Genomic DNA, 57405 nt, shown 5'->3' with positions numbered 1-57405 from the left:
TCAGGCTCTCAAACTCTACGACCAACTGATTGGCTTTGAAAATACCTACGCCAGTCAGGCGCTGCAGCAACTGACTTCCTCTGAGCTCTTTCAGCTTCAAAACATTTTGGCTAAAATAAGCACTCCTAAGTTATAAGTAGTATAACAGAAAACAGTTGCAAACGCAACTGTTTGTTTTTGCTAATTTGGTTTTAAATTAACAAATTTTCAAATCAATCTATCTAAAAAATGGCTTACCTCTAAAGGGCAAAGCCATTTTTTATTTTAATTGGCCTCAAAGCCTTCTGATACAGCCTGAGCAAAGTTTTCTTCTAAAATTTCTGCACAGTGGTCACAGACAAGGGCTTGATAGCTGCGCTCTTGAACTGTTGTATCAATGCGACGGCAGCGATCACAGACTTGTCCCTGCGCGTGCTCTACGACAAAAGCTACATCTTCAAAGACTAGAGCGCCTTCTGGAGCAGGTCCTTCAGCAATCGTTAATTGAGAAACGATGAGGAGCTGGGCCACATCGCTGTTAACTGCTTCCAGCAAGGTCTTGATGACTTCATTCGGATAGACAGTCAGGTGCGCTTCCAGCGATTTTCCGATAACCTTTTCATTGCGGGCTTCTTCTAAGGCTTTCTGTGCTTGACTGCGGAAGTCCATAAAGGCAGACCAAGTGTCCAAGATTTCTTCCTGATTTGGGAAAGTCTGAGCTTCTGGCAATTCAGATAACTGAACAAATTCTTCCTCTTCGTGCTCTAGGTAAGACCAAATCTCTTCTGCCGTGTGAGGCAGGATTGGTGTCAACAGCTTGGTAATCTTGACCAAAACATCATAGAAAACAGTCTGCATCTGACGACGTTCCAATGATTTAGCGGCTTCGATATAGACGACATCTTTGGCAAAGTCCAGATAGAAAGCAGACAAGTCAACAGTCACAAAGTTGACAATCGCTTTATAAATAGTCAGAAACTCAAAGTCTGCGTAAGCCTTGCGAATAGTCTCTACTAATTGATTGAAGCGGATAGTCATGTATTTATCAACGGAGCGAAGTTCTTCGTAAGCTACGGCATCCTCAGCTGGATTAAAGTCAGAGGTATTGGCAATCAAGAAACGAAGCGTATTCCGAATCTTACGGTAGGTTTCAGAGACTTGGCTCAAGATATCCATAGAGATGCGAACGTCGTTGCTAGAGTCTACACTGGTTACCCAGAGACGCAAGATTTCCGCACCAAATTGTTTTTCTACATCGCTTGGAGCAATGGTATTTCCAAGGGATTTAGACATCTTCTCACCTTTACCGTCAAGGGCAAATCCTTGTGACAAGATTTGTTTGTAAGGAGCTACGCCATGGTTGGCAACTGAGGTGATGAGGGATGAGTTGAACCAACCACGGTATTGGTCTGAACCTTCTAGATAAAGATCAGCTGGGTAAGTCAACTCAGGACGATTGACCACTACACCATTCCATGATGAACCTGAGTCAAACCAAACGTCCATGATGTCCGTTTCCTTGGTAAATTCGCCGTTTGGAGAACCTGGATGAGTAAATCCTTCTGGTAAAAGGTCTTTTGCTTCACGCTTCCACCAGACGATAGAGCCGTGCTCCTCAAAGAGCTGAGCTACGTGTTCGATGGTTTCAGCCGTCATGATTGGTGTGCCGTCTTCGGCATAGAAGATTGGCAATGGCACACCCCAAGCCCGCTGACGAGAGATAACCCAGTCACCACGGTCACGAATCATGTTGTAGAGACGTACTTTACCCCATTCAGAATGGAATTTAACCTTTTCAATTTCGTCCAAAATTTCTTGACGGAATTTAGAAACAGATGCAAACCACTGTGGTACTGCCCGCCAGATGATTGGCTTCTTGGTCCGCCAGTCAAATGGGTAGGAGTGAGAGATTTCTTCTTGAGCAAGGAGCAAGTCACCAAGCTTTTCAATAACTGTTGGTGCAACTTTGTCATAGAACTGGCCTGCAAAATCAGGACCAGCATTTTCCATCATGATACCGCGCTCATTAACAGTGACAAATACTTCCAAGCCATTAGCTACACCGACATTATAGTCGTCCTCACCAAAACCAGGAGCTGTATGGACAATACCAGTACCAGAGTCAGTCGTAACGTGGTCACCCAGGATAACAAGTTCATCTACAGCAGTATCCCATGGGTGAACTGTTACGATGTGGTTTAATTCTTGACCACGGTAGGTAGCCAAAACTTGAACATCAGCCCAGCCAAATTTATCAGACAAACTATTCAACAATTCTGAAGCAACCACAAACTTACGAGATTCACCAGCTGGCTGAACGACTACGTAATCAATATCTGCTCCAACAGTCAAACCACGAGAAGCTGTAATAGTAAACGGAGTTGTTGTCCATACGACGATATAAGTATCTGTGTCCAATACCCCTTTACCATCTTTGACGCGGTTAGCATAGTAGAGAGAGGTGGAAACCAAGTCATGGTATTCAATTTCTGCTTCAGCCAAAGCTGACTCAGATGACCATGACCAGTAAACTGGCTTAGCACCACGGTAGATATAGCCTTTTTTAGCCATTTCGCCAAAGACACGGATTTGAGCCGCTTCATAGTCAGGAGTCAAAGTCACATAAGGATTATCCCAGTCACCAGAAACACCCAAACGCTTGAAGTCTTCTTTTTGCTTTTCGACTTGGCTCAGGGCATAGTCCCGACACATGTTGAGGTACTCAACCAAGTCCAGTTCTTTACGCTTAACGCCTTGCTTTGCCAATACTTGCTCAATCGGAAGACCATGCGTATCCCAACCTGGAATGTAAGGTGCATAATAGCCAGCCATAGACTTCGAGCGAACAATGATATCTTTGGAAATCTTGTTCATAGCATGGCCGACATGAATATTCCCGTTAGCATAAGGAGGGCCATCATGCAGGATAAAGTGCGGCTTGCCTTCATTCAGTTCCTGACGGCGTTGATACAGCTTAGCTTGATCCCATTCCTTTTGCCAGAGAGGCTCCTTATTTGGAAGACCAGCACGCATAGGAAAAGCAGTTTTTCCAAGATTGAGTGTTTCTTTCAGTTTCATTCTATTCCTCTTTATTTTTTAATTACAAATTAAAAACCGCAAACTTCTCCAAAAAGGACGAAAATTCGCGGTACCACCTTTGTTTAGGCAAGACAATAGCATGATGCTCCTCTTGCCCCTCTTTGTCCGTAACGTGGACTGCCGTCTCATCCTACTGATTTCAGACGAAAGTTTTGTAAAATGATAGCCCAAGCAAGATGGACTGCAGATCTCTCACCATCATCTGCTCGCTGAAAGTATTTTGCTTGGTCTGTGTTTTTACAATCTTATCTTCTTTAAAATTATAAAATATTTACTGGAACTTTTTGTTCCCCATTTGTATCATCATCATGATGGTCAGCTTCTAAGTTTTCCTCAGCTGCGTGAGCTTCTATATCTTCATCGCTGATCGGAGAAAAAGCTTGGGTCGCAGCTAATTCACGATTGGCAGCTTCAATGCGCTCTTGCAGCTCAGCCATTTCCTCTGGAGAAAATTGACGAGTCACATCCACTTCTTCCTCGCGGACAACTGCCTCTTCTCCCAGAACCTCCGATACAACCTCCTTGAAGGCCTCATCGCTGGTTTGCAGGTAAGTAGCTGTCGGACGCAGGATTTCTTCCCATTCAGACGAATCCACAATGCTGAGTTGGCTCTCAATGGTTGATTTCAAGCGTTGGTGGAAGACACGTGTTTTGTTTTTCAGTTCTTCTGTTTCAATGGCTACTTTCTTAGCATTGTCCGCTGCCTGACGCAAAATTTCATCAGCCTTGTACTTAGCTCCATCCAACAAATGCTGCGCATCCTGCTCTGCCTGACGGACAATATTTGTAGATCGCTCATTGGCAGCAACTTTAACGCGCTCAGCCGTATCCTGAGCAATCAAAACAGACTGGCTGAGAGAGTCTTTCATCTCATCAAAATAAGTCAGACGTTCTTCCAGATTACGAATTTTTGCTTCTTTTTCGTGGTTTTCACGAACCAGGTCTTCATAATCACGGACAACGATGTCAAGGAATTCATCTACCTCTTCAACATCATAGCCTCTAAACTTGGTTCCAAAGGATTTATCTTTAATTTCTAATGCTGTAAGTGTCATAGTTCCTCCTCATTTACTAGCTAATAATTCAACGGTTAACTTATGTTTTCCATTCTTGGAAAGGCCATTTTCTCTTAAAACCTTAAATCTTCCAAATCGTCTAACGCTAATCAAGTCTTCAAGCCCGACCTGCTGGCTGGGATTGTCATTAACAGCATAGTTCATTTTCACATGCTTACCAGAAATCAGCTGAGCAGCCTGGCTTCTTGATAACTTAAAGGTGCTGGCTACCAACTTGTCCAAGCGAAGGCTAGATGCTAAAATTTCTCTGGTGACAGCCTGCTTCTGCTCTTTCAGCTGCTCTGCAAAGGAAACTTCCTTTAGTCTAACAGGCATCTTTGCTACTTTAGTGACATGATCTATAAAATACTGGGTCAGTCTTTTATCTACAAAGAGCTGCGCGCGGTCTCCAACCACAAGAATATCACCAAAGGTCCGTCTTTCAATCCCTAATTGATTGAGAAGAGTGCCCATAATCTGTGAATGACTGATTTTATAAAATTTGCTTGCATAGGAAATTTCCAGCAAGCTCAATTCAAAATCATCCATATTCAGTTGGTAATAAGAAGGCGCCACAAGAACTCTTGCCAGTTCACTTGGAAAAAAATCCGTACTAGCAAAGACTTGCACATCATATTGCTTGCCAATATTCTTCAGGATTGAGACCTGATGGGGATTCAGAAAAGACGTTGTTTCAAAGGCATAGGTATCTTGAACCCGCTGAAGCAGCTCCAGACTCCTATCAATAAACTCTCGATCCTCATGCGAAAAATGTTGATATAAATCTTTCATCATAATAACATTAGTAAGACGCTTATTAAATAAAAGACCACACGATTTAAAAGGTTTAAAGCCAGAATTGCAACCCAAACGGTAAAGTCCAGCCCTGCAAACTGCAAGGGAAGACGGCGGAAAAGTTTTAAATACGGTTCTACAATTCGTGTTAGAAACTCTCCGAATTTGGTTTGATAGGCTCCTGGAAACCAAGACAGAAGTGCATAGACAATCAAGGCAATGCTATAAAGATCGAAAAGATTAGAGATGGCACGAATTACAAAATATAACATATCTCTTATCTACTGCGCTTCATATCAAAGTCGAATTCGCTGATTTCAACATCGTTTGGCAAGCGGATATCTTCCACATTTACCACTACATTAATCGGAGTCAGCAAATACATAGTGCTTGCAACTTTTTTCAAATTTCCAGCCAAGACATAACGCGCACCGTCTAGGTAGTCTAAACAGCGACGAGCCTGTACCTCAGTCATATACTGGAAGTCAATCAGGATGCTTTCATTGGCCAAAAGCAGGTCAACAATTTCAGTCGCTTCCTCATATCTCCTCGGATAACGAACATCAATCGTAATCTTCTCATCCGCATTTGCACGGTGCTGAGCCAATTCCTGCTGACGTGCATGCAGTCTGGTAATATTCTCTGTCGAAGATTTCTGTTGTGGCTGTGGTTTAGGCTGTGGCTTGGCCGCAGCAACCGGACGAGGAGCTGGCTTGCTCTCTCTGACTGGCTTAGGCTGAACCAATTCAGGCTTCTGCTTAACAGGCGCTGCAGGTCTGCTGACAGTCTGCTCCTGAACCTCAGTCTCATCTCCATCTTCTGTAAAATAATCTATAAATTTATCAAATCTATCTTTTAATGACATATTTCTTTCCTATTTAAAAAATGCTGTACCGATTCTGACATAGGTCGAGCCATGGGCAATTGCTTCTGGATAATCACGGCTCATTCCCATGCTTAATTCAGAAAAGGGCATATTATTTAACTGTTTCTTTTTTAATTCTTTTTGTAGTTGATGAGCCTTTTCAAAAATTTGGTTCAGCTCCTCATGACTAGCTTCAAACGGAGCCATTGTCATCAATCCCACAATTTGAACATTTTCTAATTTTTCAAGTTCAGGCAGGACAACTTCAAGTTCTTCAATCAAAAAGCCATGCTTGCTCTCTTCTTTAGAAATATTCACCTGCAGGAAACATTTAATCACATGTTCAGCTCGTTTGTCAATCTCCTTGGCCAATTTTACAGAATCTAAAGCGTGAAAGTAATCAACATAGTTAATCACATCCTTGACTTTTCTCCTCTGCAAACTGCCGATCAGGTGCCAGGTCAGATTCTCATCTTTCAGAGCATGGTATTTATCTAGAAATTTATCTACCCGATTTTCTCCGATATGCTGAATACCTGTACGAACAAGCTCCTGAGTAGTTTCGCAGTCAACATATTTGGTAACTGCAATGATATTTACTGAATCTTTCAAACGCTGGGCTTGTTCCGCCGCTTGAGCGACGGATTGAAAGACCAACTCTTTATTATCCTGCAAATTCATGATTTAGATTAACGATTTCTGAAGAATGGAGGTGTTTCCAATTCATCATCATCTTCATTAGTTTCTGCATAGCGCTCCACGCGGGCTGAGGAACTTGGTTCAGCCTGACGAACAATCGCTTCGCGGCGAAGATCCCAATCACCAAAGGCTGAACCTTTAGGCGCGTCCGTTCTTTGACGCGTTGGAGCAGGAATATCAACCGTTTCGGTCATATCAAAGTTTCGTTCAAACTGTCCTGAGCGAACTTCGCGATTTGGCTCAACTTGCTGCGGACGGCTTGGACTAGTAGGTTGTGGAGTCTGACGAATGCCGCTGACCTTTTCAACCTTGTCCTGACGAACACCAGTAGCTACAACAGTCACGCGGATTTCATCCTTCATAGACTCATCAATAGCAGTACCGAGCCAGATGTTCACACCATGACCTGCTGCTTGGTTGACAATTTCTGAAGCCTCTTCAGCTTCAATCAGAGTCATATCTAGGCCACCAGTAACGTTGACAATTACGTCCTCTGCGCCATCAATGGTTGTTTCCAAAAGAGGTGAGTAGATAGCTTTGCGAGCAGCTTCGATGACACGTTCTTCACCACTACCAACACCAATTCCCATCAAAGCATTACCCTTGTCTGCCATAACTGTTTTCACGTCGGCAAAGTCAAGGTTAATCAGTCCTGGGCTGGTAATCAAGTCAGTAATCCCTTGGACACCTTGGCGAAGAACATTATCTGCTTCACTAAGAGCTTCAAGGAGCGGAGTCTTCTTATCTACAATTTCAAGCAAGTTGTTATTTGAGATAATCAAGAGTGTGTCTACATGCTCGCGAAGTTCGTTGATTCCTTCTACTGCAAAGGTTCCACGCTTGCTTCCTTCAAAACCGAAAGGACGTGTAACTACAGCAACAGTCAGAGCACCAACATTTTTTGCGATACGAGCAATCACTGGAGCAGCGCCTGTTCCAGATCCACCACCCATACCAGCAGTGATGAAGACCATATCTGCTCCTTGCAGAGCTTCTGTCAGAACTTCTTCGCTTTCTTCAGCAGCCTTACGGCCTACTTCAGGCTGACCTCCGGCACCAAGTCCGCGAGTCAGCTTAGGACCGAGCTGAATAACTGTTTCAGCTTTGGCACTGCTAAGAGCTTGAACATCTGTATTTGCTGCGATGAATTCAACACCAGCAACACCTTCATCAATCATTCGGTTGATGGCGTTACCGCCACCTCCACCGACACCAATAACTTTAATTACTGCGCCTTGTGCAGCAGCAGCGTCAAATGAAAATGTCATATTCTCTGTATTCTCCTTAATCAAACATTTTGCCAATTAGGTTGCGCATCCGATCTGTAATACCGGTTTTTGGTTCTTGGTTTGGCACATCAGCACTAGCAACTGGAACTTCTTGGACCGGCTCCTCAGGAATCTCATCAGCCGGCTGAGGTTCAAAGCGTGGTACTGACTGAGCAGGACGCTCAAAGGATACAGGTCGATGGCGTAGTTGCTCATCACCATGAACAGCAACCTGAGCCAGCATGTCCACATCTGTTAAGTTTCCAGCATACTCTGACAAACTGATAACATGTGCGAAAGCAGGATTGCGAATGCCGATTTGATTTGGCACATAAAGCTTGACATTCACGCCAAAAACTTCCTGAGCCAGCTCAACCACTCCTGGAAGAATAGCTGCTCCGCCAATAATCACAATGCCACCTGGCAACTCAAGGAGATGCCTTCTATCCAAATCGCGTTTGATTTGCTCAAAAATGTGTTGGATACGAGCAGAAATAATTTCAGCCAGATACTTTTCAGTTACTTCAACCGGCTCAATCTCTCCAATCACTTCTACTTGGAAAGACTCTGTCCCAGCTTCAGGAACATAAGCAGATCCATAGTTAAACTTGAGACTTTCAGCCAACTTTTGCGAAGTCTTCAAAACCTTGGAAATGTCTTTGGTTACGTAGTCGCCGCCTTCTTGGTATATATTCGTATATTGAAGCTCTTGACCTTTAACAGAAGCCACTGTAGTTTGACCGCCACCCATATCAATAACAGTTGCACCAAACTCACGTTCCCCTTCGTTCAAGATTGACTTAGTCATAGCCAATGGGGAGATAATTACGTTCTCAAGCTGAACTCCCGCGCGCTCCACTGTCTTGCGGAGGTTGTGAAGAATAGTCCGTGGTCCAGTGTAGAGAAGACCTCGCATTTCTAAGCGAATCCCCATCATACCACGTGGATCACGAATCCCTTGGAAACCATCCACTACAAACTCTTCTGGGATGAAAGTAATCACTTCGCGGTCAGGAGTCATACTCTTAGTCAGAGCAGATCTAACAACATTCTCTACATCTGTATCTGTGATTTCCTTAGAATCACTAGTCACAGGAATCATGCCCTGAGTTGGCTCAATCTGTAAGAGATTAGCCGGAAGTCCGACATTAACTAAACCAATTGAAATGCCTGCCTTTTCTTCTGCTTGAGAAATAGCTGTCTTAATAGCAGCAGCAGCAGCCTCAATATCAACAATAATTCCATCTTTAACGCCAGCGCTTTTTGCATTGCTGACCCCAATAACATTCATTTCATCGTTGATGTGCTCTGCCACCAACACTTTAATTGAGCTAGTTCCTATATCTAATCCAGTAAAAAAGCCGTCTCTAGCCATTACACCAGTCCTCTCTATCTTCCATGTTTCCGGTCTATACTAATAACGCTAAAAATTAGAGTTACCCAAGCTTTATTATAACATAAAGAAACTGAAAATGCGCAGTTTTTCTACATATAATTTAGCGATTTTCGGTATTTACCGGGTTTTCTGTCGAATTTTGCGGCTCTGCAGGTTCTTCTTCCTGACTTTCTGTCACCTGCCCAGCCGCTTGCTCTGTTTGCTGTCCAGTCGGGTCCTCTTCTGTTTTCTGCTTTTCTTCGTCAGAAGAAGACGGCTCGTTTTGAGCTCCTTCAACATAACTAAAAATCCCTGCTTCCATATCTACAACACTAGGTACCCCCTCTTCCAGCTGCGATTGGATTCCCTTGTAATATGGCAGTTTTTTGGCAATATGTGAAATTGGTACCAAGACTTTGTTGCCATCATGCATGGTCAGCGTAACCAAGTCCGGTGTCACCTTGCTTGGAGTCAACTGAACTGTCTTAATATTTTTCTTGACCGAAGCCGGTACCTTTTCAATTTGAAGGGCAAATTCCTTAATCAATTTTTCATCTGAAAACTCTATCGAAATATGGGTTTCTGGCAAAGAATCTGCAGCAGTCGGGTCCGAAATAATCTCCCCATTTGTCAGAATAGGATAATACTGACCACCCTCATGCAGATAGGCCAGAACTCCGTACTCCTTGACCTTTACCTGAAAAGTAATCGGAAACTGATAAGCCATCTCCAGGTTGTTAATCCAAGGACTAGACGCTTTCATATTGCGGATATGATTACCGCCATTGATAAAGGTTGTTAAAGTATAGTCCTTCTCATCAATCTTACTGCTTTTGAGCAGTTCTTCCTGACTGACCATTTGGTTCCCTGAAAATTTGATAGTCTTCATGGTCGCCAGTGGCGTCAAAAAATAGACTGACAAGAGAAAAATCAAACCACTGCCCAGCAAAACCGGCAGCGCTCGATAAATATGAATCCTCGAGATATGCACCTTAGCAGCTTCTTTTTCTGCCTTTTTCTGAAGTTTCTCAAGTTTTTTGCGCTCTTTCTCGCTCAATTCGGTCTCTAGCTCAGATTCGGATGATTCATCTTCCAAATATTCTGTTTCTTCCTCTTCATAAGTTGAGTCGTCTTCTTCCGTCTCTTCAGCTATTTCTCCGCCTTCGATTGAGTCCTCAGCTTCAGCTTCTTTTACTTCCTCTTCTTCCAGCTCCTTCTGCTTACTTGCTTCTTCCTGAGCCTTCTTTTCAAGATATTCTTTGTTTCGTTTCTGCCATTCAGAGAGGTGCTCACTTACCTCTTCCTTTGGCTCATCGTGGTTTTTCTTGCTCATTTCTTTCCCTTGTCAATATCCGCTTTCAATAAAGCATAAAATTCATCTACAGACTTGATTTCCTGAGAATTTTTCATAGCTTGATGATAAGAAGCCTGGTTTGCCAAAAGGTCATCAAGTGCTGCCTGTAAATTGCTCATATCCAGCTGTTCCTCTGCCAATTGCTTGGCATATCCCTTTTTCACAAAATAATCCGCATTTTCAATCTGATCGCCGCGGCTGGCTTCGCGTCCCAGAGGAACGATAATATGAAGCTTAGCCATAGCCAAGAGTTCAAAGATTGTATTGGAACCGCCTCGGGTCACCACCACATCTGCCAAGTCCATCAAAGGCTGGTAGAGGTCAGTCACATAGGCTCTGCGAAAGAGACGTTCAGACAGAGCATCCAAACTTGCATCGCCTGTCAGATTGATAAGGTTGTAGCGTTCGGTCAGCGCAGCTTGATTCTGGCTGACAAAGTCATTAAAAACCTTAGCACCAGCAGAACCACCGACAAAAAGCAGGGTTGGCAGTTCTTTATCAAAATACTGACGAATTTCTTCTAGTTCCTGCGGTGGGACTGACTCTTGACTGCCGACCTTGGTTACAGCTCCCACATGCTCAATCTTGGTCAGACTGGAAGATTGCTCAAAGGTTGCATACATCTTGGTCGCACACTTATAGGCAATTTTATTGGCCAAGCCAATGGATAGATCCGACTCATGAACATAGACGGGCACTCCGGACAGCCGAGCTGCAATCACGGGCGGAACGGATACGAAGCCTCCCTTAGAAAAGAGGGCCTGCGGCCGAACCTTGAGCATAATGCCCATCGACTGGAAAATGCCCCAGACGACCTTAAAGCCATCCAGCAGATTCTGCCATGAAAAATAGCGACGAAGCTTACCCGTGGCTACCGAATGGAAGGTCACGTCCAATCCTGACTTTTGGATTTCCTGGTACTCAATACCATGCTTATCGCCAATATAATGAACCTGCCAGCCTTCTTTGATAAATTTTGGAATCAGGAGAAGATTGAGGGTTACATGCCCGACCGTTCCTCCACCAGTAAATACAATCTTTTTCATCTTAACCTTTTAATTCTTCAAATACAGCGAGAAATTCATCGCCACGGACTTCAAAATTACTATACATATCCCAGCTGGCATTGGCAGGACTAAGCAAGACAATGTCTCCTGGCTCCGCTTGAGCAAAGGCCTTATGAGCCGCATCCCGGACATCAGTCGCATCCAGATAAGAAACACCAGCCTGATCAGCCGCTCTCTTTACACGCGCAGCTGATTGTCCTAAGATAACCATTTTTTTGAGCCCTTTGAGGTCAGGCACCAACTCGTCAAATTCATTGCCACGGTCCAAGCCACCCGCAATTAGAACCACCTTGCTATTGTCAAAACCAGATAAGGCTTTCTGGGTTGCCAAGATATTGGTAGACTTACTGTCATTGTAAAAGACAACCTCATTTACCTGCCCCACATACTGGAGACGGTGCTTAACACCTCCAAAAGCTGACAAGGCTTCTTTGATCGTCTGATTGTCAATGCCACGCAGTTTGGCTACTGCAATCGTAGCCAGAGCATTTTCGACATTATGACTGCCAGGGACGCCGATTTCAGCCGCCTGCATAATCGCTTCTCCACGGAAGGTCAAGACATCACCCTCTAAATAGGCACCATCCACCTTTTCAGTTGTTGAAAAAGGGACAACAGTAGCCTGAGTCTGGCTAGCCATTTCCTTGGCCCAGTCTTGATTGAAATTCAAAACCAGATAATCATCAGCTGTCATGTTTTTCTGGATATTCCACTTGGCAGCTGCATATTCCTCAACAGAGCCGTGATAATCTAAATGAGTCGGCATGAGGTTGGTAATAACAGCGATTTGCGGATGAAAAGCCTCAATCCCCATCAACTGGAAGGAAGACAGTTCCATGACCAGTGTATCTTTGTTGCTGGCTGTTTGGGCTACCTGACTTGCAGGAAAGCCTATATTACCAGACAAAAGACCATTTTGACCGCCAGCTGTCAAGACTTGCGCAATCATGGTTGTGGTCGTCGTCTTACCATTTGAACCCGTAATACCAATAATCGGCGCTTCAGAAATCAGATAAGCCAACTCGACTTCAGTAATGACTGGAATCTTCTTCTCCAGAGCTCGGACGACCATGGCATTGTCATAAGGAATTCCTGGATTTTTCACCATCAATTCAAAGTCTTCGTCCAGCAACTCCAAGGGATGACCTCCTGTCACCACTTTAATGCCTTCTTCTAGCAAGGATTGAGCAGCAGGATTTTCCTCAAAAGGTTTACCGTCGTTAACTGTCACGATGGCTCCTAATTTATCTAAAAGGCGAGCAGCTGACTCACCCGACTTGGCCAATCCCAGAACCAAGACCTTCTTATTGGCAAAATTTGCTATTTTTTTCATAAGCAACCTCTTCCATTCATACTTCACTCTATTTTACCTTTTTTTGTGAAAATAAAAAAGTCATAGGAGTCTTTTATTTTCGACTGTAAGCAAGTTTTGAAAAAAATGATATGTTTTCATCTATTTGAAATATTTTGTAACATAAACCTATTGTTTTTGTAAAGAAAAAGAGCAAAAGCCCAAACGTCTATCCGACTTTCTAAGCTCTTGCTCTTTTTTATTCTTCATCAAAATTCTTTTTTGATTTCTTAGGCGGCTTGAGGCGATTAATATCCCGCAAAGCCAAGACGGTCACTACGGATAGGCCGAAACCTACAAAATATTCAGCCGGCAACTGGAAAATTTTAAAAATGCCTAAACCAAATAAGATAATCAAGGCCACAATCAGTAAAACCATGGTCACAGCATTAACAGTCCCTTTAATACTGGATGGAACAGCAAAAATGTAGAAAAAGAGGATTAAAATCCCAATGATAAGATAAACCATCTTGCTGCTCCTTTCCATTTTGCTTATTCAGCTGCAGCTGATTTTTTCTTTTTATTGGCTTTTTCGCGTTCTTGTTTGTTCAAAATTTGCTTACGCAGACGAATAGATTCTGGTGTTACTTCCATGTACTCATCGTCGTTCAAGAATTCCAAAGATTCCTCCAAGGTCAAGATACGAGGTGTCTTGATAACTGCTGTCTGGTCCTTGGTTGCAGAACGAACGTTAGTCATCTGTTTAGCTTTGGTGATATTAACAGTCAAGTCATTTTCACGAGAGTTTTCACCGATGATCATTCCTTCGTAAACCTCAGTACCTGGGTTGACAAAGATAGTACCACGTTCTTCGATAGACATGATAGAGTAGGTTGTAGCCTTACCAGCATCGATCGAAACAAGGGCACCACGGTGACGTCCGCCAATTTCCCCTGGAATCAATGGCAAGTATTGATCGAAGGTATGGTTCATAATCCCGTAACCACGAGTCATTGACAAGAACTCAGTTGAGTATCCAATCAAACCACGCGCAGGAACTAGGAAGACCAAACGAGTTTGACCATTACCAGTTGAAATCATATCCAACATTTCACCCTTACGTTCAGAAAGACTTTGGATAACAGACCCTTGATATTCTTCAGGTGTATCGATTTGGACGCGCTCAAATGGCTCACATTTGACACCGTCAATCTCTTTCACGATAACTTCTGGACGAGATACTTGCAGCTCATATCCCTCACGACGCATGGTTTCGATCAGGATTGACAAGTGTAATTCGCCACGACCTGAAACTGTCCACTTATCTGGTGAATCTGTTGGGTCAACACGAAGGGATACGTCTGTTTGCAGTTCGGCCTGCAAGCGTTCTTCAACCTTACGAGAAGTTACCCATTTCCCTTCGCGACCAGCAAATGGTGAGTTGTTGACCAAGAAAGTCATTTGAAGCGTTGGTTCATCGATGTGAAGGATTGGAAGAGGTTCAATGGCATCTGTCGGTGTAATGGTTTCACCAACAAAGATATCTTCCATACCGGATACGGCAATCAAGTCACCCGCTTTCGCTTCATTGATTTCACGACGCTCCAAGCCAAAGAAACCAAAGAGTTTTGTGACACGGAAGTTCTTCGTTGTACCGTCTAGTTTAGAAAGAGTTACTTGATCACCAACCTTAACAGTACCACGAAAGATACGTCCGATACCGATACGACCTACGAAGTCATTGTAGTCCAAGAGTGAGACTTGGAACTGCAAAGGCTCATCTGAGTTGTCCACTGGAGCAGGGATATGGTCGATAATGGTATCAAAGATTGGTGCCATTGTTTTTTCTTGATCAGCTGGATTGTCTGACAATGAAGAAGTTCCGTTGATAGCTGAAGCATAAACAACTGGGAAATCAAGCTGGTCATCGTCTGCACCAAGCTCAATGAAGAGCTCCAATACTTCGTCTACTACTTCTGCTGGACGAGCAGATGGTTTGTCGATTTTGTTGACAACAACGATTGGGACAAGATCCTGTTCAAGGGCTTTTTTCAATACGAAACGAGTTTGTGGCATGGTTCCTTCGTAGGCATCTACCACCAAAACAACACCGTCAACCATTTTCATGATACGCTCAACTTCTCCACCAAAGTCCGCGTGTCCTGGTGTATCCATGATGTTGATACGAGTCCCGTTGTAAGCAACGGCTGTATTTTTAGCAAGGATCGTAATACCGCGCTCTTTTTCGATATCGTTTGAGTCCATAGCACGCTCTGCCAACTCTGTACGAGCATCAAGAGTTTCAGATTGCTTCAATAATTCGTCAACGAGGGTTGTTTTCCCATGGTCAACGTGGGCGATAATCGCAATGTTACGGATATCTTCTCTTAATTTTGTCATGATTTCCTCTGAATTTTTAAATTTTATTTCTAACTGAACAATTATACCACAGACGCAGGCAAAAAACACGGCTTTGATAAGTGTAAATGTTTTCATTAAAAAATATGGGAGCTGCATGAGGATTTGCATTTCCCATCCTGAAAATTTATGATATGATTTAGAAAAAAATAAGGAAAATAGATGCGCCTCGACCAACTGCTAGCTGCCAATCATATCAGCCGAAACAAGATGAAACAAAGCCTTTTACAAAAACAGATTTTAGTGGATGGTAAGCCCGTCTACAAACTCAGCCAAAACGTTGATACCGGCCTGCAGCAGATTACTTTTCAAGGCAAACATGTCAGCGGCCCTGCCCACCGTTACTACATGCTGAATAAACCCGCAGGTGCAGTCACTGCCAATCGCGACGCTGAAAAATTGACTGTTCTGGATTTGCTGGACAAGGAGGTAGAGAAAGAAAATCTTTACTCTATCGGACGGCTGGATAGAGATACCGAAGGGATTCTTCTGATTACCGACAATGGTCCTTTGGGATTTCAGCTGCTGCACCCTCAATACCATGTTGAAAAAACTTACTATGTAGAAGTCAATGGACCTTTGACCCCTCAGGACAAAATTGCCTTTCAAGAAGGCATTCGCTTTTTAGACGGTACTGTCTGTCAGCCCGCCCAGCTCACTATCTTCTCTAGCCGCTCCAGTCTGAGCCGTGCTAGCGTCAGGATTTCTGAGGGGAAATTCCACCAGATCAAAAAGATGTTTCTGGCAGTTGGTGTCAAGGTCACCTATCTCAAGCGAATTCAATTCGGAGATTTTACATTAGACCCAGATCTAGCAAAAGGCGATTACCGTGCTTTGAACCAAGAAGAATTAGAGGTTATTAAAAAATATTTGGAGAAAAGTTGGTAAAACAAAAAAGCTTTAAAAAATAAAGCTTTTTTGTTAGTAGCCTGCTCCGTTCATAAGTACCATGACATTTAGAATCCAAACAATTACGGAAATTACAATCCCTACGATACCCAGAATTTTTTCTGTTTTATAGTCTAATTTAGACTCTTTTTGATGTGAATTAGCCAACACCAAACCGATAATACCCAAAATAAGACCTACCAATGGAATGAAAAAACCAAAGATGATAGATAGGATACCTAAAACAAGTGAAGATTTTTTCTTTTCTTGCATGTTCTAAAAACTCCTTAAAATTAATATTAATTTATTATAACATAAGAAACTGGCTTTGTATATATAGTGCGACAAATTTTTGATTTATGTTAACTAGCCTTCACCTTGCCATTCCAAGAATCCAACCCATAAGAAAGAATATAGATTTCTTTAAATCCTTGTTTTTTCAGATACAGAGCCGCATTGGTTACGCGCTGACCACGACTATTTTCATAGAGGAGAACAGCCTTGTCCTTGCGAAGTGCACCGACACTATCCTTGAGCTGCTGAGATGGAATATTGCGAGCGCCTAAGATATGCTTCCGGTGAAAATCTGATGGATCCCGCAGATCAACCAACTGACCTTGGCGAATCAAATCTTCAAATTCCCCGTTATCCACGATTTTTGCTGCCTGACGAAGGCGCAAATAATTAAAGCCCATCCAGCCAATTATTCCTAAAAGTACCGCCCACAAAATCCAAATTGTCATCTCAAGTCTCCTTTTTCTTTTCTAAATATTCTAACTCTAAGCGATGTTCTCGTCGCAAGACTGCCTCCGCCTCAAAATAAGCTAGCTTATCCATTAGACCGGCATCGTAAATCCTCTTCAGTTCAATTTTCATCATCTCAATATCGTAAAGGCGCTTGCCCATATAGATAATGATTCCGAAACTTTTAAGAAATTGCTGAACATCATACAGGGTTTTCATGAGCTATATTTTATCAGATTTTCTAGCGCTTTTCAAGATGAAAAAAGCAGAAAGGAAAGCCTGTTTCCTTTCTGCTTGGCATGGATCATTTTTTATAAACCTGGTGCTTGACCAATTTCAGCTGTCAGCATCCAGATAGTCTTTTCAAGGTCAGCCTTGGCACCAACAAAGATATCATTGGTTACATCGTCCCCCTCTTCGTCTGTTACATCCAAAGCTTCTTGGTAAAGACTTGTCAGATAACGGAAAATCTCAATCACACGCGCCAGACTTTCTTCTACATTCTTGCTGAATTCACCAGCTTTTTCTTCAATCTTGCTGTGTTGGATAAATTCTGTCAATGTAGAATAAGGCTTGCCTCCCAGTGTAATCAAGCGCTCGCTGACTTCATCCAAAGTTGTATCCAAAGTTTCCATGTATTCATCCATTTTTGGATGCCAAACCATGAAGCCTGCGCCACGCATATACCAGTGAACTTGGTGAAGAGCAATATGAGCTGTATAAAGGTCTGCCACTACTTGGTTAAGAATAGCCTTAGTCTTTGGCAAAGCCTTTTGATTGCTGAAAGTTGCTACGTCAGTTGCTGCACCATTTTTTACTTGTGTCATTGTATTTACCTCGTTTTTATTTATAATGATTCTAATCTTTTTAGATTATGGTTTAATTATAATGCTTCTAAATAAGAAAGTCAAGACAAAAGATTCAAAAAAAGACTTTATTAGAAAAGTTGCAAAATTTCAGAATTTTTCTGTTTAAAATTACGAATAAATAAGTATGATTCATCTATACTTTTTTCTTGTTGGTACCGTCTTTTCCTCATTCCTAGGCTTGGTTATCGACCGCTTCCCAGAGCAGTCTATCATCACTCCCGCTAGCCATTGCAATGCCTGCGGGAAAAGATTGGCACCGCGTGATTTGATTCCTATTTTTTCTCAAGTCATGAACCGTCTTCGTTGCCGCTTCTGTGGAGACAAGATTCCCTTACGCTATTTATTTTTTGAATTTATATTAGGCAGTTTTTTTCTGGCAACTTCGCTTGGCACGATTTCCATCAGTCAACTCCTACTACTCACCATGGGCTTGACCCTGGCCATCTACGATCAAAGAGAGCAGCAATATCCCCTAATAGTCTGGCTGTTTTTTCAGCTTTCGCTGATGATGACAGCAGGCGTCAACCTTCTCATGCTCTTCTTTTTAGCCTTAGGACTTCTGGCCTTCTTTTATAATCTTCGTATTGGAGCTGGCGACTTTCTATTTCTTGCTTCCTGCTCAGCTATTTTCAACCTAACAGAAATTCTCATTATTATCCAAATCGCTAGCTTCTCTGGTCTTGCCTGTTTCTGCTTTAAAAAGAAAAAAGACAGGCTGGCTTTTGTACCCTGTCTTTTGTTTGGTGTCGTGATGATTATTTTCTATAAATCCCTACTCTTTTACTGAACTGGAACCCAAAGCTCAACTTCTGCATCCATAGGATTCCCGTTTAAAAGTATTTCTAAGATAATTCCATCTTGGTAAAGGGAACTGCTTTCTTCCTCAAAAAAGTTATCCTCCAATTGGTCAAACAGGAGTCTTGATTTATCACCACTGGCTGAACTTACTAAATAATCTTTCTCTGGGACGAGAATGCTTTCGTAGCCTGCCACAGCATTCTTTGCCGCAACTCCTGCGTAGTATTGAATACCATCTTTATGAGGAACAATCAAAGCATAGCCTTTTTTATCTAGAGAATGGGGCATCAATTTCCCCAGCATTCCTTCTTTAAACAACTGAGCATAGAACGCGGTCTTCTCTTTAGAATAGTGCTGTTCATGAACCGTAGTTCCTTCTATCAAAATACTCCTGCCAATCAGGGTAAACGATGGTTTGGTTTGATGTTTCATTATATGAACTCCTTTCTTTATGGTATAATCATAACAAAAATAATATGACAACTATCTGTCATATTTAAGGAGAAAATCATGAAAATTGACCGTCAAATGGGAATCATTTCTCATTTAGTAAATCAACGAAAAACAACAGCTAAAGAACTATCAGAACTTTTTAAAGTCAGCACCCGAACTATTATGAGAGATATTGATGATTTATCTCTTGCAGGCATTCCTCTCTATGTAATGAAAGGAAAAAACGGAGGAATTTTTCTTATGGAAGACTTTCAAACTGATAAACCTCCCCTGACTCAATCCGAACGACTTTCAATCGAATCCGGTTTAAAAAGTCGCTATCAAGTATTGGAAGATGCCTCTACTTTCAATGCTATATTGAAATTAAATGCTACCAATACATACTCTGATTTCGAAATTGATTTGTCTCTATCTCAAGGGAACTTGGAAATACGCACTTTGATTTTTAAGTTATTGGAAGCTATTAGAGGTAGAGTAAAAATAAAATTTTCCTATATTAATTCACAAGGACTGGTAAGTCAAAAAAATTGTGAGCCTTACCGTATCGTCTATAAGGACCGGAGTTGGTATATGGATGCCTACGATACTGAAAAAGCGCGTTTTTCTGTTTTTAAAGTTGCTAGAATTAGTGGACTTACTCTCTCCGATACTTTTTCAAAAAGACATTTTACACCACTTCCCTATGATGGTGGTACATGGATGAATGAAAACAAAGTACCTGTCATCCTGCATGTCCAGAAAATTGTCCTTGACCGGTTTGTGGAACTCTTAGGCTATAATGCCATAAAACCTATTAATAGCGATATTTACGAGATTACTTATCCTTTAAACGACAATGATTGGGGATACAATACCTTGCTTGCTTTTGGAAAATACATCACTGTTATATCTCCTAAGCATTTCTTGAAACATTTCACCAGCTATATAGATACCATTCATAAGCAATATCCAAACTAATATTCAATCAACATCAAAAATCAAACATTTCTTAAAAATGAATTATACGAAACTTACTTTTTTATGGTGATAAAATTCAAGAACATGGGTCAGGCTCTAGTTCTTATCCAAATCGCTAGCTTCTCTGGCCTCGCCTGCTTCTGCTTTAAAAAGAAAAAAGACAAGCTAGCATTCGTACCCTGTCTTTTGTTTGGTGTTGTGGTGATTATTTCTTATAAGCTGCTGCTTCTTGGATAAAGGCTGCTATACTGGCGTCCTTTTCATGAAAAGCTTTGACAATCTTAGATCCGACAATGACTCCGTCTGAGACTTGATTGAAGCGATCAACATCCTCTAAAGTTGAAACGCCAAAACCTGTCAGCACTGGAATCTCAGCAATATCATGGAGCTTGCTCAAATGCTGGTCCAAATCATTGCGGTAGCTTCCGCTCTTACCTGTCACTCCGTTGATGGCTACAGCATAGATGAAACCTTCAGCTTCCTTGATCAGCTCCTGCTGACGTTCTAGACCAGTCGTCAGGCTCACTAAAGGAACAAGAGCGATATCTGAATCTTCCAGCAGAGGCAAGATAAAGTTCCTATGCTCGTGGGGCAGATCCGGAATAATTAATCCTTTAACCGGCGTCCTAGCCAAATCCTTGACGAAATCTTTGAGACCGTACTGGAAAATAGGATTGAAGTAGGTCATGATAATGAGAGGAAGCTGAGTGTCCAAATTCTGCAAGCTTGCGATTAAAGACTTAGCCGAAGTATGGTGACCCAGGCTTCTCAGACCGGCTTCTTCAATAACTGGCCCATCTGCAACAGGGTCTGAAAAAGGCAGACCGATTTCAATAGCTGACACACCCAAGTTTTCCAAAAATGAGATGGTTTCTGGTAATCCTGCCAAACCTTTCTCGTGATCACCAGCCATGATATATGGAAGGAAAATTCCCTTGCCTTCTCTTTTGATGGTTTCTAAATGCTGAGTGAGTGTTTTAGTCATGGGCACCTCCTTTTTGAGCAGCTTCACTTTCCAAGCGTTCCTTTACCTGAACGACATCCTTGTCACCACGACCGGATAGGCAGACGATCATTGATTTATCTGGTCCCAGCTCCTTAGCCAGCTTAACTGCGTAAGCAATAGCGTGACTAGACTCTAGAGCAGGAATAATCCCTTCGATACGAGATAGGAGCTGGAAGGCTTCCAAGGCTTCTTCATCTGTGACTGGGACATAAGTCGCGCGCTGAATAGCATTAAAATGAGAATGTTCGGGACCGATGCCCGGATAGTCCAGCCCAGCAGAGATAGAGAAAGCTTCCAGAATCTGCCCTTGCTCATCCTGCAAGACATCCATCAAGGCACCGTGTAAAACACCCGGCCGGCCCTTGGTTAAGGTCGCAGCATGTTCATCTGTATCGATGCCTCGCCCAGCCGCTTCTGTTCCATACATAGCCACTGTACTATCATCTACAAAGGGATAAAAGAGCCCAATAGCATTGGAACCACCGCCAACGCAGGCGACTAAAGCATCTGGCAGGGCACCTGCATTTTGCTCAGCAAACTGGCGCTTAGCCTCACGACCAATCACACTCTGATAGTCGCGGACAATCTCTGGGAAGGGATGGGGTCCCAAGGCCGACCCCATAATATAGTGAGTATCATCGACCTGAGCCACCCAAGCTCGTAAAGCTGCATTGACCGCATCTTTGAGGACTCGAGAGCCATCGGTCACAGACTCCACCTTGGCTCCAAGAAGTTCCATCCGAAAGACATTGAGGGCTTGGCGCTTGACATCTTCTTCGCCCATGTAGATAGTACAGTCCATGTTGAAAAGGGCTGCAGCAGTGGCTGTAGCTACTCCATGCTGACCCGCACCAGTCTCTGCAATGATTTTCTTCTTGCCCATTCTCTTAGCTAGCAGGACCTGCCCTAGGGCGTTATTGATTTTATGGGCACCGGTATGGTTGAGGTCTTCCCGCTTCAGATAAATCTTAGCACCGCCAGCATAGGCTGTCAGATTTTTAGCAAAATAGAGAGGATTCTCCCGCCCTACATACTGCTTCAGCAACTCATCCAGCTCTGCCTGAAAGGCTAGGTCTTTTTTACTCTCACGGTAGGCTTTGTCCAGTTCCAAAACTGCTGTCATCAGCGTTTCAGGAACAAAGCGTCCGCCAAACTCACCGTAAAATCCTTCTTGATTGGGTTGATTATATGCCATCTTTCACTCTTTCTATAAATTCTGTTATCTTTTCTAAGTCCTTCTGGCCGTCAGTCTCGACCCCGCTTGAGACATCAACTGCGTAAGGAGCGAAGTGCTGAATCGCTTCTCGGACATTTCCTGCATTCAAACCACCGGCGATAAAGAAGGGCTGGTGGATTTGATTCTTGTCAAAAGATTGCCAATCAAAGGTCTGGCCACTACCAGCAAGAGGTGCATCAAAGAGCAGGTAGTCCGCTTGTTGGCTAACATCTTTTAACGCTCCCTTGACCTGATAAGCTCGAATAACCGGCCGGCCAATCTCAGTCAGAAGATCTTCATTAAAATCGCCATGAATCTGCACCAAATCCAGATTTGCCACTGAAATAGCTTCCTGCAGCTCTGCCAAGCCCGGAGAGACGAAAACTCCTACCTTTCGGACAGCAGGCGGCACCAAGGCAGCTAGCTTCTGAGCTTGCTCCAAACTGACCCTCCGACGGCTCTCAGCAAAGACAAATCCAATGTAATCCGCACCAGCCTGGCATGCCGTTTCCACAGCGCTGGCCGTTGATAAGCCGCAAATCTTAACCTTTGTCAATTTTCAGTTCCTTGATTTTTTCTGCTACATCCTCTGCCTGCATCAGGGCTGTTCCGACTAAAACCGCATGGAAATAAGGAGCTACTAGCTCAGCATCTTCCTTGCTGAAAATAGCGGACTCAGATACGTAAACCCTGTCATCTTTGAAATGGGCAGATAGCTGAAGACTTGTATTGATATCTGTCTCAAAAGTGACTAAATTGCGGTTATTGACACCGATAATCCGAGCTCCTATTCTATGGGCAATTTCCAGCTCCGCCAGATTATGGGTTTCGACCAGAACTTCCAAGCCTAAACCTGTCGCAAAATCATAGAGTTCTTGCAGACGCTTTTCAGGCAAGGCGGCCACAATCAAGAGAATAACTGTCGCTCCTGCATTGCGGGCGCGAACAATCTGCTTTTCATCAATGATAAAGTCCTTATTGAGGGTCGGAATGGTCACTTGACTGGAAATCTCTCTCAGGTAATCCAGATGTCCTTTGAAGAAAATCTCATCTGTCAGGACCGAAATCATAGCTGCACCGCATCGTTCATAGGTGCGAGCCTGCTCCACAATATCCACACCGAGATTAATATCTCCCAGACTGGGACTGGCTTTTTTAACCTCAGCAATCAGCTGCAGCTCTTGGGACTTGCTTTTGAGATACTCATAGAGAGAATAGGTCGAGCGCAGGGGCTGCAGCTCTTCATAGGACATAGCCGCCACTTCCTGCTCTTTTTGCTTTAGAATGGTCGGGAGAAATTCTTTGCTCATTTTTGATACTCCTGTAGTTGCTTGAGTTTTTCATAGGCTGCGCCACTAGCAATCACCTGGCGGGCCAAAGCTATTCCTTCTTCTATGCTGTCTGATTTCCCATTAGCATAGAAGCCCAATCCAGCATTCAGAACTGTCGTTTCCAGATAGGGGCTGGCTTGATTTTGCAGGACAGATAGCAGAATTTCTGCATTTTCCTTGGCATTGCCTCCACGAATCGCTTCAAGAGGTATTTCTTCCATGCCAATATCTGACGGCAGAAAGCCGTGCAGGCTGATTTGCCCATTTTCCAGCAGAGCATACTGGGTACGACCATGAAGACCCGCCTCATCAAGACCATCCGGCCCCGACACGACTACTGCACGCTTACGGCCCATATTTTTCAAGACCTCTGCCGTACTCTCTAGCATATCTGGTCGGCTAGTCCCCAAAAGCTGAGTTTCTAGACTCATGGGATGGATAAGCGGACCGGTTAAGTTCATGATAGTGGGAATACCAAGACTAAGACGAGCTGGCATGATGTATTTCATAGCTGGATGCATGTTCTTTGCAAAGAGAAAGACGATACCTGTCTGCTCAAAAACCTTGCCCAAGCTAGTAGCGTCCAAGTCTAGATTGATACCCAGAGCTTCTAACACATCAGCTGATCCTGACTTAGAAGAAATGGAGCGATTGCCGTGCTTAGCCATCTTAATCCCGCCACCTGCTAGTACAAAAGCTGCCGTAGTCGAAATATTGAAGCTGAAAGACTTGTCTCCACCGGTACCGCAATTGTCCATGGCAGTGCGAATAGTGGTCGGAATCTGCTTAGCGTGGCCTCGCATGACCTGAGCCAAAGCAGTTCGTTCCTCAATCGTCTCCCCCTTCATCTTAAGCCCCAGCAAGAAAGCTACAATTTGAGACTCTGTCACCCGTCCGGTGACAATACGCTCAATCACATCTGTCATCTCAGCGCTGCTTAAATCCTTAAAATCAGCTAGTTTTGCAATAATTTCTTTCATACATCCTCCTTTACTTTACTAAGTCGATAAAATTCTTGATAGACGACAAGCCATCTGGCGTGCCAATACTTTCTGGATGATACTGAAAACCATAGATAGGCAGGCTCTTGTGCTGGATAGCCATGATTGAGTTGTCATCAACCGCCCGAGCCGTCACTTCAAAGTTCTCCGGCATCTCTTCAACCAAAATCGAATGATAGCGCATGACCGGCTGTCCATCCTCTATCCCTTGATAGATAGGAGATTTTCCCTCAAAGCGCAGAATACTTTGCTTGCCGTGCATGACTTTGGGAGCCAAACCTAGCTTTCCACCAAATACTTCTGCAATGGCTTGGTGTCCCAAGCAAATCCCCAATATCGGCTTTTTACCAGTAAAATCGCGGATAAGCTCTTCCATCCGTCCTGCATCTGCCGGCCAGCCTGGGCCTGGAGACAGAACCAAGGCATCCGCTTCTTCTGCCGCTTGATAAAGGCCTGCATCATCATTTCGCAAGACTTTAACTTCTGCGAAATTTCCGATATACTGGGCTAGATTGTAAGTAAAAGAATCATAATTATCAATTAATAAAATCATTGCATCTCTCCTATCTTGGTCATTGATTTGGCCTTATTGATGGTTTCTTGGTATTCATTAGTAGGGATTGAATCATAAACAATACCCGCTCCAGCTTGAACGTAAGCTCTGCTATTTTTCAAAACCATAGTGCGTATAGCAATGGCAAAATCCATATCCCCTGTCGCAGACAGATAGCCGATAGCCCCCGCATAAACGCCACGCTTTTCCTGCTCCAGCTCATAAATCCGTTTCATGGCTCGAATCTTAGGCGCGCCCGAGACGGTACCAGCTGGCAGGGTTGACTTGAGCGCATCCATAGCTGTCAGTTGAGGCAGAAGCTGACCACGAACCACACTGGTCAGGTGCATGACATAGCGGAAATACTCTACTTCCATGTACTTAGTGACTTCCACGCTGTTATTCTGGGCAATTTTACCAATATCATTACGCCCCAAATCAACTAACATGCGGTGTTCCGCCACTTCCTTCTCGTCAGCCAGCAACTCCTTCGCCAAGGCTTTATCTTCTATTTCATCCTGCCCGCGCGGTCTGGTCCCAGCAATAGGATTGGTCGTAACCTGCCCCTGCTTGACAGAGACCAGACTTTCTGGGCTGGCTCCGATGATCTGATAATCCCCGAAATCATAAAAGTAGAGATAGTTGGAAGGATTGGTCACACGCAGATTGCGATAGTAATCCAGTGGCCTACCAGAATACTCTGCTGAAAAACGCTGACTGAGCACACATTGAAACATGTCTCCCTGCCGAATCAAGCTACGCGCTTCTTCCACCATTTTTTCAAAAGCTGTCTGCTCGATATGACTCTGGAAGTTCAAACTGGACAGTTCCAGCGGTGAAAATTCATCTGCCGCAGGCTGCGCTAGCTCAGCCATGATATGCTCCAGACTAGCAGCCAAATCAGCTTCGCTTCTATTACTGTAGAGCGCCTCCTCAAGGATATAGACCTTATCTTTTTTATGGTCAAAAACCATGTAACTCTCATAGACGAAAAAGTGCATATCCGGCGTCCCAATCACATCAGCTGGAATCTGACCAATCTCCTCATAGAGGGAAATCATATCGTAGCCAACAAAACCGATGGCTCCACCACCAAAAGGCAAGTCTGAATGATGATTTTTCTTTACTGCCAACTCATGCAGATAGTCCAAGGGATCTGCCTTGATTACTTGCCCATTCTTTGTTAGCTGGCCATTTTCATAGCGAACTTCAAAGACTGGGTTATAAGCTAGGATAGAAAAACGAGCTGTCTCGCTATCTCTCGGAATACTTTCCAAAATCACCTTGTGGTCGCCCTGAATCCGCATATAAGCTAGGATCGGCGATAAAATATCAGCTGGTAAAATCTTTTGCATAATGTTTCTTTCTATTTAATCAAAAACGTTTAAGGAGGAACAATCTGCTAGCCATGACTGCATTCACAAGAACAGATAGCACCTGTCCACGGTCATAACTTGCTCCAAAACTACAGAAAAACGCCCGCACAGTTCATCCTGTGAGGGCGTATCATCGCGGTGCCACCTCAGTTATGGAGTTTTTAGGCTCCACATCTCATTTACTTATTTACAGTCATTTAGATTCCTTTTAGTAGAAGGCAGCATACTATTTTACAGCAAAGTAAGCTAACAAAATAATAAAAGTTCAACTAAAGGACAAAATGTTGACTCCAACAGCCCATTTCATAACTTCTCCTGCCTGTTTACAGCAACCACAGACTCTCTGAAAGGAGAGATGTTACTACTTTTCTGCTGGGTATTTTATTTTCGTTTTTCTAGATAGTCAGCAATGGCTGCCACATCCTTGTCTCCACGACCAGATACATTGATAATGATGATTTTGTCAGATGACAATTTCGGAGCTCGCTTGATGGCTTCAGCAATGGCGTGAGAGCTTTCAATCGCTGGCAAAATTCCTTCCTTTTGTGTCAAGAGGAGCAAAGCATCCACAGCTTCATCATCTGTCGCGGCCACGTATTCTACTCGACCAGAATCTTTAAAGAAAGCATGTTCAGGACCAACACCAGGATAGTCCAAGCCTGCTGAAATCGAGTAAACCGGCGCCACCTGACCATCTTCAGCAAAGACAGCGTAAGTCTTCATACCATCCACTACTCCGACACTTCCCTTGGTCATGGTCGCCGCATGCTGGTCTGTATCAAGACCCCGTCCAGCCGCTTCAACACCAACCAGCTTGACTTCTTCATCCGCTACATACTGAGAGAAAGCACCGATAGCATTGGATCCGCCACCTACGCAGGCAATAACATAGTCCGGCAAGCGGCCTTCCTTGTCCAAAATCTGCCGGCGAGATTCTTCACTGATCACCTTTTGGAACTCATGGACAATCGTCGGATAAGGGTGAGGACCGACAGCAGATCCCAAAACATAGAAGGCTTCCAAATCATTCATCCAAGCTCCAAAAGCTGCATCAACTGCATCCTTGAGGGTTTTGGTGCCTGTTTCCACTGCATGAACAGTCGCTCCCATCATTTCCATGCGGAAGACATTGAGACGCTGGCGCTCTACATCCTCTGCACCCATGTAAACATCGCACTTCATACCAAACTTAGCTGCGGCTGCCGCAGTTGCCACACCATGCTGGCCAGCTCCAGTTTCAGCGATGATTCGGGTCTTGCCCATGCGCTTAGCTAGTAGAATCTGTCCCAAAACATTATTGAGCTTGTGTGAGCCCAGATGATTGAGATCTTCCCGCTTCAGATAAATCTTAGCTCCGCCCAGATGCTGGGTCAGACTTTCTGCAAAGTAAAGCGGGGTTTCCCGACCTGAATAATCCGCCAAATAATGTCGGTATTCATTTAAAAATTCTGGGTCATCCTTATACTTCTCAAAAGTCGCTTCCAATTCATCCAGCAAGGCCTGGATAGGCTCCGGTACAAAGGAGCCGCCGAATTGTCCAAAATATCCTTTAGTTTCTGTCATCTTGATTGCCTCTTTTCTTTATTTTCAAGCAAAACAAAAGCCCACACACAGAAAAAATCTGTGTGAGGGCGTAAAATCGCGGTGCCACCTCAATTATGGAGAAAAGTATAGACTGTCTCCATATCTCTGTCTTGTCTAACAACAAGCTGCACTGTAAGGTGTGCTCACCGAATTTTTATTGCTTCAAATTCATTTTTTGCATCAGCCCACTTCATAATTTTCTACTGCCTGTTTCCACCAACCACAGACTCCCTGAAAGTAGAAAAAATTATTACTTTTCTGATGATTTATTTTATTATAGGCCTTTCCCTTTTTCTTGTCAAGAAAAAATTTAATTTTTTCTCCTAAATCCGAACCTTTCACCGGCTAATCTCTTTTGAAAGCGTCGTCTTGACGATTTTTCCAGATTTTCTGACCAAGCTGAAATGCCCGCCAAGCCAGATAACCACCCAAAGTATTGGTCCAGAGATCATCAATCTCAAAGACTCGATTGGCGTTGATGAGAAGGTCCAGCAGAATCTGAGTCACTTCGATAGACAGACTCATCCCGAAGCTCAGCCATACAACCTTCTTGGTCTTCCGCAATTTTGGAAAGAGGTAAAGCAATTGAAAGATTAAAGGTGACAGCAAGAAGATATTAGCTAGATTTTGGATAAAAACCTTGACCAGCTGAATCCAAGAAGTAATCTCTCCAATATTGACAAAGGAGTTAAAAGGGATTAACAAAACTACTATTCGGCCAAAATACTGGACTCCCGGCGTCTCCATTCCCGGCTCTGGAACCTGAGGAATAAAGCACAGAACGCAAAGCATCAAGAAATAGAGCCAGCTCCCCCATGCCAGCAATCTCCGTCCCTTAGCAGTCAGCTCACCGGCTGAAGTCAGATAGTTCTTAAGGCTGAACATTTTCTACCAATGCTTTCTCGCGATCACGCTTCATGGTATTAGAACGCAGCTGACCGCAGGCTGCATCAATATCTGTACCATGTTCCTGACGAACCACACAGTTGACTCCGTTTTTCTTGAGGGTATCGTAGAAGGCCATCACGCGCTCTTTGGGACTGCGGCTGTACTGGTCATGCTCGCTAACGGGGTTATAAGGAATGAGATTGACATAAGACAGCTTCTTAATGTTCTTGAGCAGCTCAGCCAATTCCTTGGCCTGCTCTACCCCGTCATTGACTTCATTGAGCATGATGTACTCAAAGGTCACCCGACGGTTAGTGGTCTCAATATAGTATTCAATAGCTGCAAAAAGCTTTTCGATAGGGAAGGACCGGTTAATTCGCATGATGCTAGTCCGCAAATCATTATTCGGGGCATGGAGGGATACAGCTAGATTGACCTGCACGCCTTCATTGGCAAAGTCACGAATCTTATGAGCCAGCCCTGATGTCGAAACCGTGATATGGCGGGCACCGATAGCCAAACCTTTGTCATCATTGACCGTCCGGACAAACTTGAGCACGTTGTCATAGTTGTCAAAAGGCTCGCCGATTCCCATAACCACGATATGGCTGACCCGCTCATCCTGACCACGCTCGTCAAAATACTTCTGAACCAGCATAATCTGAGCGACAATCTCACCGTTATTGAGGTCGCGTTGCTTTTTAATCAAGCCGGAAGCACAGAAGGTACAGCCGATATTGCAGCCGACCTGGGTGGTCACACAGACAGAAAGTCCATAGTGCTGGCGCATGAGCACCGTCTCAATCAGCATACCATCCGGCAGCTCAAAGAGGTACTTGACCGTACCGTCAGCAGACTCTTGGACGATGCGCTGTTTAAGCGGATTGACGACAAACTGATCGTCTAGTTTGGCAATCAAATCTTTAGATAGATTGGTCATCTCTTCAAAAGACTGGACCCGCTTGCGATAGAGCCACTCCCAAATCTGGGCAGCACGGAATTTCTTTTCTCCCTGAGCTTCCGCCCATTCGATCATTTCCTGACGCGTTAAGCTATAAATAGATGGTTTCATTTTTCTCCTTTATTCTGGCGAATCACAAAATGGCGATTGCTGTCTTTTTGCTTTTTCTGCCTATCTTGCTGGGAATTGTTGCGAGAGCGTTTATTGTCTCTTTTAGAGCGGCTGTCTCGTTCTCGCTCACTTCTGCGATTGCGGTTGCTCCCAGAACGGCTATTGCGAGAACGTTTTGACCGACCTTCTGTCTCTTTCTTGCCATGCGATTTTTTATCAAAGGAAGCACGCTGGGGATTTGGATTTTCCAAGACAAAATAAGCACAGCCATAGCTGCAGTACTCCAACAAATAGTCTTCTAAGCGACTAATCTTCTCATCGCTTTCATTAGCCCGCTCGTCCTTGTAAAAACCACGCAGGCGCAGCTGCTCATTGCCCCAGTCACCGACAATATAGTCAAACTTAGTGAGAATTTCTGAAAAACGCTGATGAAAGGCCGTCAAGTCAAAGCCTTCCTTATAGTTCTCAATCAATTCAAACTCGAATTTTTCTGCAACAATCTTGCTGTCAATCTGTTTAAACTCCGGTCCTGGGAATTTATTATAATTATACAATTCAGGTGAAATATCTTTACGCATACTCTTCCTTTAACAATCTTGGATAGTTTATCTACAACACTTTATTTTATCATAAATCAGCCAGTATTTCGCGGACTTTTCATCAAAAATACCTTTCTGAAAAAAGTCAGACGATTTAAAGTAGAAAAGGCCAGCTGATTTTGTCTGTCTCACAAGAAAAATCTTAGCAAAAGCTAAGATCTTACTTGTTCTTTTTCAGATAGTCAATGGCGTCCTGCAGCGTTTTAACTGGAACAATTTTCATATCCGTTTTAATCTTCTTGGCTGTCTCCAGAGCCGTTTGGTAGTTGTTTTTCCCATTAGGAGAAAGCTTTTTATCTTCCTCTGTCAGTTCATTGTTCGGTGCAAAGAAGATGTCTGCTCCGCTTTGGGCCGCTGAAACGACTTTCTTATCGATTCCGCCGATTTCGCCAACTTCGCCTTCACGGCTGATGCTGCCGGTCCCTGCAATATCGCGGCCATCACGAAGAGTCGGATCAGCCAACTGGGTATAAATGGCGAGGCTGAACATGAGACCAGCACTGGGACCGCCGATACCCTCAGTTGAAAATGTAATCGGAATACTGCTGCTGACTTCCGTCCGGTCTATCAGACTAATCCCAATCCCGTTCTTACCGTTCTCCAACTTGATGACCTTACCGGTTGCCGATTTCTCCTGACCATCTTCTTGGAAAGTCACCTTGATTTTATCCCCAAGCTTCTGCGAGTTGACATACTTAACCAGCTCCTCAGAGCTTTCAAATGTCTTATCATTGACACCAGTTACCGTATCAGCAATATTGAGAACTCCCTTGAAGGTTGAGTTATCAGCTACCTGCAGGACATAAACCCCCAGATAATCCATCTTGATCTCTTTACCAGCTGTCGTCAACCCTTGATATTTAGCCATGTTTTGTGATGTTTCCATGTAAAACTGGTTGATCCGATTGAACTCCTCATCCGTGGATCCCCCCGTCATATCCTTAGCGGAATAAATATCGGTAAAAGGGGTCAGCCAAGCATAGACCAAATGAGCAAAGGTTGCCTGCTCTACCCCGACTGTCACAAAATTATAGGAACCCGCTTCCTTGTCAGCCTTGTTATCAACCAGCAAGACCTGACGAACATCCTCGGCACCACCAGGAACTTCTATATAATAAGGCAGACGAACGTAAAGAGCTGCTATAAAAAAGGCAATAGTGACGCCAATGACCGTCGGCAATATAAACTTCTTAATTCTTTTCATTGTTGATTCTTTCTAATTCTTTGATTACACTTTGGGGCACATAGGCCGCGATATCCTGCTGAAAAGCAATTAGCTCACGAATACGTGATGAACTGATATGCTGATAGGCTGGCTTGCTGAGCAAGAAAATCGTTTCCAGCTCTCCTGCTAGTTCATGATTGAAAAAGTTCATATTGGCTTCATAGTCTAGATCTTGACTATTTCGGAGACCGCGCACAAAGGCCTGTGCTCCCAGTCTTCTGGCCACTGTCACTGCTAGCTCATTCTGCGAAATGATGACCTCGACATTATCCAAATGTTCTAGAGCTTCTTTGACCATGCGCTCTCTGGCTTCAATTGTGAAAAAGCCAGACTTTTCCCGATTATAGAAAATCCCTACATAGATCTTATCAAAGAGCCTGCTGGCCCGCTCAATCAGGTCCACATGGCCCTTGGTCATCGGGTCAAAAGACCCTGTGAATAATCCTATCTTATCTGACATACACCGTCACCTTTGAAATTCCATATATCTTCTGCTTCCAAATGCCCAGCCCTGCAATTTCCTCCGGTAGCTCTACTTCCTTGTCTGTCTCACAGACTACCAGAACATCTTGACTCAAGAGCCGACTCTCCTCCAGCTTCTCAAGGTCTGCCACAATCTGCTCCTTGGCATAAGGCGGATCTAAGAGAACCAAGTCAAAAGCTCCCGTCAATATTTCCAAGGCTCGGCCAGACTCCATCTTGAGCAAGTCAAAACGTTCCGGCTCCTTTGTCATCTGAATATTCTCTGAAATAATAGCCTGAGCTCTGCGATCCCTTTCGACTAAGACAGCTTCCTCCATACCTCGCGAAATAGCCTCAATGGCCAAACTCCCACTCCCAGCATAAAGATCTAGCACCCGACCGCCGTCAAAATAGGGACCAATCATATTAAAAATTGCCCCCTTGACCTTATCGGTCGTAGGCCTGGTCGTCTTGCCGTCCAAAGTCTTGAGGGGCCTGCCCCCGTATTTACCTGCAACAACTCTCATAAAAAACATTATAACACACATCGCACAAGAGGCCAATTTTTTGAAAACTTGACAGATAAAAAACAGAAGTCCCCCAAATTAGAGACTTCTGCTTTCTTTTAGTTTTAGTAAAAAATCAATTAATTCAGGCTGACAGTCTGCCTTATCCAAGATCAGCCCCATTGACCGACCAACCATAATATAAAAAGTTTCTGGCTTGTCTATAATCGCCACAATATCTTGGTAGTCAAATCTGGCATTGTTATTCCGATTAACGACACGAAAGTCTGTCTCATAGAAGCTAAACTCCTGCTCTATATCATGCCAGAGGGGGTTGCCTCTATAAAACTTTTTAATATGTCGATTCATAGACAGATAGTAAAGAAAAGGAAGGACAGCCACAGTAACAAGAAAAGCTACGCCTGGCAAAGGTTCCCCGATGAAAAAACAGATTGCACTGCATATCAGCACCACTATCTCAGGGAGAATCAGCGAGAAGATGCCATTCTTTTTATACCAAAAATTGGTCCAAGCGAAACGGCGGTAAGCTTCTTCTGTCATGATCGTTTTTGCTATCATAGGAAACATCTCTCTACCTCCAGGTTATATTCCTCCCTACAGTTTACCACACTCTTGCTAGAAATAACAATACTCAATAAAGAACTTGCTTTTCTCGATTTCATTTGTTATACTATATGTAACCTTTAAAACGTTACATAGGAGGTGTGATATGTTTTCGCATGAAAAATTAAAAAAACGCCGGCTGGAGCTTAATCTGGCACAGGCTTCCATTTACCAAGAGCTGGGCATCTCTCGAAAGACTTACTCTGCTTGGGAAAATGGTCTAGCAGAACCCCACGCAAAAAATCTCAGGAGGTTGGCCACCTGTCTCAAGGTCCAGGAGAACTACTTTGTGGATGAGACCAGCGCGCTCTACACCTACCCTTTACTAACCGCACCACATAAAAAAGAAGTAGACAAGCTCGCTAGTCGGCTCCTAGAGAGACAGCGCAAGGTTAGCTCCCTTACAGCCTATAAGGTTCTATCTGTTGAGCTGGCTGCAGGTCGCGGTCACAGTTATTATGACAATGAAACAGACTACGAAACGGTCTACTTCGATCAAGATATCCAGCACGACTTTGCATCCTGGGTCTCTGGAGATTCTATGGAGCCCAAGTATCCCAATGGATCTGTTGCACTTATGAAACAGACAGGGTTTGACTACGATGGGGCAGTCTATGCTCTTATGTGGAATGGCAAGACATATATTAAAAAAGTCTACCGTGAAGCTGAAGGCCTACGCTTAGAATCTATCAATCCTGACTACGAGGATCTCTTTGCTCCTTATGAAGACCAACCTAGCATTGTTGGTATCGTAGTCGGACATTTTCTGCCAATTGAGGTATAAGCTATGGTCCTATTTGATTATTCACGCGAGCCTCGTTCAGACATCGCTTTTGTGGATATGAAAAGTTTTTATGCCTCTTGCGAATGCATTTCCCTCGGCCTTGACCCTTTAAAAACCTCGCTCTGTGTCATGAGCCGAATTGAAAATTCTGCTGGACTGATATTAGCTGCCACTCCTCTCTTTAAAAAGAATTTCGGCAGCCAGAATGTCAGCCGAAGCTATAATCTTCCTTTTGATGTCCACACCCGCAAGTTCAACTATGCTGCTGCCCACAAGCAGGGACTACCAATTACAGCAGATTATGTGCGCTTTATTGAAGATGCTGCTCAAAAGACCTTATTGGTCCCACCTCGGATGAACTACTACATCCAGAAAAACATGGAAATTCAAAAAATTTTCCAGGATTTCGCAGCTCCCGATGATATTTTCCCCTACTCAATTGATGAAGGCTTCCTAGATTTGACAAGCTCTATCAACTACTTCATTCCCGATCAGACGCTGGACCGCAGGACCAAACTGGACCTGCTGGCTGCCCGCATTCAACAGGCTATCTGGAAGAAGACTGGGATTTATGCCTCTATCGGCCTGAGCAACGCCAATCCTCTTCTCGCCAAGCTAGCCTTGGACATTGAAGCCAAGCACACAAAACAGATGCGGGTCAACTGGTCCTACGAGGATGTGCCAAGTAAGGTCTGGACTATTCCGACAATGACTGATTTTTGGGGCATCGGTCACCGAACGGCCACCCGTCTTAAGAAGCTAGGCATCCACTCCATTTATGATTTAGCTCACTTTAATCCCGATATTCTCAAAAAAGAAATGGGAGTTATGGGTCTGCAGCTTTGGTTTCATGCTCACGGTATTGATGAAAGCAATGTTCACAAGCCTTATCAGGTCAAGTCACACGGTCTAGGGAATTCGCAAATTCTCCCCCGAGATTACAGACAACAGGCAGAGATTGAACTCGTTTTCCGAGAAATGGCTGAGCAGGTCGCCATTCGGCTCAGACGCTCTGGTAAGAAATGCCAGCGTGTCTCCATCTATGCCCGTTACTCCAAGCAGGAGCTCCTGCCTTCCATTCATACACAGAAAAAAATTGAGCCCACTAACAACAGTGACCGATTGGCTCAAATCGTCGTTCAGCTTTTTCGTTCCAAATATCAGGGCGGGGCTATCCGACAGATTGGCGTTTTTTACAGTGACTTTGTCGATCAAGGTTATAGTCTGATTTCTCTCTTTGACGATCCTCTGCAAATTCAAAAAGAAGAGGAGCTCCAACAGACGATTGACCGCATCAGAGATCGCTTCGGCTTTGCCTCTCTGCTTAAGGGAAATGCCTTGCTGGACTCCTCCCGTGCCATCGCTCGAAGCAAGCTGACAGGTGGCCATTCGGCTGGAGGGCTGGAGGGCTTATCATGACCGACCGATCCTACCTCCCCTATCAGTCAGCTCGTGACTTTCAGGATCGGGGCATGGCTAAGTGGGCTGGCTTTTTCCTCTCTGAGCACAGCACTGCTTTGGCCAAAAAAGAACTAGATATCAGTCGCCTGGCCCAGCTTGACAGACAGGAGAAATTCCAGTTACTCAACCAAGCCTACAGTCATCAAGTTCCCATCAGAATCACCTTTCTTAATCAGGGAAAGCTGACCGACATTACTGCTACCGTCTTTCATCTGGACTGCAAGCAGGTCCTCCTGCAGGAAGGTGACCATTACAAAGGCCTTGCTATCCATCAGATTCTTTCGATACAAGCTTCAGGAGGCGCAGATGACCACTCAAAATGTACATGAGGAACTTCAATTTGACTATTTTTCCCAGAATTACTATCAATTTCAAGAGGATTTTTATCAATTTTCCAATCTTCCCCAGCCTCTGATGGTCATGGAAGATGACATCCTACTCCACATGGCCAGCCGCCAAGCCACTTATTTCAAACTCTCCAAGACCAAAAGCTTGGATAAAAAGGATCATTACTTCCACTTTACCGTCAGTCGACCAGACCAAGCAAACCGACTCTGCATTTACCACTATCAAGGCCAAACAGAAGATATAAATCAATAAGCTCCCAAACTGAGTCTGGGAGCTTATTGTATAGGGCTAGCCATCTACTAGTATCTTCTCAATTATTTCTTGCTTTAAGTCAGGGGAATAATATTGAAGATTTGGGCCAGCTATATTGTATTTGAGGTCAATCTGAATCCAAGAAGTGCCATTCTTTTTAGGTTATCTTTTCAGTTCATTTGTATAAACTAATTTCATACCAAAAACACCCCAAAAGTTAGATTTTCTGTCTAACTTTTGGGGTGCAGGTCATAGCAATTTGCCTTTTCTTTTATTTTATTTTTTATCGATTTCAAAATTTTTACAAGATTTATTCATCAAAAAGTCCTTGCAAACCAGCGAAAGGATTGTTCTTCTCTTTTTGAGCTTCCTGGGCAGCGGCGAATTCTTCTTCTGTCATAACCTGCCAGTCCTGACCTGACAGAAAGCCTTGGCCGGCTTCTTCCTCAGCTGTTAGAATTTTCAGCGGGATATTCAGCAGGATATTATCAGCTACACTCTCGGCTACATTAATCTCGCCATTTTCAATCGGCAGTACCAAGTCCTGATCAATCAGTTCCTGCGATGCAGCCTGTCCTTCTTCCATGAAAATTTCGTTGACTAGATAAGACTCCTTGAGCTCCACCGGCTCCATACTGCGACTGGACGTCAGAGTGATGGTATAAGACAAGTCATAATCCAGAAAATAGAGGCCGTCTTCATATTGAACCTTGCCTTTGGCTACAATACCCTGAACATCTAAAATCTCAGGATTGCGCTCTTTTAACTCCTCCGCCAAGTCCAGCTTTTTCTCAAAGGCTAGTCCATCTGGATTCTTCCGAATTTCTTGAATATGCAACATAAGTTCCTCTTTGCTTTTTTTCTTTATATTATATCATGTTTGAGCGCTTCGATGTTATTGAAAATTATTTTGTTATAATAAATTGTAAGGAGGGAAGACAATGGAACATCTAGGACAGGTTTTTAGATTTTTTCGCGAGGCAAGGCACATCTCTTTATCCGAGGCGGCTGGCGGAGAATTTTCAAAATCTATGCTCTCTCGCTTTGAAAATGGGCAGAGCGAACTGTCGGCACAGAAACTTTTTAGCGCTCTCAGCGCCATCCGCACGGAAACGGAAGAATTTACCGTTGCAGCCGGCATCCAGAATCATCATTCTCACAAGGAACTCTTAAGCCACATTCAAGACCTGTTGCAAGCCAATCAGCTTGATCTCTTAGAAGAACTTTATCTGAAAAAAGAAAAAATCACTCAAAAAAGCAAGAAGGCTAGTGATTGGGTTGAACGCCTGATTGTAAAGGCCTATCTCTGTGCCCTCAAAGAGTCTGAGAAGGCTAGCCCAGGCGAGCTGGATTTCCTGCATGATTACCTCTTTTCAGTTGATATTTGGGGGCGCTACGAGCTCAATCTCTTCTCTGTCTGCACTCCGGTTTTATCCCTAGACTTGTTTTCCCAATACACCAAAGAAATCCTCTCAAGAAATGATTTTACAGCCTTGTTTGCCAACAATCGCAACACCCTGCACACTACCTTTCTTAATGGCTATCTTCTGGCCATCAGTCAGGAAAATATCACTCAGGCAGACTATTTCCAACAAGTCATTGAGCGAAACTTTTATGAAGAAAATGAGACTTACTTCCGAATTGTCTATCTCTTTGCTCAGGGAGAGTTGATCTGTTTGAAAGGGAAAACAGAAGAGGGGCTCACTCAAATGAAGCAAGCTGTCGATATTTTCCGAATCTTGAACTGTCATCATAGCGCTGACTACTATCAAAAAGCCCTTGATACTGCTTTTCAAAAATATAGCAAATGATGCAAATTTCCACTTTTAAGCTCAGCTATTTTGAGTTGGAAAGTGGTTTTTTGTTCCTACTCGAGCTCCACCTTTCTGATTTAAAAGTTTCTACCCGAAAATCGTTGAATATATGCAATATTTCCTGCAGATTGGATTCTCTATTTTATACTAAAAGCAGAAAGAGCTAGCGCAAGTCACTTTCAGAATTTTACCACTTACTTAATGAGACCTAACCAGTTGCCGAAAAGCCCTTGTTTTTGGCTTTAAACGGTCTATAATGTTCATCAGAAAGAGAAAAAACAAAAGCCAGTTTACAGATGCACCCAATCAGCTTTCATTCATTCTTGCAGTTTAGAAAAGGAGTCTACGATGAAATTATTCTTTAAAAATGGGGTCTATGCCTCACTCAGCCTTTCCCGAATCTTCAACACCTTGGGAGCTTCTATTTTCAATATTGTTTTTGTGGTATTTGCTTCCAGCATGCCCAATCCCAAGTTTGCTATTGCTGTGGCTAATTTTATCGTCCTGGTTCCGACATTCTTTACTATCTTTGCTGGTATCAAAGCTGACAAGACTATCCGTAAAGCTCGTTGGCTGATTCATTTTGGTTATCTTCAAGCCCTGCTCTTTGTTCTTGTTGCCTTCATGACTCGCTCCAGCTCTTATCTAGCCTTTTCAGCCGTCTGCTTGATGAATATTCTTTCAGATATTATCAGCGATTACCGCAGCGGCCTGCAAATGCCGATTTTAAAAAAGAATGTTCCAGAGAAAGACCTTATGGAAGCCTTCTCCTTTACCCAGCTTATCAGCTTTCTCTGTAGCCTGGCCGGACAAGCTTTGGGAGTTTGGCTCCTGACCGTCAGCCAGCAAGACTTTTTCTTAGTTGCTTTGGTTAACGCCTTGACCTTTCTCCTATCCTCCACCATCCTCTACCTAGTCCGCCGCCGATTGACCCATGACCCCGTCGTAATTTCTGAGAAAAACGCTCCTCTGAAAGAAGAATTGAAGAAAATGTACACATCGTCTAAGCTGATCTTTGATCAGGAAGGTTCTAGCAATTTTCTCAAACTGTTGGCTCAAATCCTGATCGTCAACGCTATGGCAGGTTCTCTTATAGCTCTTTATAATCTCTACTTGCTGGATAACCCCATCTTCCAGCTATCCTTTAGTCAGTCTCTCTTGGTTCTTCAGACCACTCTTGTCCTAGCCATGATTGCAGCCAGTCTGACTCCCAACGATTACTTTAGCCGTCTCTCTCTAAATCAACTAACCCTCTGGGCTGCTCTTACAATGATTCTGCTTGCTGTCAGCAATTTCTTGCATCTGCCTGTTTTCGTCGGCATTGCTTTTGGATTTTTACTAGCTTATATCTCCGGCAAGATCAATCCCAAAATCAACACCCTCTTACTGAGCAAATTGCCTTCTGATGTTCTCGCTCAGACTTCCAGCTTTCTGAGTCTGCTCTTTTCTTTCTCTGTCCCCTTTGGTACTATGGTCTTCAGCAGCCTGGCCCTCTGGAATATGAACGCTAGCTGGCTAATCTTCAGCATTATCGGTGTGATTGCTCTGCTCCTATCTATCGAAAAAAAGAAAGATGTTAAAGAAATTTGATAGATTTAATCTTGTTTCTATATTTGTTCTCCTAGAAGACAGCTAAAAACGATAACTTCAAAATAAGAAGTTATCGTTTTTGTCTATTAGAAAGCTAAAGATTAAGTTTCATTTAGCCTATTCTATTGCTTTTAGTTCCAGCCGAAGCGTCTGCCTCTACCATTGCGGTCGAAGTACATCCAACTTCCATCTTCTAGCTGAATCCATTTATTGCGCGCCATTTCACCTGAATTCGGATCAAAGTAACGGTTAGCACCATTGACATAGACAAGCTTGCCTTTGACTTGCTTGCCGTCTTGGTCGAAATAGAGGGTCTGTTGGCCAATCTGCTGCAAACCTGTCACTGCTTTACCAGCCTGATCGAAGTAGTACCATTCGTTCTTAGCACCTTCAACAAACTTATTAGCTGCCATTTCACCGGAGTTGGCATCGAAGTAACGGATTGATTTATCAGCCAGAGTTACTAGCTGTCCTTTGACTTGCTTACCATTTTGATCGAAGTAAAGGGTTTGTTGACCAATCTTCTGAAGACCTGTTACTGCTTTACCAGCCTGATCAAAGTAATACCATTCGTTCTTGGCACCTTCTGCAAACTTGCCGACTGCCATTTCTCCGGAGTTGGCATCGAAGTAACGGATACTCTTGTCTGCAAGTGTCACGATTTTACCCTTGACTTGCTTGCCATCTTGGTCGAAGTAAAGGGTTTGCTGGCCAAGTTTTTGAAGACCTGTTACTGCAACACCATCTGCTCCGAAATAGTACCAGTCACTTGGATTATCACCTTGGGCAAAGCGGTTAGCAGCAGCATTACCTGAATCCTTATCAAAGTAACGAAGTTTACCATCTTTGGCACGCGCAATCTTGCCTTTGACTTGGTAGCCGTTTTGGTCGAAGAATTGCTGATTGCCGCCCATGGTCACCAGACCTCTAGCCATGACACCCTTGGCATCAAAGTAACGCCAGTTTTGGCCGTCAGTAGTGTAGTAACGGTTGAGAACTTGGGCACCAGTCTTATCGTAGTAGTACTGATTGCCGATTTCATCTTCACGGAGAGAATCACGCAGCTGAATACCATTCTTGAGGAAATAAACTTGCTTGCCATCAATTTCATGAGCACCTGTTGCTAGGTAACCTCGTTTATCGAAGTAATACCAATTTCCATTTTCATCTTGGATAAAGGAATTTCTAGCTTGATAGCCACTAGTTGAATAGTACTTGAATCCAGTAGTATCTTTGACAAATCCTGTGTAAGCATTCTTATTAACTAATTGCTTAGGCAGCACCATCTCACCATTCTTGTTGTTGAGATATTCGTTGCTAGCCCAATCTTTAAGAACATAGTAAGCACCACGACCTAAGATATTGGTACCGTTGAAGTGTTTAGCTGACCACTTGGTAATCTTCTCATCAGTCGTCATCTTTTGACCGTTAGAAATTTGTACTCGTTCAAAGATTTCTGGGTATTTAGCTTTGAGTTCATCCAAGAAGGCTCCACCATACTTGCCTTGATAGTCTGTACCATTGGTTCTAGTATTGGCAACGTAAAGTTTTTCCTTGATTTCTGCGCCTTCACGGTAGGTTCCGTAGTTGTTGACACGAGTTGCCGTTACCACTTCTTTACCTGGCAGGTTGTAGATTTGGTCTGGCACCCAGTCCGCAATGGCTTGGATATTGACACTGTGAAGAGCACGGAGAGCATTGAGTAGGTCATTTAAAGAACCATATTTATTGTTCTTGCTCATTGCCATGTCATAACGGTCTTCAAAGGCGTAACCATTCTGGATGATAGAGTCTAGGAAAGTACCGTCTTGACTAGATACATACTGAGGCGGCAGCTCAAATGAAGTCACTCCCCATTCCTTGAAGAGGTTGACATTTTTAGCAATGACTTTATTGGTATACTGGTCATCGCGAGTTGCAAAGTCTTGGAAGTTAGAGAAGCCTTCGTAAATCAGCTGAGAATCAAGGGCTGCGCTAGACTCGTAAACCTGACCACTGGCATTTTTCTTCTTGCTAGCTGTTACACGAGCATCCTGATCTGCCTTAGCACCAACTGGTACCCAAACAGCTAGATAACCAGAAACCTGGACATTGCTGTAGCCTGCGATATCATTCATATCAAAGGTCAAAATACCATTAGCATCCGTCTTCTTCCAGAGCGATTGCGGCACTTCTTCGTCAGTTAAATAGCGGGAAATGCCATCTTTGGTTGTCAAGAGTACAGGGCGGTAGTATTGATTCTTATGGGCTGCTCCCATATTGACTTGCAGTTTATCCCATACATTTAACTTGAGGTTAGGGTTGTTAGAAGCAATAACAGCCATACCTTGGGTACGAGTTTCTGCTGTTCCTTCATCTGTCGCTTCGTTAGCACCAGTACCGTAACGAACAGAAGTCAAAATACCGTTATAAGACCATTTATCCGCCTCACGAGGCACACCCATATAGGTGACTTTCATGTCCTGACCGCCAGCTACATACTTAATACGAGCCCGCAACAGGGCATCGATAGCGTCGTGGTAAGGAGATTTTTTCTCCATGTATTGGCCGTCATCTGTATAGAGATCACCATAGTAGACCCGAGTGATGGAGTCTTTGTTGGAGAGCATGAGAGCATGAGCAGTTGGGATATTAAACTGCGTATACTTCTTGTCCGCCTTGCGCATATCTTCGTTGTAGATCTTGAAGGCTTGCTTGAGCTCATCCATGGTAAAGGTCAAACCATCCGTGTTTGGATTGATATTTTCCCGAATGATGTCGGCAATAACGGTTTGTACTTCACTGTCATGAGCCCGAACAAAGATATAGTTGGCCATCCGCTCGCCATTTTTCTTTTCAGTAGAACGGTCATTCAGACTATTCGTAATCGTTGGCTCTACACCGCTACGGATAGAAAGTTTACGCATGAACGAATAAAGCAAGGACAGACGAAGCTTATTATCAATCGGCAATTGAGCACCCTTGGTGTCTTTGTTGTAGTCAGGGTCGTTGTCAGACCAAGCTTCTAAGATAGACAGATGCTTAATAGCCTGCTCTTCACTTTCTCCAACCTTGTAGCGAGACTTGAAGTAGTCAGAGGCAATTTGGAGCAAGTCCGCATTGACATTGTCCACCGCATCGACACGGACTCCGTCAAAGTTAGCAGTCGGATCATTAGCTACGATGCTGCCGAAATTCATCATAAAGTGCAACCAGTTGAGTTGCTCAGCCTGAACAGCTGGATTAGAGTTGTCAAAGTCGTTAGCTAGCAGGAACTCATAACCACCATTTGACTTATCAATGAAGTACTTAGGTGTACCAGTTTGGCTGGTAGGTGTGCGATTCAGGATGCGGTACTTAGAATTAGCATGAGAAGTCTTATCACTATTGGTATAAAGCAGAGCTCCGCCTTGCAAGTGGTCCTTATTAGTACCAGTTGTTTCAGACTCTGTCTTGATATTCCAGTTTGGCTGAGTTTTGACAAATGCACCCATCAGTGTTCTCAGCCATTTAGTATCGCCGTCTTTACCGATTCTTTCTTCAATTTTGCGCTGAACCTGCTGAGAAGCACCTGTCAGGATAGCTTGTTCCACTTTGTTTTCAAAAGCTCCTGCTCCCAAACCTTGCTGGTTCATATAATTAAGATAGCTAACCTGCGTTTGCTTATCAGGCCACCAAGCCATTAAAAGCGGACGCAAGTCAGTCTCTGTAGACTGAGTCCATGTTTTTCCATCCTTGAGGATAGCTTTTGGACGATACCAGCTATCTGCTGTCAAATAGCCATCTACTGTTTCGATGTCCTTGTCCGTAGTGCCATGGAAGGCATTCATTCTGGTGAATTCATTGTTAAGACTGCTAGTACCTTGCTGGAATTGATACTCAGCTGAATCAATCAGTGCTCCAGTCTCTGCATCGAAATAAAGAATTTTTCCATTAAGCTCAACAGCGAAATTCTTTTTAACTGTACCGTCGTCCTGAACATAGTATTTCTTACCATCAATGGTCTTGATATGAGATAAGACATCATCATCATGCTCAGCATTAACAGGCGCCGCTTGAGCTTGAGCAGCCACCATTCTTTCAGCTATCGCTCCCTGTCTTTGAGCCGGTTCTGGCAAGCGATCTTTCTTTGCAACCTTTGGATTTGCAACAATCTTGTCTGTAACAGTCTTCTTTGCTTGTTTGTCAGCAGTTGCTGGACTTGCTTGTCTATCCTGATCAGTTGCTTCCGGTTTAGCAGTTTCTGATGTTGCATTAGCTGCTTTTGCTTCTTCAGCAACGGCTGATTTTTCTGTAGTTGCTGCTTCTGCTGCTGCCTGCTTAGCTGGCTCTTGAGCATCTGTTTGAACCGCTGCTTCCGTATTTGCTGCAGTTTCAGTAGTTTTTTCACTGGCTACAGCAGCATCAGTCACCTTGTCTGCAGAAGTTGCTTTTTCTGCTTCCAGCTGAGAAGCTGAGTTGGCTTGTACTTGAACTGGCTGCCCTGAACTGCTATCCTGAGCTGCAGTTGGTTCTTGAACTGCCACCTGCTTAACATCATCAGCGTGGACAAGACCTGCTTCGAGACCAAGTACTTTTGGTGCTACGATAAGTGCTAAGGTAGTCACACCGATGGCTACCCAGTTCTTCTTAACTTTATGCATCTTATAATGAATTTTTTTCTCCATCATAAAGCCTCCTTCTGAATTTGGTATAAAGTTATACTCTTATTCTAGTATATTTTTAGAAATGAGTCTATTTTATTTGCACATCTGCAACTGCGAAAGGCAAATCCTTTCAAACTGAGCTTTGAGCTTCTGGGCAACACCGAAAGAATCTAAAAATTCCAAGAAAGATAAGCACTCCTCAATATCGCTCAGAGCATAGCTATTCCCAACCTTGTAGGAATAAAGAGCCCTATGATACTTAATCAGCATCCGATCATAAAGATCTGTCTCAGGGATTTTAGAATGGTCAAGATAATTGAGGAATCTCATAGCAACCAGCAAATGATTACTCTCTATGCAGACGCTGATAACATTAAGCAGCATCTTGATAATACGCCGGCGATTCTCCGGTAGATTATTATAAAACTGGGTGCGGTTAATCATCTCACTAGCAAAGGTCTCCAGTGTTTCCAAGGTCAATAGATCCACACTATTAGTAAAGAGCCAGAGCTCATAACGCCCCCACTCCTCAACGGAAAAGAGATAATCGGTCAGAAATTCTACATCTTTCTTGCTAATCTGAAAATCTGGACTGCAGGAAGACAATACTGCTCTAACAACAATTGTATTAAGCCTATAATTCTTCTTCTCAGGGAACTTTTTAGCCAAAGCTTCTGAGCTAGCTAATATACTTTGGAGCTTGACGACATTGTTTTCCTGATAAGCATCAGCTACTTTTTTTGAGAAAAGCGCATCATCTGCCTCAATGTAGTTATGGTAAACATACTGAAATTCGTCTAGAGAAACAGCCATATTCTTTAAGCAGCAATAGAAAGAATCAAGCGTAATACCACTGACTCCCCGCTCAAAACGAGACAGCTGAGCCACTGAAATATCTCCGGCTGCCGCCTCTTTAAGAGACATATTTTTTGATTCTCTAATGACTTTGAAAATTTTTCCAAATGTTTTCAACATATTGAGCCCTCGGTTTCATATATGCAATAAAATTTTTTACTAAATTTAATATACTAGTAATATATTTCGAATATGTTACAAAAAAATTACTTTATATTTCCAAATAATACAAATAGATTAATTTGAAAGATAGGAATACTCAATATAGTGATTTTTTTCTGAAAGTTATATGGTTTTCAAGAAAATATTGATTTTATAAGATTCTCAGAAGGGTTCAACCTGACAACTTGAAAACACTGGCTTTTTCAAATCTAGCCTCCTTACTTATACAAAAATAAACTTGGATAATCTGAGGTTCATGGATGACTGAAATAAAACTGTAACACAATCTGAGTAAACATCTTTTTAGACATGAATGAAAGGAAGTAAAACGAAAAGGACTTAGTCCTGTCCAATGCAGAACTAAATCCTTTTACTAGTTGTTTATCTAACTTTTGGGAATAATTTAAGTTTCCTCTGGTTTTACATATGTCTCAAGCGCTCCACCCGATCTGAGATAGGAGGGTGCGTATAGAAAAGTTTCTTCAGTCCGCCTTCTTTTTTGGGATCGCTGATATAGAGAGCTGCACTGGCATCATCAACATGATGTTCCATAGGCTCGCTGCGATCTAGCTTGAGCAGAGCATTAATCATCCCTTGCGGATTGCGGGTCAGCTCTACACTGGAAGCATCAGCCAGAAACTCCCGCTGACGAGAAATGGCCAACTGCACCAAGGTAGCTGCCAGAGGAGCTAAAACGATAGCAATCAGCGATACGATAAGGAGAATAATTCCCAAACCACTATCGTTATCTCGATCATTACTACTGCGCCGTCCGCCACCAAACCACATCATACGGCCAGCTAGGCTAGACAACATGGTAATAGCACTGGCCAAAGCCACAGCAATCGTTGAAATTCGAATATCATAATTGCGAATATGACTGACTTCATGGCCAATCACTCCCTCAAGCTCCTCACGATTCATGATTTGCAAGATACCTGTAGTTGCTGCAACAGCTGCATTTTCAGGCTTAGAGCCAGTCGCAAAAGCATTGGGAGAGGGATCCTCTACGATATAGACACGTGGCATAGGAATCTGAGCGACCATGGCCATATCTTGAACAATATGATAGAGTTCAGGTGCTTCCTGCTCAGAGACCTCGCGAGCTCCGTTCATAGCCATGACCACTTCTGTAGACTGAAAAATCATCACTCCGGCATAAATCGCTCCGATGATCAAGGCTAGCAAGACACCACCAACAGCAGAGCGCAGCCAGAGATAGCCAATAGCTGCTCCAAGGAGAGCCAAGAGTCCGAAAAAAGCGATAAGGAGGAGCCAAGTCCTCCTTTTATTGCTGGCAATTTGATCAAATAGCATCTTAGTCACCTAGTCCAGTGCTGCCAAAGTCAACTTTTGGTACAGCCTTTTCTTCTTCTGGTGTCTTGAGGAAGTCTGCAGCTTTAAAGCCAAACATTCCTGCAACAATATTGCTTGGGAATGTTTCCAACTTGACATTGTAGTTGCTAGTTACTGAATTATAAAGCTGACGAGAATAAGCAATTTTATTTTCAGTATTGGTCAGCTCTTCCTGCAACTTCAAGTAGTTGGTATTTGCTTTCAGATCTGGATAGCTTTCAGCTACTGCAAAGATTCCAGAAATCTGACGAGAAAGGGCGTCACTGGCTTGCATAGCTTCGGCTGGTGAAGCCGCTGAAGCTACCTGGTTGCGCAGTTGTGTTACCTTTTCCAAGGTTGCCTGCTCGTACTTGCCATAGCCTTTGACCGTTTCCAAGAGGTTAGGAATCAGGTCATTACGGCGTTTGAGCTGCACATCAATCTGGCTCCAAGCTTCCTGAGTCTGCATGCGGCTTTTAACCAAGGTATTGTAAGCACCAACAACGAAGAATGCTAAAACCGCGACAATAATAAGAATAATAATAAAAGTCATGATATACTCCTTCAATTTTGATTAGACTTATTATATCAAAAAATAGTGGAAGTGTCTTTATTCTTGACATTGATTTAGAAAAGATGTATGATAAAGGAAAGGATAAACCGACAGTCGGTCGAATAAAATTTTACTACTAAAAAGGATGCAAGCATGGCCAATAAAAAAGACTTTATTCTAGATACTGCTCAGAAGCTTTTTATGGAGCAAGGCTTTGACCAGACCTCTATCTCCCAGATTTTAGAAGCGACTCAAATTGCCCGCGGTACTCTCTACTATTACTTTTCTTCTAAGGAAGAGATAATGGATGCCATCATTGAGCGAACCATTGAAAGAGCATTTACAGCTTCCCAAGCCTTTGCTGATAATCGTGAACTAACTGTCCTAGAGCGCTTGGTTGGCAGCATGGCTGCTCTGAATCTTAATCGTCAAGAGGGAGAGGAAGTGCTGCTGCATCTCAATCAGCCGCAAAATGCGCTCCTGCACGAAAAGACCAATCAAATTCTTCTTGAACGGGCACCTCAGATTTTACTTCCCATCATCCAAGACGGCATCGCTGCTGGAGACATGAAGACTGATTATCCCTACGAAAGCCTGGAAATGATTCTTACTTATTCACTACAAGCTTTTGGCAGCAGTTTTCAGGCTCTCCCCCCAGAAAAACAGCAGCAAAAACTACAGGCTTTTCTCTATCTTTTAGAAACTATTTTTCACAGCCGGCAAGGCTACTTCAATCCCTTTCTAGACTTGATTCAGACACAAAGCAGCTAGACAGCTAATTACTAGATTTACTATTTACACTTACTTGACATCACAAGATTAGGAGGCAACTATGAAACAATCAGGCTTTAGACTCTTTTTATTGATTTGGATAGGAAGCTTCATCTCGGAAATCGGCTCTGGTATGACTTCTTTCGCTTTAGGAGTTTATATCTTCCAGCTGACCGGTTTGGTTTCTGTTTCTTCTTTTGTTACGCTCTGTGCTTTTCTACCCGGTCTTTTGGTCACCCCTCTGGCTGGAATTCTGGCCGATCGCTATGACCGAAGATTGCTGATGGCTCTGGGAGATGGCTTGTCAGGCTTAGGCGTTCTCTGGATTTACTTTAGTCTGAAGAATCCTGCTTTGATTTTTATCTGTATCGGAGCTGCGATTAGCTCACTCTTTTCAGCCTTGGTCAATCCGGCCTTTCGAGCTACGATTTCCGACTTGCTGCCTGAGGACCAGTTATCAAAAGCAACTGGTTTGTCCCAGATTAATGGCATTGCCCGCTACCTGATTTCACCAGCCTTGGCTGGAATGATTTTAGCGAGCGGACATATCAGCACGATTCTGTTGCTGGACTTTTCAACCATTTTCGTGACAGTAGCCTGCACCTTGCTGGCTCGTAGAGCCATTCATTCGCAAGTTTATAGCAGTGACAGTCGCTTCTGGGCTGATTTCCTTAAAGGTTTTCAAATCGTCTATGGAAAAAAAGGCATCTGGATTTTAGTTCTAGCTGGAACAGGCTTTTCCTTCTTTTTGGGAACAGTCCAAATCCTGCTTTCTCCCTTGGTATTGGCTTTCGCAGACGCCAAAACGGCCGGTTGGGTCATGACCATCTCCAGCAGCGGGATGCTGATAGGAGGCTTGGTTCTGGGGATATTTGCTATCAAAAAACACTTCCATCGTATGCTCTGGCTCTCACTATTTCTACTGGGGCTCTTCATGGTTGGGCTGGGAATGAAGGAAAACTTCATCTGGATTTGCAGCTTTGGCTTTCTCCTCTTTGCTGCTCTGCCTTTCGCCAATACAGCCATTGACTATCTGGTCCGCATCAATATCAATAAAGCGGATCAGGGCAAGGTATGGGGAACCATTGGCATTATTTCTCAGCTGGGATATGTGCTAGCTTATGCCGGCATGGGTTGGGTTGCGGATACACTTTTCAAACCCTCGCTGACTTACTTTGGTTGGCTGGCAAATTCTGTCGGAAAAATCCTCGGTGTTGGAGGAGGCAGAGGCTACGGTCTGCTCTTTATCCTATCCGGTATCTCTATCAGCATCGGTGCTTACCTGCTCTCCCGAGCACGTTCAGTAAAGGAGCTGGAATATGTTTCAACGCTTGATAAAAAATGATTTAAAAGAAAACAAAGTCAGCATGTTGGTCATCGGGCTTTTCCTGCTTCTGACTCTGACTCTGAGCTTTGCAGCTACTCGCCTGACCGTTAGTCTCACTAGCTCGATTGAGCGCTTTGTGGAAACAGCTAAAAGTCCTCACCTGCTACAGATGCACAGCGGAAGCGTCGACCGAAAACGGCTGCAAAACTTTGTCCAGCAGCATTCAGAAATTGCCGATTGGCAAGTGACCGACTTTGTCAATGTAGAAGGGTCAGCCATCCGCATCAATGGGCAGGACTCGCTTCAGGACAGCTCTCAGGATAATGGCTTTTCCAATCAGAACCAAAACTTTGACTTCCTACTGGATCAATATAACCGGCCTGCTCAGCCTCAGCCGGGGCAAGTATATATTCCGCTCTTTTTTAATGATACGGCGACCACCGAGATCTACACCTATTAAGTCGTCGGCAGCCTCCAACTGACTGTCAAGGGCTTTATCCGAGATGCCCAGATGAATGCTGGTCTAGTATCCTCTAAGCGCTTCCTCATTTCACAGACTGATTTGCAGACTCTGAAAAAAGAATCATTTGCATCTAATGAGAACCTGATTGCCTTTCGAGTGCATAAGCTTAGCCAAATCTCAGCTATCGAGCAAGCCTATAAAAATGCAGAGCTTGAGTCCAATGGACCGCCTATGATTACCTATCCGACGATCAAGATGATTAACGGCTTCAATGATGCTCTAGTCATCCTAGTCATGGGGCTACTGGTTGTGGCCATCATTGGCATCACCTTTCTCTGCATGCGCTTTGCCCTCTTGACCAAGATTCAAGAAGAACTGCAGCAGATTGCCGTTATGAAGGTGATGGGACTGCCCCAAAGCTTTATCAGCAGAGTCTACCTGACCAAGTATTATTTCTGCCTGGCTCTAGCAACCATCGCTGGATGGGGACTGTCCTTTCTTCTGAGTAGTCCTTTTAAAAAGCAAATGGCACTGTCTATGGGGCAAAGCCCGACGCCCTTCTATAGCTATCTTTTGGAAATGCTAGTGGCTCTACTGCTCTGTCTCTTAGTCTTCTGGCTGACTGCCCGGCCTCTAAGCTCTTTTAAGAAAATGACGTCCGGCCAAGCTTTAAGATTAGCTTCTTCCAACAGTCTGACCGAAACTCGTTCTACTCCGAAAATGGGCTTACCGACTATCCCCCTCTTAGACAGACCCTATTTCGCTCTGAAAACGATTCTGAATCATAAAAAACTCTATTTGACTATCTTGTTCATTGTCAGTTTGATTAGCTTGCTTATCCTGCTACCAGCCAGTCTCTATAGCACTGTGATGGACAAGAACTTCATCCAGTATCTGGGAGCTGGTCAGGCAGATGTGCTGATAGATATTTCTCAAACTGAAGATATTGATACCAAGGCTGCCAAGCTGCTAAAAGAGCTGCAGGCAGACAAGGATATCGCCGAAATCAGTCAGTACCAAAGCCAGAATTTCTCCTATCAAGACCAACAAGGTCAGACTCAGCAGTTGCGGGTAACTCTGGGAAACCATGCAGGATTTCCAGTCAAATACAGCCAAGGCCGCTATCCTAAAAACGAGCATGAAATTGCCCTCTCCAAGCTTAAGGCAGAGGAGCTCAAGCTAAAAGTAGGAGACAGCCTGACCTTGACGGTAGACGGTCAAGCCAGAAAACTAAAAGTAGTCGGTATCTACTCAGACCTGACCTACGGTGGCAAGACCGCCAAGGCTGTATTTGTGACAAAGCAGGCTCAAACACTCAATAGTCTGACGACCATCCGTCTTAAAGATGCTAGCAACAAAGTTCAAAAAATCAACGAATGGAAAAAACGCTATTCCAACTATAAATTAACCGACGTAGAAGACTTTTTCCATCAGACTTTTGATGATACGCTAGCCATGCTCCGCCTGATTCAGATCAGCGTTTTCTGGACAGGGCTCGGCATTGTCTTCATCCTTATGACTCTCTTTGTCTATATGATTTTCACCAAGGACCAAGCTGACTTGGCACTTTATCGGATGCTGGGATTTGGCAGTGAACGACTCAGGAGCCACTACCTGCTCGCCGTCTGCTTCATCTTGATGCTGGCTTTGGCAATAGCCGACCTGCTGCTCCTTATTCTGGGGCAAGAAGTCTGCAGTCTACTGCTCAGCAGCTTCGGTATCAGCAAACTCCAGCTCATCATCAATAAGCCCCTTACTTTTCTATGGACACCGCTGGCTCTGCTTCTTAGCGGACTTACAGCAGCACACATCAGTCTCCGAGCGCTGAACAATCTGGAAATTGGACGCTATCTCAAGGAACATTGACCTTAAAAAGATTTAGCATTTATTTTACATCCGAGGAGAAGTCTATGTTATTAGAAGCACATAACCTCAGCAAAAGCTATCAGGAAAATCAGGAGCCCATTCTCCGTGATTTGTCGTTAGAGATTGAAAGCGGCCAATTCATCGCCATCATGGGACCGTCTGGCTGCGGGAAATCCACTCTTCTCAATCTTTTGTCCACCATTGACAAACCTGACCAAGGACAGATTCTTTACCAGGGACAGGACTTGCTGGCTATGAAAGACAAGGATTTAGACCCCCTTCGCAGAGAGGCTTTCGGCTTTGTCTTCCAGCAGGCAACCTTCCTGAAAAATCTCAATATCCTAGACAATATCTGCCTACCGAGTATTATTGGTAAGAAAGGCAGCGAGCGAAAGGGAGCCTATGAGCGAGCCAAGGAGTTAATGGCTCTGACCGGGATTAAGGACATTGCTCACCGCTCTATCCATCAGGTATCGGGCGGCCAACTCCAGCGAGCAGGCATTTGTCGGGCTCTCATGAACCAGCCTCGAATCATTTTTGCTGACGAGCCGACAGGAGCCCTCAACTCTCAGGCTGGCCGTCAAGCTATGGAACTCATGCAGCACTTCCATCAGCAGGGCGCAAGTATCCTTCTGGTAACCCACGATGCCAGCGTGGCTACCTATGCCGACAAGGTTCTGCTTATTTTAGATGGTAAGATTAAAAAAGAAATTCGGTTTATCCCCACTGCTAATCAGGATGAGCGACGTCAGCTGCTCTTGGCTGAGCTCAATCAGATTGGCATATAAGAAAAGAAGCCCTTTGGCAGAATGCCGGGGACTTCTTTTTGTGATATAATAGGATAAATACTGATAAACAAGGATAAAACTATGACACCACAAGAATTTTACCAGCTCTTAGCCCAGCAGGGAATCGAGCTGACCGACCGCCAGAAAGACCAGTTTGAGCGTTATTTTGAACTCTTGGTCGAATGGAATGAAAAAATCAATCTGACAGCTATCACCGAGAAAAATGAAGTCTATCTCAAACATTTCTATGATTCAATAGCGCCCGTTTTGCAAGGCTTGATTGGTAATCAAGAGCTTAAGCTGCTGGACATCGGAGCCGGTGCTGGCTTTCCTAGCCTCCCTATGAAAATCATCTGCCCTCAGCTGGATGTGACTATCATTGATTCCCTCAACAAACGAATCAACTTCCTAAAATTGCTGGCAGAAGAGCTGGAGCTGGACAAGGTTCACTTCTACCACGGCCGCGCAGAAGACTTTGCTCAGGACAAGACCTTTCGGGCCCAATTTGACCTGGTCACTGCTCGTGCAGTCGCTCGGATGCAGGTTCTGTCTGAACTGACCATTCCCTATCTGAAAGTTGGCGGCAAGCTCCTAGCGCTCAAGGCTTCCAATGCTCCAGAGGAACTGAACGAAGCAAAAAATGCCCTTAATTTACTCTTTAGCAAGGTCCAAGACAACCTCAGCTATGCCCTACCAAACGGCGACCCCCGCTTTATCACAGTGGTAGAAAAGAAGAAAGAAACCCCCAATAAATACCCCCGCAAAGCCGGCATGCCAAACAAAAGACCATTATGAAAAGAAAAAATCAGGCTAGGATTGCCTGATTTTTTATGTCATCTTCAATAATTCAATTTGCTTCAGCCGTTCTTTTTTAACAGCTTCAAAATCACCTGGATACATCTTGTTTATCAAGGTAATAGCAAAATCTGTTGCCCAAAGGCCATGATATTTAACATGGGGACTAGCCACAAGCTGAGCCATCGTTCGATAGAATCTAACTTTAACTACATCTTCTTCCTTTTTTGCTAAACGTGAAATCTCAAAGCTCAGATTTCTAGCAGCATGATAAGAACTCTCCCCAGCTAACCAGTCATCCATAGCGATAAGAGCCTGTTTCATCTCTTTTGTAAATGCAAAAGCAGTTAGCTCCGAAAGATGAGCAGCATACACTTGGCAAAATCGAACTACTTCTTGGTGTGTTTTTTCTTCATAAACTTTAATAAAGGCTTTCTTCAAGTCTGGCGCATCCTCTATTTTCCCCAAAGGTCTTTGATAAGCATAAATATCCATATTTTACTTTCCTCCATCCTACCTCCACGGATTATAAAAGCGGCCGTGATTGACAGCGAAGAGTACAAAGCAGAGCAATAGAAAGGCGACTGCCAGTGTCAGCACCAGCATATCTCGTCTGCTTAGAGCCTGATAGGTATACCAGGTGCGTTTTTTATTTTTCCCAAATCGGCGCAGTTCCATGGCTGTAGCAATGGTATTGATGCGCTCTAGCGAGCTGAAAATCAGCGGAATGATAATCTGCAGATTTCCTTTCACGCGCTGAGTCAGTTTGGCTTTCTTGGATAATTCCTGCCCGCGCGCTTCCTGGGACATCCTAATCAGGAAAAATTCTTCCTGCAAATCTGGAATATAGCGGAGCGTCAGACTGACCGCGTAAGCAATTTTATAGGAAATACCAAGCTGATGTAGGCTGGAAGCAAACTGACTGGGATGGGTTGTCATGAGGAAAATCACTGCCAGAGGTATGGTCGAAACATACTTGAGCAGGAGATTAAAGAGGTAGAATAACTCTTGGGCTGTTAGACTATAAGCTCCCCATCCGGTCCAGAAGACATCTTTGGCTCCATAGATATCAACACCATACTGAGGAGCGAAAAGATAGACCATCACTAAGTTAAGCGCAGCAAAGGATGCCGCAAAGACTAAAACAAATGAAATGTCTCGGATGCGGATGTGGGACAACCGAAAGAGGCAGAGTGACAGCAGGGCTAGCCCCAGCAAAAAGCGAGTATCATAGCTGATCATGGCTGCTACTGATACCAGAACGAAGAAGAGCATCTTGCTGGCACCGGACAGACCATGAAGAAAAGTCTCGCCTGCATGGTAGCCGATTAATTTTCGCTGATTAAGCATGCTTGTCCTCCTTTTTTCGCATATAAAACTCGGTCAAAGCCAGAGGGTCGGCACCAAGCTTCTCAGCCAGAGCAAAGATTGACGTTTCCTTTAGATGGGCCGCCGCAATCAACTCTTGATCTGTCAGTACCTGGGCAGGCGCCTTATCAGCTAAAATCTGACCATCCACCACAACCACTGCCCGATCTGAGTAATCCAGCATCAGCTGCATATCGTGCGTAATCATGATAATCGTATGTCCCTGCTGATTGAGCTCGTCTAGAAAGTCCATCATTTCGGTATAATGGCGCTGGTCCTGACCAGCTGTAGGCTCATCCAAAAGGATAATCTCCGGATTCAGCACCAAGATAGACGCAATGGTCACCCGCTTCTTCTGGCCGAAAGACAGGGCAGAAATCGGCCAACTACGGAATTCATAGAGCCCACAGGTCTTGAGAGCCGCATGGACCCGCTCTTCGATTTCCGCTTCTGCCAGTCCGCGCAAGCGCAAGCCTAGAGCCACTTCATCAAAAATCATGGCTGCCGAAATCATCTGATTGGGATTCTGCAGTACATAGCCAATCCGCTCAGCTCGCTCCTTGATAGAGTCTCCCTTGATGTCCTGACCTTTCCAGCTATAGCTCCCCACAGTCTCGATAAACTGACAGAGGGCCTTGGCCAGGGTTGACTTACCAGCTCCATTTTTACCAACGATAGCTATCCGCTCACCCTTGAAAATCTTCAGATTGATATCCTGCAGAATAGGCTTGCCGCCGCTCTGGTAAGCAAAGGAAACGTGATCCAGTTCCAGCAAGGGATCCTGAGGCCCTTTGTCAGAGTCAGACCAATTCCTGCCCTCAAAGGTCACATCTGCCAGCTGCAGCTGATCCAAGCGGGACAATCCCTCAGTCTTTTCCACTTCAACTCCTAGCTGGCGCAAGGTGGTAATGTAGAGCGGTTCGCGGATGCCATTTTCAGCTAGCAGTTGGGTTCTGAGCAGGTCATCCGGCTGTCCATTAAAGAGAATGCATCCGTCATTGACAAGCACTAAGCGGTCTACCGGTCTGTAGAGGACATCTTCCAAACGATGCTCGATAATCAGAGTTGTCGTTTCCGTCTCCCGATGAAGCTGGTCAATCAAATCAATGGTATCCTGACCCGACTTTGGATCCAGATTGGCCAAGGGCTCGTCAAAAAGCAGAATAGGACTCTCGTCAATCAAAACTCCAGCCAGACTGACGCGCTGCTTTTGACCGCCTGATAGATCCTGGGGCCGATTCTGTAAAAGCTCTGATAAATCCAGCTTCTCTGACCAGGCTTGGACTTTTTCGCGCATAAGCGACAGCTCCATCACATCATTTTCCAGCGCAAAGGCCAAATCTTCTGCTACGCTAAGCCCGATAAACTGGCCATCCGTGTCCTGCAAAACCGTGCTGACAAGATTAGACTTATCATAAATGCTGGATTCAAAGGCTGGCTGCCCCTTAATCAAGAGCTGACCACTGGCCTCACCTTTATAAATGTTGGGGATAATCCCATTGAGGCACTGACCCAGCGTTGACTTACCAGAGCCAGACGGCCCGACAATCAGAACCTTCTCTCCCTCGTAAATAGTCAGATTGATCTGCTTCAGGGTCGGCTCAGACTGGGCCTGATATTGAAAGCTAAAATCTTCAAATTGGATAATTGGTTTTTTCATCTTATTTCTCTATAGTGCCAGAGCGATCTGAATCGCGAGATTGGCAATCTTATCTTTTTCGTCTAAGTCTGCATGATTGGCTAGGTTGCGCATATCCCAAGTTTCCTCAGACAAGTGATCGGCTGCATAGAAGAACTGGCAGACGGTTATCTCTCGAAAGGCTGCCAAAGCCGCTACAGCTGAGCATTCCATATCCACACAGATGGCTCCCTCGGCCTTTCTCTGGCGGAGCTTAGCAGGCGTCTCACGGTAAATGCCATCTGTCGTCCAGACCTTGCCCTTGCTATGAGAAATACCGCGCCCGTCCAGAAAAGCTGTCAGAAAATCTTTCAAGCCAAGATTGACTTCCTGCTCACGGCTAGCTGGCTGGTAGTGATAGCTAGTCCCCTCATCACGCAGGGCAGCTGTCGGGATAATAACGGAAGTTTCCTCAATCTCCTCATCCAAGATGCCGCAAGTCCCGAAAAGTACCAGCTTTTTCATACCAAAAGCAATCAAATCTTCCAGAATTGCCACACAATCCGAAGCGCCAACCGGTGCATTGAAGAGAGCCAGTTCCCGTCCATCCACGAAAATACGATAGATAGGAATTTCAATATTTGCCATGCTGGTCGTCGTAATCAGCTCATGCTCAAAATCCGCCAGCATCCGGGCGAAAGTCTCTCTGGCAAAGCAAGAAACAGCCGTCTCTGGAAATCCTTCTATGGATTCATTCAAATCTTCTGGATTGATGATGGCTTGACGATTGTTGTCAAATTCTTCAAGTATCATAGGCGCGCTCTCTTATCCCTTTCTTCCTGATGAAACAGCCAGCAGATAGCTACCGACTTCATCTTACCATTGTATCATAAAAAGGCGGCCTGCTGAACGCTGCCTGCATATTTTCTACATAGCCAAAGCCATAGGCAGACTCTATAGCCACAAATGACGTGAATACTTTGTCCAATGATTTTCCAACAAAAAAGACTGGGAACAACTCCCAATCTCATCTTACATAAGGGCTGTTGCAGCAGTAATCAAGCCAAATACGATGCCTGGCATATTAGCCGCTGCCAAAGGAATATCCCGCTTCTCTTTAAATAGACCATAAATGACCCAGAGAGTACAGTTTAGAGCAGCTACTGAAGGCTGGATAAAGTCACCCTTATTGCCAGCTAGATTATTCATAATC

The 57405-nt window shown here is 44.0% G+C and carries 57 protein-coding genes and 1 other annotated feature (2 of these 58 running past the window's edge); of the genes, 14 read left to right on the top strand and 43 right to left on the bottom strand.

What is annotated here, in order from left to right; all coding sequences use genetic code 11:
* A protein-coding gene (locus tag RWX26_RS02970) for a MarR family winged helix-turn-helix transcriptional regulator (protein WP_002900910.1) crosses the window boundary here: on the top strand, positions 1-136 show its 3' end. Its footprint begins 320 nt before the window's first position; only the last 136 of its 456 coding nucleotides appear in the window; its start codon lies beyond the left edge, outside the window; its stop codon occupies positions 134-136.
* A 128-nt stretch (positions 137-264) separates the two neighbouring features.
* Here RWX26_RS02970 and ileS read toward each other — a convergent pair whose 3' ends face one another.
* The 13 genes from ileS to typA all read right to left on the bottom strand — a co-directional run bounded on the left by ileS (position 265) and on the right by typA (position 15247).
* Positions 265-3057, bottom strand: a complete 2793-nt coding sequence (gene ileS / locus RWX26_RS02965; protein WP_314579037.1) for an isoleucine--tRNA ligase — start codon at positions 3055-3057, stop codon at positions 265-267.
* 281 nt (positions 3058-3338) lie between these two features.
* Positions 3339-4133 carry a DivIVA domain-containing protein gene (locus tag RWX26_RS02960; protein ID WP_314579034.1) on the bottom strand — a complete coding sequence of 265 codons (795 nt, stop codon included), beginning with the start codon at positions 4131-4133 and terminating at the stop codon, positions 3339-3341.
* Positions 4134-4142: 9 nt separating this feature from the next.
* Entirely contained in the window at positions 4143-4928 is a 786-nt protein-coding gene (locus RWX26_RS02955; protein WP_314579032.1) for a YlmH/Sll1252 family protein, read from the bottom strand.
* On the bottom strand, positions 4925-5200 hold the full coding sequence (locus RWX26_RS02950) for a YggT family protein (RefSeq protein WP_002896162.1): 276 nt from the start codon (positions 5198-5200) through the stop codon (positions 4925-4927). Before RWX26_RS02950 ends, RWX26_RS02955 begins: the two co-directional genes overlap by 4 nt.
* A gap of 5 nt (positions 5201-5205) precedes the next feature.
* The gene (locus RWX26_RS02945) at positions 5206-5793 is read right to left on the bottom strand and encodes a cell division protein SepF (protein ID WP_002896164.1); all 588 of its coding nucleotides are present in this window, start codon (positions 5791-5793) and stop codon (positions 5206-5208) included.
* Between the two features lie 9 nt (positions 5794-5802).
* Positions 5803-6474: a YggS family pyridoxal phosphate-dependent enzyme gene (locus RWX26_RS02940; RefSeq protein WP_125377702.1), complete on the bottom strand. Its 672-nt coding sequence runs from the start codon at positions 6472-6474 to the stop codon at positions 5803-5805.
* An 8-nt stretch (positions 6475-6482) separates the two neighbouring features.
* Entirely contained in the window at positions 6483-7760 is a 1278-nt protein-coding gene (gene ftsZ, locus RWX26_RS02935) for a cell division protein FtsZ (protein ID WP_032908876.1), read from the bottom strand.
* 16 nt (positions 7761-7776) lie between these two features.
* A complete protein-coding gene (ftsA, locus tag RWX26_RS02930; RefSeq protein WP_002896169.1) occupies positions 7777-9135 on the bottom strand; it encodes a cell division protein FtsA in 1359 nt (452 codons plus the stop codon).
* A 121-nt stretch (positions 9136-9256) separates the two neighbouring features.
* Entirely contained in the window at positions 9257-10468 is a 1212-nt protein-coding gene (locus RWX26_RS02925) for an FtsQ-type POTRA domain-containing protein (protein ID WP_314579028.1), read from the bottom strand.
* On the bottom strand, positions 10465-11535 hold the full coding sequence (locus RWX26_RS02920) for a UDP-N-acetylglucosamine--N-acetylmuramyl-(pentapeptide) pyrophosphoryl-undecaprenol N-acetylglucosamine transferase (protein ID WP_314579026.1): 1071 nt from the start codon (positions 11533-11535) through the stop codon (positions 10465-10467). Before RWX26_RS02920 ends, RWX26_RS02925 begins: the two co-directional genes overlap by 4 nt.
* A 1-nt stretch (position 11536) precedes the next feature.
* Complete coding sequence (gene murD, locus RWX26_RS02915; protein ID WP_314579024.1) at positions 11537-12889, bottom strand: UDP-N-acetylmuramoyl-L-alanine--D-glutamate ligase; 1353 nt, start codon at positions 12887-12889, stop codon at positions 11537-11539.
* Positions 12890-13106: 217 nt separating this feature from the next.
* Entirely contained in the window at positions 13107-13376 is a 270-nt protein-coding gene (locus tag RWX26_RS02910) for a DUF3165 family protein (RefSeq protein ID WP_002898040.1), read from the bottom strand.
* A 23-nt stretch (positions 13377-13399) separates the two neighbouring features.
* Positions 13400-15247 carry a translational GTPase TypA gene (gene typA, locus RWX26_RS02905; protein ID WP_268688463.1) on the bottom strand — a complete coding sequence of 616 codons (1848 nt, stop codon included), beginning with the start codon at positions 15245-15247 and terminating at the stop codon, positions 13400-13402.
* A gap of 180 nt (positions 15248-15427) precedes the next feature.
* Between typA and RWX26_RS02900 the strand changes: the two genes are divergently transcribed.
* The gene (locus tag RWX26_RS02900; RefSeq protein WP_314579020.1) at positions 15428-16153 is read left to right on the top strand and encodes a 16S rRNA pseudouridine(516) synthase; all 726 of its coding nucleotides are present in this window, start codon (positions 15428-15430) and stop codon (positions 16151-16153) included.
* Positions 16154-16186: 33 nt separating this feature from the next.
* Here the strand turns inward: RWX26_RS02900 and RWX26_RS02895 are convergent, their stop codons facing one another.
* The 4 genes from RWX26_RS02895 to RWX26_RS02880 all read right to left on the bottom strand — a co-directional run bounded on the left by RWX26_RS02895 (position 16187) and on the right by RWX26_RS02880 (position 17724).
* The gene (locus RWX26_RS02895) at positions 16187-16426 is read right to left on the bottom strand and encodes a DUF4190 domain-containing protein (protein ID WP_002896181.1); all 240 of its coding nucleotides are present in this window, start codon (positions 16424-16426) and stop codon (positions 16187-16189) included.
* 89 nt (positions 16427-16515) lie between these two features.
* Positions 16516-16896: a rhodanese-like domain-containing protein gene (locus RWX26_RS02890; protein WP_002900929.1), complete on the bottom strand. Its 381-nt coding sequence runs from the start codon at positions 16894-16896 to the stop codon at positions 16516-16518.
* A 1-nt stretch (position 16897) separates the two neighbouring features.
* Positions 16898-17116, bottom strand: coding sequence for a YqgQ family protein (locus RWX26_RS02885; RefSeq protein ID WP_002898045.1), 219 nt, complete (start codon positions 17114-17116; stop codon positions 16898-16900).
* 92 nt (positions 17117-17208) lie between these two features.
* A complete protein-coding gene (locus RWX26_RS02880) occupies positions 17209-17724 on the bottom strand; it encodes a DNA starvation/stationary phase protection protein (RefSeq protein ID WP_002900930.1) in 516 nt (171 codons plus the stop codon).
* A gap of 166 nt (positions 17725-17890) precedes the next feature.
* Here RWX26_RS02880 and RWX26_RS02875 point away from each other — a divergent pair, with 166 nt between their 5' ends.
* Positions 17891-18553, top strand: coding sequence for a prepilin peptidase (locus RWX26_RS02875; RefSeq protein ID WP_314579012.1), 663 nt, complete (start codon positions 17891-17893; stop codon positions 18551-18553).
* Here RWX26_RS02875 and RWX26_RS02870 read toward each other — a convergent pair.
* Positions 18547-18996, bottom strand: coding sequence for an effector binding domain-containing protein (locus RWX26_RS02870; RefSeq protein WP_125380460.1), 450 nt, complete (start codon positions 18994-18996; stop codon positions 18547-18549). The genes RWX26_RS02875 and RWX26_RS02870 overlap by 7 nt on opposite strands.
* 78 nt (positions 18997-19074) lie before the next feature.
* On the opposite strand from RWX26_RS02870, the gene RWX26_RS02865 reads away from it, so the two are divergent.
* Entirely contained in the window at positions 19075-19974 is a 900-nt protein-coding gene (locus tag RWX26_RS02865) for a YafY family protein (RefSeq protein ID WP_314579009.1), read from the top strand.
* A 205-nt stretch (positions 19975-20179) separates the two neighbouring features.
* Here RWX26_RS02865 and trpA read toward each other — a convergent pair whose 3' ends face one another.
* The 15 genes from trpA to RWX26_RS02785 all read right to left on the bottom strand — a co-directional run bounded on the left by trpA (position 20180) and on the right by RWX26_RS02785 (position 33381).
* Positions 20180-20959 carry a tryptophan synthase subunit alpha gene (trpA, locus tag RWX26_RS02855; protein WP_314579008.1) on the bottom strand — a complete coding sequence of 260 codons (780 nt, stop codon included), beginning with the start codon at positions 20957-20959 and terminating at the stop codon, positions 20180-20182.
* Positions 20952-22175 (bottom strand): tryptophan synthase subunit beta, encoded by a 1224-nt coding sequence (gene trpB / locus RWX26_RS02850; protein ID WP_314579006.1) that lies wholly within the window; start codon positions 22173-22175, stop codon positions 20952-20954. Before trpB (RWX26_RS02850) ends, trpA begins: the two co-directional genes overlap by 8 nt.
* Complete coding sequence (locus RWX26_RS02845) at positions 22165-22752, bottom strand: phosphoribosylanthranilate isomerase (protein ID WP_314579004.1); 588 nt, start codon at positions 22750-22752, stop codon at positions 22165-22167. Before RWX26_RS02845 ends, trpB (RWX26_RS02850) begins: the two co-directional genes overlap by 11 nt.
* Positions 22739-23506 (bottom strand): indole-3-glycerol phosphate synthase TrpC, encoded by a 768-nt coding sequence (gene trpC, locus RWX26_RS02840; RefSeq protein ID WP_314579002.1) that lies wholly within the window; start codon positions 23504-23506, stop codon positions 22739-22741. The genes RWX26_RS02845 and trpC overlap by 14 nt, the downstream gene beginning before the upstream one ends.
* Positions 23503-24507, bottom strand: a complete 1005-nt coding sequence (trpD, locus tag RWX26_RS02835; protein WP_314578999.1) for an anthranilate phosphoribosyltransferase — start codon at positions 24505-24507, stop codon at positions 23503-23505. Before trpD ends, trpC begins: the two co-directional genes overlap by 4 nt.
* Positions 24508-24517: 10 nt before the next feature.
* Positions 24518-25081, bottom strand: coding sequence for an aminodeoxychorismate/anthranilate synthase component II (locus tag RWX26_RS02830; RefSeq protein WP_314578997.1), 564 nt, complete (start codon positions 25079-25081; stop codon positions 24518-24520).
* Complete coding sequence (trpE, locus tag RWX26_RS02825; RefSeq protein ID WP_314578995.1) at positions 25078-26436, bottom strand: anthranilate synthase component I; 1359 nt, start codon at positions 26434-26436, stop codon at positions 25078-25080. Before trpE ends, RWX26_RS02830 begins: the two co-directional genes overlap by 4 nt.
* Before the next feature lie 402 nt (positions 26437-26838).
* Positions 26839-28020 carry a tryptophan synthase subunit beta gene (gene trpB, locus RWX26_RS02820; RefSeq protein ID WP_314578993.1) on the bottom strand — a complete coding sequence of 394 codons (1182 nt, stop codon included), beginning with the start codon at positions 28018-28020 and terminating at the stop codon, positions 26839-26841.
* A gap of 61 nt (positions 28021-28081) precedes the next feature.
* Positions 28082-28317 (bottom strand) — a binding site (T-box leader).
* Positions 28318-28386: 69 nt separating this feature from the next.
* Positions 28387-28926: a VanZ family protein gene (locus RWX26_RS02815; protein ID WP_314578990.1), complete on the bottom strand. Its 540-nt coding sequence runs from the start codon at positions 28924-28926 to the stop codon at positions 28387-28389.
* Positions 28913-30001, bottom strand: coding sequence for a 23S rRNA (adenine(2503)-C(2))-methyltransferase RlmN (rlmN, locus tag RWX26_RS02810; protein ID WP_061597644.1), 1089 nt, complete (start codon positions 29999-30001; stop codon positions 28913-28915). Before rlmN ends, RWX26_RS02815 begins: the two co-directional genes overlap by 14 nt.
* Positions 29998-30579, bottom strand: coding sequence for a YutD-like domain-containing protein (locus RWX26_RS02805; protein WP_125340584.1), 582 nt, complete (start codon positions 30577-30579; stop codon positions 29998-30000). Before RWX26_RS02805 ends, rlmN begins: the two co-directional genes overlap by 4 nt.
* Positions 30580-30760: 181 nt before the next feature.
* Entirely contained in the window at positions 30761-31804 is a 1044-nt protein-coding gene (locus RWX26_RS02800) for a SepM family pheromone-processing serine protease (RefSeq protein WP_314578984.1), read from the bottom strand.
* Positions 31791-32285, bottom strand: coding sequence for a pantetheine-phosphate adenylyltransferase (gene coaD / locus RWX26_RS02795; RefSeq protein ID WP_314578982.1), 495 nt, complete (start codon positions 32283-32285; stop codon positions 31791-31793). Before coaD ends, RWX26_RS02800 begins: the two co-directional genes overlap by 14 nt.
* On the bottom strand, positions 32275-32823 hold the full coding sequence (gene rsmD, locus RWX26_RS02790; protein WP_002904014.1) for a 16S rRNA (guanine(966)-N(2))-methyltransferase RsmD: 549 nt from the start codon (positions 32821-32823) through the stop codon (positions 32275-32277). The genes coaD and rsmD overlap by 11 nt, the downstream gene beginning before the upstream one ends.
* A 69-nt stretch (positions 32824-32892) precedes the next feature.
* Entirely contained in the window at positions 32893-33381 is a 489-nt protein-coding gene (locus RWX26_RS02785) for a YcxB family protein (protein ID WP_314578979.1), read from the bottom strand.
* Between the two features lie 142 nt (positions 33382-33523).
* Between RWX26_RS02785 and RWX26_RS02780 the strand changes: the two genes are divergently transcribed.
* Genes RWX26_RS02780 through RWX26_RS02765 form a run of 4 tightly spaced genes read left to right on the top strand, consistent with a single transcriptional unit; the run spans position 33524 to position 36262 of the window.
* On the top strand, positions 33524-34201 hold the full coding sequence (locus RWX26_RS02780) for an XRE family transcriptional regulator (RefSeq protein WP_223323270.1): 678 nt from the start codon (positions 33524-33526) through the stop codon (positions 34199-34201).
* A 3-nt stretch (positions 34202-34204) separates the two neighbouring features.
* Positions 34205-35620, top strand: a complete 1416-nt coding sequence (locus RWX26_RS02775; protein WP_314578977.1) for a Y-family DNA polymerase — start codon at positions 34205-34207, stop codon at positions 35618-35620.
* Positions 35617-35991: a hypothetical protein gene (locus tag RWX26_RS02770; protein WP_002898070.1), complete on the top strand. Its 375-nt coding sequence runs from the start codon at positions 35617-35619 to the stop codon at positions 35989-35991. The genes RWX26_RS02775 and RWX26_RS02770 overlap by 4 nt, the downstream gene beginning before the upstream one ends.
* Positions 35969-36262, top strand: coding sequence for a DUF5960 family protein (locus RWX26_RS02765; RefSeq protein WP_002904010.1), 294 nt, complete (start codon positions 35969-35971; stop codon positions 36260-36262). Before RWX26_RS02770 ends, RWX26_RS02765 begins: the two co-directional genes overlap by 23 nt.
* A gap of 310 nt (positions 36263-36572) precedes the next feature.
* Here RWX26_RS02765 and RWX26_RS02760 read toward each other — a convergent pair whose 3' ends face one another.
* Entirely contained in the window at positions 36573-37103 is a 531-nt protein-coding gene (locus RWX26_RS02760) for a DUF177 domain-containing protein (protein ID WP_314578971.1), read from the bottom strand.
* A gap of 100 nt (positions 37104-37203) precedes the next feature.
* Here RWX26_RS02760 and RWX26_RS02755 point away from each other — a divergent pair, with 100 nt between their 5' ends.
* Positions 37204-38073, top strand: coding sequence for a helix-turn-helix domain-containing protein (locus tag RWX26_RS02755; RefSeq protein ID WP_004187949.1), 870 nt, complete (start codon positions 37204-37206; stop codon positions 38071-38073).
* Positions 38074-38424: 351 nt separating this feature from the next.
* Positions 38425-39666: a hypothetical protein gene (locus RWX26_RS02750; protein ID WP_002900962.1), complete on the top strand. Its 1242-nt coding sequence runs from the start codon at positions 38425-38427 to the stop codon at positions 39664-39666.
* Between the two features lie 131 nt (positions 39667-39797).
* Here the strand turns inward: RWX26_RS02750 and RWX26_RS02745 are convergent, their stop codons facing one another.
* From RWX26_RS02745 to RWX26_RS02730, 4 genes are all read right to left on the bottom strand, one after another.
* Positions 39798-44315 (bottom strand): glycoside hydrolase family 70 protein, encoded by a 4518-nt coding sequence (locus RWX26_RS02745; protein ID WP_314578966.1) that lies wholly within the window; start codon positions 44313-44315, stop codon positions 39798-39800.
* Positions 44316-44384: 69 nt separating this feature from the next.
* Positions 44385-45266 (bottom strand): helix-turn-helix domain-containing protein, encoded by an 882-nt coding sequence (locus RWX26_RS02740; RefSeq protein ID WP_002898077.1) that lies wholly within the window; start codon positions 45264-45266, stop codon positions 44385-44387.
* A 462-nt stretch (positions 45267-45728) separates the two neighbouring features.
* The gene (gene htpX / locus RWX26_RS02735; RefSeq protein ID WP_032912066.1) at positions 45729-46625 is read right to left on the bottom strand and encodes a zinc metalloprotease HtpX; all 897 of its coding nucleotides are present in this window, start codon (positions 46623-46625) and stop codon (positions 45729-45731) included.
* Between the two features lies 1 nt (position 46626).
* Positions 46627-47196: a LemA family protein gene (locus RWX26_RS02730; RefSeq protein WP_002900967.1), complete on the bottom strand. Its 570-nt coding sequence runs from the start codon at positions 47194-47196 to the stop codon at positions 46627-46629.
* 153 nt (positions 47197-47349) lie between these two features.
* Here RWX26_RS02730 and RWX26_RS02725 point away from each other — a divergent pair, with 153 nt between their 5' ends.
* The 4 genes from RWX26_RS02725 to rsmG all read left to right on the top strand — a co-directional run bounded on the left by RWX26_RS02725 (position 47350) and on the right by rsmG (position 53206).
* Positions 47350-47967: a TetR/AcrR family transcriptional regulator gene (locus RWX26_RS02725; protein WP_314578959.1), complete on the top strand. Its 618-nt coding sequence runs from the start codon at positions 47350-47352 to the stop codon at positions 47965-47967.
* A gap of 61 nt (positions 47968-48028) precedes the next feature.
* Positions 48029-49312: an MFS transporter gene (locus RWX26_RS02720; protein ID WP_314578957.1), complete on the top strand. Its 1284-nt coding sequence runs from the start codon at positions 48029-48031 to the stop codon at positions 49310-49312.
* 2355 nt (positions 49313-51667) lie between these two features.
* Positions 51668-52411: an ABC transporter ATP-binding protein gene (locus RWX26_RS02710; RefSeq protein WP_314578955.1), complete on the top strand. Its 744-nt coding sequence runs from the start codon at positions 51668-51670 to the stop codon at positions 52409-52411.
* Between the two features lie 81 nt (positions 52412-52492).
* On the top strand, positions 52493-53206 hold the full coding sequence (gene rsmG, locus RWX26_RS02705) for a 16S rRNA (guanine(527)-N(7))-methyltransferase RsmG (RefSeq protein WP_314578953.1): 714 nt from the start codon (positions 52493-52495) through the stop codon (positions 53204-53206).
* 33 nt (positions 53207-53239) lie between these two features.
* Here rsmG and RWX26_RS02700 read toward each other — a convergent pair whose 3' ends face one another.
* The 5 genes from RWX26_RS02700 to RWX26_RS02680 all read right to left on the bottom strand — a co-directional run.
* A complete protein-coding gene (locus RWX26_RS02700; RefSeq protein WP_223337475.1) occupies positions 53240-53701 on the bottom strand; it encodes a putative immunity protein in 462 nt (153 codons plus the stop codon).
* Positions 53702-53719: 18 nt separating this feature from the next.
* The gene (locus tag RWX26_RS02695) at positions 53720-54556 is read right to left on the bottom strand and encodes an energy-coupling factor transporter transmembrane protein EcfT (RefSeq protein ID WP_314578950.1); all 837 of its coding nucleotides are present in this window, start codon (positions 54554-54556) and stop codon (positions 53720-53722) included.
* On the bottom strand, positions 54549-56234 hold the full coding sequence (locus tag RWX26_RS02690) for an ABC transporter ATP-binding protein (RefSeq protein WP_314578948.1): 1686 nt from the start codon (positions 56232-56234) through the stop codon (positions 54549-54551). Before RWX26_RS02690 ends, RWX26_RS02695 begins: the two co-directional genes overlap by 8 nt.
* Positions 56235-56243: 9 nt before the next feature.
* Positions 56244-57005 (bottom strand): nucleoside phosphorylase, encoded by a 762-nt coding sequence (locus tag RWX26_RS02685; protein WP_314578945.1) that lies wholly within the window; start codon positions 57003-57005, stop codon positions 56244-56246.
* Between the two features lie 219 nt (positions 57006-57224).
* A protein-coding gene (locus RWX26_RS02680; RefSeq protein ID WP_002898091.1) for a SemiSWEET family transporter crosses the window boundary here: on the bottom strand, positions 57225-57405 show its 3' portion. 80 nt of this gene lie beyond the right edge of the window; 181 of the gene's 261 nt are visible here — the last part of the coding sequence; its start codon lies off the right edge, out of view; its stop codon occupies positions 57225-57227.

This window comes from uncultured Streptococcus sp., assembly GCF_963536705.1.
GTDB lineage: Bacteria > Bacillota > Bacilli > Lactobacillales > Streptococcaceae > Streptococcus.
The sequence above is the reverse complement of the archived record's forward strand: the minus strand, read 5'-3'. Positions and strand labels throughout refer to the sequence as shown.

Bases quoted from the DNA above. Each gene is read 5' to 3' on its own strand.
- RWX26_RS02725 (WP_314578959.1), top strand. From the start codon at position 47,350: ATGGCCAATAAAAAAGACTTTATTCTAGATACTGCTCAGAAGCTTTTT.
- RWX26_RS02870 (WP_125380460.1), bottom strand. From the start codon at position 18,996: ATGAAACATCAAACCAAACCATCGTTTACCCTGATTGGCAGGAGTATT.
- RWX26_RS02780 (WP_223323270.1), top strand. From the start codon at position 33,524: ATGTTTTCGCATGAAAAATTAAAAAAACGCCGGCTGGAGCTTAATCTG.
- RWX26_RS02690 (WP_314578948.1), bottom strand. From the start codon at position 56,234: ATGAAAAAACCAATTATCCAATTTGAAGATTTTAGCTTTCAATATCAG.
- trpC (WP_314579002.1), bottom strand. From the start codon at position 23,506: ATGAGCAAAGAATTTCTCCCGACCATTCTAAAGCAAAAAGAGCAGGAA.
- RWX26_RS02900 (WP_314579020.1), top strand. From the start codon at position 15,428: ATGCGCCTCGACCAACTGCTAGCTGCCAATCATATCAGCCGAAACAAG.
- ftsA (WP_002896169.1), bottom strand. From the start codon at position 9,135: ATGGCTAGAGACGGCTTTTTTACTGGATTAGATATAGGAACTAGCTCA.
- RWX26_RS02865 (WP_314579009.1), top strand. From the start codon at position 19,075: ATGAAAATTGACCGTCAAATGGGAATCATTTCTCATTTAGTAAATCAA.
- ileS (WP_314579037.1), bottom strand. From the start codon at position 3,057: ATGAAACTGAAAGAAACACTCAATCTTGGAAAAACTGCTTTTCCTATG.
- trpB (WP_314578993.1), bottom strand. From the start codon at position 28,020: ATGACAGAAACTAAAGGATATTTTGGACAATTCGGCGGCTCCTTTGTA.
- RWX26_RS02920 (WP_314579026.1), bottom strand. From the start codon at position 11,535: ATGAAAAAGATTGTATTTACTGGTGGAGGAACGGTCGGGCATGTAACC.
- RWX26_RS02940 (WP_125377702.1), bottom strand. From the start codon at position 6,474: ATGAATTTGCAGGATAATAAAGAGTTGGTCTTTCAATCCGTCGCTCAA.
- RWX26_RS02740 (WP_002898077.1), bottom strand. From the start codon at position 45,266: ATGTTGAAAACATTTGGAAAAATTTTCAAAGTCATTAGAGAATCAAAA.
- RWX26_RS02815 (WP_314578990.1), bottom strand. From the start codon at position 28,926: ATGTTCAGCCTTAAGAACTATCTGACTTCAGCCGGTGAGCTGACTGCT.
- RWX26_RS02890 (WP_002900929.1), bottom strand. From the start codon at position 16,896: ATGACAATTTGGATTTTGTGGGCGGTACTTTTAGGAATAATTGGCTGG.
- ftsZ (WP_032908876.1), bottom strand. From the start codon at position 7,760: ATGACATTTTCATTTGACGCTGCTGCTGCACAAGGCGCAGTAATTAAA.
- RWX26_RS02800 (WP_314578984.1), bottom strand. From the start codon at position 31,804: ATGAAAAGAATTAAGAAGTTTATATTGCCGACGGTCATTGGCGTCACT.
- coaD (WP_314578982.1), bottom strand. From the start codon at position 32,285: ATGTCAGATAAGATAGGATTATTCACAGGGTCTTTTGACCCGATGACC.
- RWX26_RS02910 (WP_002898040.1), bottom strand. From the start codon at position 13,376: ATGGTTTATCTTATCATTGGGATTTTAATCCTCTTTTTCTACATTTTT.
- trpA (WP_314579008.1), bottom strand. From the start codon at position 20,959: ATGACTAAAACACTCACTCAGCATTTAGAAACCATCAAAAGAGAAGGC.
- typA (WP_268688463.1), bottom strand. From the start codon at position 15,247: ATGACAAAATTAAGAGAAGATATCCGTAACATTGCGATTATCGCCCAC.
- RWX26_RS02755 (WP_004187949.1), top strand. From the start codon at position 37,204: ATGGAACATCTAGGACAGGTTTTTAGATTTTTTCGCGAGGCAAGGCAC.
- RWX26_RS02700 (WP_223337475.1), bottom strand. From the start codon at position 53,701: ATGGATATTTATGCTTATCAAAGACCTTTGGGGAAAATAGAGGATGCG.
- RWX26_RS02830 (WP_314578997.1), bottom strand. From the start codon at position 25,081: ATGATTTTATTAATTGATAATTATGATTCTTTTACTTACAATCTAGCC.
- rlmN (WP_061597644.1), bottom strand. From the start codon at position 30,001: ATGAAACCATCTATTTATAGCTTAACGCGTCAGGAAATGATCGAATGG.
- RWX26_RS02720 (WP_314578957.1), top strand. From the start codon at position 48,029: ATGAAACAATCAGGCTTTAGACTCTTTTTATTGATTTGGATAGGAAGC.
- RWX26_RS02765 (WP_002904010.1), top strand. From the start codon at position 35,969: ATGACCACTCAAAATGTACATGAGGAACTTCAATTTGACTATTTTTCC.
- RWX26_RS02710 (WP_314578955.1), top strand. From the start codon at position 51,668: ATGTTATTAGAAGCACATAACCTCAGCAAAAGCTATCAGGAAAATCAG.
- trpD (WP_314578999.1), bottom strand. From the start codon at position 24,507: ATGAAAGAAATTATTGCAAAACTAGCTGATTTTAAGGATTTAAGCAGC.
- RWX26_RS02770 (WP_002898070.1), top strand. From the start codon at position 35,617: ATGACCGACCGATCCTACCTCCCCTATCAGTCAGCTCGTGACTTTCAG.
- rsmG (WP_314578953.1), top strand. From the start codon at position 52,493: ATGACACCACAAGAATTTTACCAGCTCTTAGCCCAGCAGGGAATCGAG.
- RWX26_RS02805 (WP_125340584.1), bottom strand. From the start codon at position 30,579: ATGCGTAAAGATATTTCACCTGAATTGTATAATTATAATAAATTCCCA.
- rsmD (WP_002904014.1), bottom strand. From the start codon at position 32,823: ATGTTTTTTATGAGAGTTGTTGCAGGTAAATACGGGGGCAGGCCCCTC.
- RWX26_RS02925 (WP_314579028.1), bottom strand. From the start codon at position 10,468: ATGAGCAAGAAAAACCACGATGAGCCAAAGGAAGAGGTAAGTGAGCAC.
- RWX26_RS02895 (WP_002896181.1), bottom strand. From the start codon at position 16,426: ATGCAAGAAAAGAAAAAATCTTCACTTGTTTTAGGTATCCTATCTATC.
- RWX26_RS02945 (WP_002896164.1), bottom strand. From the start codon at position 5,793: ATGTCATTAAAAGATAGATTTGATAAATTTATAGATTATTTTACAGAA.
- trpB (WP_314579006.1), bottom strand. From the start codon at position 22,175: ATGGCATATAATCAACCCAATCAAGAAGGATTTTACGGTGAGTTTGGC.
- RWX26_RS02875 (WP_314579012.1), top strand. From the start codon at position 17,891: ATGATTCATCTATACTTTTTTCTTGTTGGTACCGTCTTTTCCTCATTC.
- RWX26_RS02685 (WP_314578945.1), bottom strand. From the start codon at position 57,005: ATGATACTTGAAGAATTTGACAACAATCGTCAAGCCATCATCAATCCA.
- trpE (WP_314578995.1), bottom strand. From the start codon at position 26,436: ATGCAAAAGATTTTACCAGCTGATATTTTATCGCCGATCCTAGCTTAT.
- RWX26_RS02695 (WP_314578950.1), bottom strand. From the start codon at position 54,556: ATGCTTAATCAGCGAAAATTAATCGGCTACCATGCAGGCGAGACTTTT.
- RWX26_RS02745 (WP_314578966.1), bottom strand. From the start codon at position 44,315: ATGATGGAGAAAAAAATTCATTATAAGATGCATAAAGTTAAGAAGAAC.
- RWX26_RS02730 (WP_002900967.1), bottom strand. From the start codon at position 47,196: ATGACTTTTATTATTATTCTTATTATTGTCGCGGTTTTAGCATTCTTC.
- murD (WP_314579024.1), bottom strand. From the start codon at position 12,889: ATGAAAAAAATAGCAAATTTTGCCAATAAGAAGGTCTTGGTTCTGGGA.
- RWX26_RS02775 (WP_314578977.1), top strand. From the start codon at position 34,205: ATGGTCCTATTTGATTATTCACGCGAGCCTCGTTCAGACATCGCTTTT.
- RWX26_RS02950 (WP_002896162.1), bottom strand. From the start codon at position 5,200: ATGTTATATTTTGTAATTCGTGCCATCTCTAATCTTTTCGATCTTTAT.
- RWX26_RS02750 (WP_002900962.1), top strand. From the start codon at position 38,425: ATGAAATTATTCTTTAAAAATGGGGTCTATGCCTCACTCAGCCTTTCC.
- RWX26_RS02760 (WP_314578971.1), bottom strand. From the start codon at position 37,103: ATGTTGCATATTCAAGAAATTCGGAAGAATCCAGATGGACTAGCCTTT.
- RWX26_RS02960 (WP_314579034.1), bottom strand. From the start codon at position 4,133: ATGACACTTACAGCATTAGAAATTAAAGATAAATCCTTTGGAACCAAG.
- RWX26_RS02885 (WP_002898045.1), bottom strand. From the start codon at position 17,116: ATGAAAACCCTGTATGATGTTCAGCAATTTCTTAAAAGTTTCGGAATC.
- RWX26_RS02880 (WP_002900930.1), bottom strand. From the start codon at position 17,724: ATGACACAAGTAAAAAATGGTGCAGCAACTGACGTAGCAACTTTCAGC.
- RWX26_RS02785 (WP_314578979.1), bottom strand. From the start codon at position 33,381: ATGTTTCCTATGATAGCAAAAACGATCATGACAGAAGAAGCTTACCGC.
- RWX26_RS02955 (WP_314579032.1), bottom strand. From the start codon at position 4,928: ATGATGAAAGATTTATATCAACATTTTTCGCATGAGGATCGAGAGTTT.
- htpX (WP_032912066.1), bottom strand. From the start codon at position 46,625: ATGCTATTTGATCAAATTGCCAGCAATAAAAGGAGGACTTGGCTCCTC.